Annotated in this window: 46 protein-coding genes (1 of these 46 running past the window's edge); 18 read left to right on the top strand and 28 right to left on the bottom strand. The window is 35.4% G+C overall.

What is annotated here, in order from left to right:
* Positions 1-1,585 carry the start of a VCBS repeat-containing protein gene (locus tag ACEN2N_RS06660; protein ID WP_441823598.1) on the bottom strand. It extends 1,772 nt beyond the left edge of the window, so the window shows 1,585 of its 3,357 coding nt (coding positions 1-1,585); it begins with the start codon at positions 1,583-1,585; its stop codon lies off the left edge, out of view.
* A 275-nt stretch (positions 1,586-1,860) separates the two neighbouring features.
* Here ACEN2N_RS06660 and ACEN2N_RS06655 point away from each other — a divergent pair, with 275 nt between their 5' ends.
* Positions 1,861-3,447 carry a solute:sodium symporter family transporter gene (locus ACEN2N_RS06655; protein WP_441823597.1) on the top strand — a complete coding sequence of 529 codons (1,587 nt, stop codon included), beginning with the start codon at positions 1,861-1,863 and terminating at the stop codon, positions 3,445-3,447.
* A 740-nt stretch (positions 3,448-4,187) separates the two neighbouring features.
* Here ACEN2N_RS06655 and ACEN2N_RS06650 read toward each other — a convergent pair.
* Both ACEN2N_RS06650 and ACEN2N_RS06645 read right to left on the bottom strand, forming a co-directional pair.
* The gene (locus ACEN2N_RS06650) at positions 4,188-5,798 is read right to left on the bottom strand and encodes a RagB/SusD family nutrient uptake outer membrane protein (protein WP_441823596.1); all 1,611 of its coding nucleotides are present in this window, start codon (positions 5,796-5,798) and stop codon (positions 4,188-4,190) included.
* A gap of 19 nt (positions 5,799-5,817) precedes the next feature.
* Positions 5,818-8,940 carry a SusC/RagA family TonB-linked outer membrane protein gene (locus ACEN2N_RS06645; RefSeq protein WP_441823595.1) on the bottom strand — a complete coding sequence of 1,041 codons (3,123 nt, stop codon included), beginning with the start codon at positions 8,938-8,940 and terminating at the stop codon, positions 5,818-5,820.
* 321 nt (positions 8,941-9,261) lie between these two features.
* Between ACEN2N_RS06645 and ACEN2N_RS06640 the strand changes: the two genes are divergently transcribed.
* The 7 genes from ACEN2N_RS06640 to ACEN2N_RS06610 are packed head-to-tail and all read left to right on the top strand — an operon-like array spanning position 9,262 to position 17,710.
* The gene (locus tag ACEN2N_RS06640; protein ID WP_441823594.1) at positions 9,262-10,284 is read left to right on the top strand and encodes a LacI family DNA-binding transcriptional regulator; all 1,023 of its coding nucleotides are present in this window, start codon (positions 9,262-9,264) and stop codon (positions 10,282-10,284) included.
* 14 nt (positions 10,285-10,298) lie between these two features.
* Positions 10,299-10,967: a beta-phosphoglucomutase gene (pgmB, locus tag ACEN2N_RS06635; protein WP_441823593.1), complete on the top strand. Its 669-nt coding sequence runs from the start codon at positions 10,299-10,301 to the stop codon at positions 10,965-10,967.
* Between the two features lie 50 nt (positions 10,968-11,017).
* Entirely contained in the window at positions 11,018-13,321 is a 2,304-nt protein-coding gene (locus ACEN2N_RS06630) for a glycoside hydrolase family 65 protein (RefSeq protein ID WP_441823592.1), read from the top strand.
* A 45-nt stretch (positions 13,322-13,366) separates the two neighbouring features.
* On the top strand, positions 13,367-15,142 hold the full coding sequence (locus tag ACEN2N_RS06625; RefSeq protein ID WP_441823591.1) for an alpha-amylase family glycosyl hydrolase: 1,776 nt from the start codon (positions 13,367-13,369) through the stop codon (positions 15,140-15,142).
* A gap of 3 nt (positions 15,143-15,145) precedes the next feature.
* Positions 15,146-15,889 (top strand): glycerophosphodiester phosphodiesterase, encoded by a 744-nt coding sequence (locus ACEN2N_RS06620; protein WP_441823590.1) that lies wholly within the window; start codon positions 15,146-15,148, stop codon positions 15,887-15,889.
* Positions 15,889-17,169, top strand: coding sequence for an NAD(P)/FAD-dependent oxidoreductase (locus ACEN2N_RS06615; RefSeq protein WP_441823589.1), 1,281 nt, complete (start codon positions 15,889-15,891; stop codon positions 17,167-17,169). Before ACEN2N_RS06620 ends, ACEN2N_RS06615 begins: the two co-directional genes overlap by 1 nt.
* Position 17,170: 1 nt before the next feature.
* Positions 17,171-17,710 (top strand): DUF1697 domain-containing protein, encoded by a 540-nt coding sequence (locus ACEN2N_RS06610; RefSeq protein ID WP_441823588.1) that lies wholly within the window; start codon positions 17,171-17,173, stop codon positions 17,708-17,710.
* Between the two features lies 1 nt (position 17,711).
* Here the strand turns inward: ACEN2N_RS06610 and ACEN2N_RS06605 are convergent, their stop codons facing one another.
* Positions 17,712-18,185 carry a TspO/MBR family protein gene (locus tag ACEN2N_RS06605; RefSeq protein ID WP_441823587.1) on the bottom strand — a complete coding sequence of 158 codons (474 nt, stop codon included), beginning with the start codon at positions 18,183-18,185 and terminating at the stop codon, positions 17,712-17,714.
* Positions 18,186-18,266: 81 nt separating this feature from the next.
* Between ACEN2N_RS06605 and ACEN2N_RS06600 the strand changes: the two genes are divergently transcribed.
* From ACEN2N_RS06600 to ACEN2N_RS06580, 5 genes are all read left to right on the top strand, one after another.
* A complete protein-coding gene (locus tag ACEN2N_RS06600) occupies positions 18,267-19,349 on the top strand; it encodes a diphosphomevalonate/mevalonate 3,5-bisphosphate decarboxylase family protein (protein WP_441823586.1) in 1,083 nt (360 codons plus the stop codon).
* Positions 19,350-19,496: 147 nt separating this feature from the next.
* Positions 19,497-20,435: a mevalonate kinase family protein gene (locus ACEN2N_RS06595; RefSeq protein ID WP_441823585.1), complete on the top strand. Its 939-nt coding sequence runs from the start codon at positions 19,497-19,499 to the stop codon at positions 20,433-20,435.
* 13 nt (positions 20,436-20,448) lie between these two features.
* Positions 20,449-21,354 (top strand): geranylgeranylglycerol-phosphate geranylgeranyltransferase, encoded by a 906-nt coding sequence (locus tag ACEN2N_RS06590; protein WP_441823584.1) that lies wholly within the window; start codon positions 20,449-20,451, stop codon positions 21,352-21,354.
* A 75-nt stretch (positions 21,355-21,429) separates the two neighbouring features.
* On the top strand, positions 21,430-22,272 hold the full coding sequence (locus ACEN2N_RS06585) for a pseudouridine synthase (protein ID WP_424002917.1): 843 nt from the start codon (positions 21,430-21,432) through the stop codon (positions 22,270-22,272).
* Positions 22,273-22,307: 35 nt separating this feature from the next.
* Positions 22,308-23,369 (top strand): zinc-binding metallopeptidase family protein, encoded by a 1,062-nt coding sequence (locus ACEN2N_RS06580; protein ID WP_441823583.1) that lies wholly within the window; start codon positions 22,308-22,310, stop codon positions 23,367-23,369.
* On the opposite strand, the gene ACEN2N_RS06575 is transcribed toward ACEN2N_RS06580, so the two are convergent.
* Both ACEN2N_RS06575 and ACEN2N_RS06570 read right to left on the bottom strand, forming a co-directional pair.
* Positions 23,366-24,295 (bottom strand): PorP/SprF family type IX secretion system membrane protein, encoded by a 930-nt coding sequence (locus ACEN2N_RS06575; protein WP_441823582.1) that lies wholly within the window; start codon positions 24,293-24,295, stop codon positions 23,366-23,368. The two genes, ACEN2N_RS06580 and ACEN2N_RS06575, sit on opposite strands and share 4 nt — an antisense overlap.
* 4 nt (positions 24,296-24,299) lie before the next feature.
* Positions 24,300-31,874 carry a BspA family leucine-rich repeat surface protein gene (locus ACEN2N_RS06570; protein ID WP_441823581.1) on the bottom strand — a complete coding sequence of 2,525 codons (7,575 nt, stop codon included), beginning with the start codon at positions 31,872-31,874 and terminating at the stop codon, positions 24,300-24,302.
* A 237-nt stretch (positions 31,875-32,111) separates the two neighbouring features.
* On the opposite strand from ACEN2N_RS06570, the gene ACEN2N_RS06565 reads away from it, so the two are divergent.
* Complete coding sequence (locus ACEN2N_RS06565) at positions 32,112-32,993, top strand: YihY/virulence factor BrkB family protein (protein WP_441823580.1); 882 nt, start codon at positions 32,112-32,114, stop codon at positions 32,991-32,993.
* Here the strand turns inward: ACEN2N_RS06565 and argH are convergent.
* From argH to ACEN2N_RS06485, 16 genes are all read right to left on the bottom strand, one after another.
* Positions 32,990-34,267 (bottom strand): argininosuccinate lyase, encoded by a 1,278-nt coding sequence (gene argH / locus ACEN2N_RS06560; protein WP_424002907.1) that lies wholly within the window; start codon positions 34,265-34,267, stop codon positions 32,990-32,992. The two genes, ACEN2N_RS06565 and argH, sit on opposite strands and share 4 nt — an antisense overlap.
* A 61-nt stretch (positions 34,268-34,328) precedes the next feature.
* Positions 34,329-35,402: a M20 family metallo-hydrolase gene (locus tag ACEN2N_RS06555; RefSeq protein ID WP_441823579.1), complete on the bottom strand. Its 1,074-nt coding sequence runs from the start codon at positions 35,400-35,402 to the stop codon at positions 34,329-34,331.
* A gap of 1 nt (position 35,403) precedes the next feature.
* Positions 35,404-36,183, bottom strand: coding sequence for an acetylglutamate kinase (gene argB / locus ACEN2N_RS06550; protein ID WP_441823578.1), 780 nt, complete (start codon positions 36,181-36,183; stop codon positions 35,404-35,406).
* Positions 36,173-36,355 (bottom strand): hypothetical protein, encoded by a 183-nt coding sequence (locus ACEN2N_RS06545; RefSeq protein ID WP_424002901.1) that lies wholly within the window; start codon positions 36,353-36,355, stop codon positions 36,173-36,175. The genes argB and ACEN2N_RS06545 overlap by 11 nt, the downstream gene beginning before the upstream one ends.
* Complete coding sequence (locus ACEN2N_RS06540) at positions 36,345-37,286, bottom strand: acetylornithine carbamoyltransferase (protein WP_441823577.1); 942 nt, start codon at positions 37,284-37,286, stop codon at positions 36,345-36,347. Before ACEN2N_RS06540 ends, ACEN2N_RS06545 begins: the two co-directional genes overlap by 11 nt.
* Positions 37,283-38,050 carry a glutamate 5-kinase gene (proB, locus tag ACEN2N_RS06535; RefSeq protein ID WP_441823576.1) on the bottom strand — a complete coding sequence of 256 codons (768 nt, stop codon included), beginning with the start codon at positions 38,048-38,050 and terminating at the stop codon, positions 37,283-37,285. The genes ACEN2N_RS06540 and proB overlap by 4 nt, the downstream gene beginning before the upstream one ends.
* Before the next feature lie 173 nt (positions 38,051-38,223).
* A complete protein-coding gene (locus tag ACEN2N_RS06530) occupies positions 38,224-39,420 on the bottom strand; it encodes a glutamate-5-semialdehyde dehydrogenase (RefSeq protein ID WP_441823575.1) in 1,197 nt (398 codons plus the stop codon).
* Positions 39,417-40,541: an aspartate aminotransferase family protein gene (locus tag ACEN2N_RS06525; RefSeq protein WP_441823574.1), complete on the bottom strand. Its 1,125-nt coding sequence runs from the start codon at positions 40,539-40,541 to the stop codon at positions 39,417-39,419. Before ACEN2N_RS06525 ends, ACEN2N_RS06530 begins: the two co-directional genes overlap by 4 nt.
* 46 nt (positions 40,542-40,587) lie before the next feature.
* Positions 40,588-41,382 (bottom strand): pyrroline-5-carboxylate reductase, encoded by a 795-nt coding sequence (proC, locus tag ACEN2N_RS06520; RefSeq protein ID WP_441823573.1) that lies wholly within the window; start codon positions 41,380-41,382, stop codon positions 40,588-40,590.
* Positions 41,383-41,430: 48 nt separating this feature from the next.
* Positions 41,431-42,405 carry an N-acetyl-gamma-glutamyl-phosphate reductase gene (gene argC / locus ACEN2N_RS06515; protein WP_441823572.1) on the bottom strand — a complete coding sequence of 325 codons (975 nt, stop codon included), beginning with the start codon at positions 42,403-42,405 and terminating at the stop codon, positions 41,431-41,433.
* A gap of 162 nt (positions 42,406-42,567) precedes the next feature.
* On the bottom strand, positions 42,568-43,755 hold the full coding sequence (gene argG, locus ACEN2N_RS06510; RefSeq protein WP_441823571.1) for an argininosuccinate synthase: 1,188 nt from the start codon (positions 43,753-43,755) through the stop codon (positions 42,568-42,570).
* 140 nt (positions 43,756-43,895) lie between these two features.
* A complete protein-coding gene (locus ACEN2N_RS06505) occupies positions 43,896-44,525 on the bottom strand; it encodes a GNAT family N-acetyltransferase (protein WP_441823570.1) in 630 nt (209 codons plus the stop codon).
* Between the two features lie 236 nt (positions 44,526-44,761).
* Complete coding sequence (locus ACEN2N_RS06500; protein WP_441823569.1) at positions 44,762-46,105, bottom strand: mannosyltransferase; 1,344 nt, start codon at positions 46,103-46,105, stop codon at positions 44,762-44,764.
* Between the two features lie 53 nt (positions 46,106-46,158).
* Positions 46,159-46,941: an agmatinase gene (gene speB / locus ACEN2N_RS06495; protein WP_441823568.1), complete on the bottom strand. Its 783-nt coding sequence runs from the start codon at positions 46,939-46,941 to the stop codon at positions 46,159-46,161.
* A 27-nt stretch (positions 46,942-46,968) separates the two neighbouring features.
* Complete coding sequence (locus ACEN2N_RS06490) at positions 46,969-47,346, bottom strand: nuclear transport factor 2 family protein (protein WP_441823567.1); 378 nt, start codon at positions 47,344-47,346, stop codon at positions 46,969-46,971.
* Positions 47,347-47,356: 10 nt separating this feature from the next.
* Positions 47,357-47,902, bottom strand: a complete 546-nt coding sequence (locus tag ACEN2N_RS06485) for a hypothetical protein (protein ID WP_441823566.1) — start codon at positions 47,900-47,902, stop codon at positions 47,357-47,359.
* A gap of 273 nt (positions 47,903-48,175) precedes the next feature.
* Between ACEN2N_RS06485 and ACEN2N_RS06480 the strand changes: the two genes are divergently transcribed.
* From ACEN2N_RS06480 to ACEN2N_RS06470, 3 genes are all read left to right on the top strand, one after another.
* Positions 48,176-49,978, top strand: coding sequence for a DUF885 domain-containing protein (locus ACEN2N_RS06480; protein ID WP_441823565.1), 1,803 nt, complete (start codon positions 48,176-48,178; stop codon positions 49,976-49,978).
* A 78-nt stretch (positions 49,979-50,056) separates the two neighbouring features.
* Positions 50,057-50,728: a methyltransferase domain-containing protein gene (locus ACEN2N_RS06475; protein WP_441823564.1), complete on the top strand. Its 672-nt coding sequence runs from the start codon at positions 50,057-50,059 to the stop codon at positions 50,726-50,728.
* Between the two features lie 229 nt (positions 50,729-50,957).
* Positions 50,958-51,245, top strand: coding sequence for a hypothetical protein (locus ACEN2N_RS06470; RefSeq protein ID WP_441823563.1), 288 nt, complete (start codon positions 50,958-50,960; stop codon positions 51,243-51,245).
* A 533-nt stretch (positions 51,246-51,778) separates the two neighbouring features.
* On the opposite strand, the gene ACEN2N_RS06465 is transcribed toward ACEN2N_RS06470, so the two are convergent.
* The 5 genes from ACEN2N_RS06465 to ACEN2N_RS06445 all read right to left on the bottom strand — a co-directional run bounded on the left by ACEN2N_RS06465 (position 51,779) and on the right by ACEN2N_RS06445 (position 55,120).
* On the bottom strand, positions 51,779-52,492 hold the full coding sequence (locus ACEN2N_RS06465; RefSeq protein ID WP_441823562.1) for a DJ-1/PfpI family protein: 714 nt from the start codon (positions 52,490-52,492) through the stop codon (positions 51,779-51,781).
* Positions 52,493-52,582: 90 nt separating this feature from the next.
* The gene (locus ACEN2N_RS06460) at positions 52,583-52,990 is read right to left on the bottom strand and encodes a RidA family protein (protein ID WP_441823561.1); all 408 of its coding nucleotides are present in this window, start codon (positions 52,988-52,990) and stop codon (positions 52,583-52,585) included.
* Positions 52,991-53,153: 163 nt separating this feature from the next.
* On the bottom strand, positions 53,154-53,666 hold the full coding sequence (locus ACEN2N_RS06455) for a Crp/Fnr family transcriptional regulator (RefSeq protein ID WP_441823560.1): 513 nt from the start codon (positions 53,664-53,666) through the stop codon (positions 53,154-53,156).
* 343 nt (positions 53,667-54,009) lie between these two features.
* On the bottom strand, positions 54,010-54,414 hold the full coding sequence (locus ACEN2N_RS06450; RefSeq protein ID WP_441823559.1) for a hypothetical protein: 405 nt from the start codon (positions 54,412-54,414) through the stop codon (positions 54,010-54,012).
* Between the two features lie 229 nt (positions 54,415-54,643).
* The gene (locus ACEN2N_RS06445) at positions 54,644-55,120 is read right to left on the bottom strand and encodes a cupin domain-containing protein (protein ID WP_441823558.1); all 477 of its coding nucleotides are present in this window, start codon (positions 55,118-55,120) and stop codon (positions 54,644-54,646) included.
* A 418-nt stretch (positions 55,121-55,538) separates the two neighbouring features.
* On the opposite strand from ACEN2N_RS06445, the gene ACEN2N_RS06440 reads away from it, so the two are divergent.
* On the top strand, positions 55,539-56,612 hold the full coding sequence (locus tag ACEN2N_RS06440; RefSeq protein WP_441823557.1) for an IS110 family transposase: 1,074 nt from the start codon (positions 55,539-55,541) through the stop codon (positions 56,610-56,612).
* A gap of 186 nt (positions 56,613-56,798) precedes the next feature.
* Here the strand turns inward: ACEN2N_RS06440 and ACEN2N_RS06435 are convergent, their stop codons facing one another.
* The gene (locus ACEN2N_RS06435) at positions 56,799-57,290 is read right to left on the bottom strand and encodes a hypothetical protein (RefSeq protein ID WP_441823556.1); all 492 of its coding nucleotides are present in this window, start codon (positions 57,288-57,290) and stop codon (positions 56,799-56,801) included.
* Positions 57,291-57,671: the final 381 nt, after the last annotated feature.

The following is a 57,671-nucleotide window of genomic DNA, read 5'->3' as shown; positions in this document are numbered from 1 at the left end:
TATAGTTGTTTTTGGATTGCGATTCAGAGTTGTTGCGGTACACAAAAGTTTCCATGTTTACGTTATTGACCACAAGATCTAAATCACCATCATTATCTAGGTCGCCATAAGCAGAACCATTTGAGCGACTAGGTATTTCAAAACCCCACTGTTTATTGTAATTACTAAAGGTGATATCTCCATTGTTTCGATAGGCGTAATTAGGTAGGGGAGTAACTGGCATTTTATTAATGATAGAATCAATAGACTCTTTTCTGCCGGTCAAAGCCATTTTTTGAATGATTTCATTTGCAAAGAAATCAACAAAATCTAAATCGGTAAGGTCATGATTGATACCATTGGTAATGTAAATATCCTTTAGACCATCATTGTCCATATCGAATAATAGTCCAGACCAGCTCCAATCAGTAGCTTCAACACCACTGTAGTATGCAATTTCAGAAAAAGATCCATTACCGTTGTTCAGTTGTAATGTGTTTTGAATATACTGCTGATGAAAATCTTTACTCTGCTTTAGTTTGAAAATGTTATACCCTTCAAATTCCATTACAGATTTTACACGCTGATCCGGTTCAGGTAGCATATCGGTTATGAAGATATCTGTAAGTCCGTCATTATTGATATCTGCCATGTCTACACCCATAGCAGATAAACTTAAGTGATTCGTCCATTTTTGAATCTCCTCTCTAAAAGTACCATCTTGATTATTGATATATAAATAATCTCTTTCATAAAAGTCATTAGAAACATAGATGTCAGGATATAAGTCATTGTTGATATCTACAACCATTACTCCAAGGCCAAAACCTATAAGGCTACCGTAAATGCCTGCTTTTTCACTAACATCAACGAATTTACCGTTGTCATTTCTTAAAAGCATATCGCCTACACCTCTAAAAATTTTTGGTACACCTTCCCAATCTTGCGCTCTTACTTCGCGCTGTTCTGCATAACCAAGGCTACTTACAGGAATATTGCTATTGTTAAGAATGTAGGCATCTAAATCGCCATCTTTATCGTAATCAAAGAAAGATGCGTGAGTAGAGAATCCTGTTTCTGCTAAATTATACTCATGAGCTTTTTCGGTAAAAGTGCCATCGCCATTGTTAATGTAAAGATCGTTATCATGGTTGTTACCTTCCATATTACCAGCATTACTCACGTAAATATCTAAAAACCCATCATTATTGATGTCTGCCATCACTACACCTGTAGACCAAGGTTTATTTCCTGATATGCCGGCAGTTTCTGAGATATCTTCAAATTTCATGTTACCTTTATTAAGAAATAACTTGTTGGGTTCCATGTTTCCGGTCAAAAAAACATCCGATAATCCGTCATTATTAATATCTCCAATGGCAACGCCGCCACCATTATAAAAGTTACGATATTTAAATATGTTGAATTCTTTTGAGTTGGCCACCTTATTTACAAATGAAATACCAGATTCTTCAGGTTGTAGTAAAGTAAACAATGTTGGTTCTGATTTTTCTTCTGATGTATTTGCATCTTCTTTAGATACGCAAGAATATAAAAGAGAGAAAAATAAACCAAGGTAGCTTAGCTTAAGCAAATTAGAGTTCATTTTTGAGTATGTTTGAAATAGCACTTTGAGTTGTTTTTTAGGCTATTAAAGTTGAGATAGTAACCTGTGTAATAGTTCTTTCAAAATTAGTTTGCAAGATAGCAAATACCTACTATTTGTAAGGCTTATTTAGTAAAAGTGGGCGTTAAAATTTAAAGAAAACGTTATAGGGTCAGTGTAATAATATGAATAATGAGATTTTGCTCCAAGTTTTTAGAAGTAATGGAAATAATCCAATATATTTAACCTTGACTTAATAACAAACAAATCAACCAATGATAGGAATTTTATCTTTTTTAGGCTTTACCATTTTAGTGGCGGTAATTGCATATTTCGCAACCAAAAGTACAAACGAACAAACTTCTGACGGTTACTTTTTAGGAGGACGAAGTTTAACGGCTGGGGTAATTGCAGGGTCGTTACTACTTACCAATTTGTCTACTGAGCAAATTGTTGGGCTAAATGGTAACGCTTATAGTGATGGAATTTTAGTAATGGCTTGGGAAACTTTAGCCGCTATTGCAATGGTGATATGTGCTATTTACTTATTGCCTAGGTATTTAAAAGGAGGTATTAGTACCATACCAACGTATTTAGAAAGAAGGTTTGATAAGACAACGAAAGCAATGACGTCGGGCTTATTTTTAAGCGGATATGCCATTGTATTACTACCAATTGTGTTGTACTCTGGGTCTTTGGCAATTAGTGGAATGTTCGATTTACCCGCGAAGTTGGGAATTTCTGAATGGGCATCGATATGGGTATGTGTTTGGAGTATAGGAATAATTGGTAGTATTTATGCCATATTCGGAGGTTTAAAAGCTGTTGCGGTATCAGATACCATAAATGCAGTTGGATTGCTGATAGGTGGTTTGTTAATACCAATATTTGGACTTTATGCAATTAGTGATGACAATAGTCTTTTGGGTGGGATTACAAAACTTACAACAGAGCACCCAGAAAAGTTTGATGCTATAGGTTCTGAATCTTCAAGTATACCTTTTGCTACGATATTTACAGGTATGGTTTTAGTGCAGTTGTTTTATTGGGGAACCAATCAGCAAATAATTCAAAGGGCCTTAGGAGCAAAAAACTTAAAAGAAGGTCAAAAAGGAGTATTGCTTGCAGCCTGCTTTAAAATATTAGGACCGTTAATTGTTGTTTTACCAGGTATTATAGCTTTTCATATGTTCGATGGTCAACTAGATAAAGCAGATCAGGCCTATCCAAAATTAGTGGCCGCTGTATTACCCGTTACTTTGGTTGGTTTCTTTGCTGCGGTGCTCTTTGGGGCTATTCTAAGTTCTTTTAATAGTGCATTAAATAGTTGTGTTACCTTATTCGGTTTGGATATTTATAAGGAGTATGTGAACAAAGAAGCTTCGGAGAGTAAAGTTGTTTCAGTAGGAAAACGCTTTGGTATTTTACTTGCGTTGTTTTCAATGATTTTAGCTCCTTTTTTGTATTATGCTTCTGATGGACTTTTTGGTTATTTACAACAAGTAAATGGTGCCTATAGTATTCCTATTTTATCAGCAATCGTTATTGGTTTCTTAACAAAGCGAGTACCTGCTATAGCTGCCAAAGCTGGGATAATATTTGCTGTTGTTGTTTATGTAATTTACATATTCATGCAAAGAGGACTTGGTGTAGAATGGTTGCCACATATGTTGCATGTTCAGGCTATTACTTTTGTCTTAACAATAATTTTAATGTTGGTCATTGGTAAATTAAAGCCAAGAGAAACTGATTATGTACAAGAGTATACTAATGAGGTCGATATAACAGGTTGGAAGTATGTGAAGCCGGTAGGATTAATCATTACACTTATTGTTGTTAGCACTTATATTATTTTTAGGTAACATATCATAATCCATTATAGATCGCAGCTTTTATTTTAGAAATTTATTCTAAATGATTTTGATCTGTATTAGTGATATATAGTATTGAAAACGCAACATTCCTTTATTCAAAAGCGATAAAGAAATGTTGCGTTTTTTTATGTTCAAATAACAACTCCGGCTTTATTTTTCATACTTAATAAAAAACTCCTTTCAAATATGGAGTAATTGATTAATATTATTATGCCTATTGGCTTCAAAGCATATTGATTTAATAAGTTTATAGTAATGTGGATATTTGAAAAAGAGGAATGTGTTTAAAATATCAATAGCCTATAAATGATTCGATAATTTCGTTGCCCTGTAAAACAATATTATTCGGCTTTAAGTAACTATTTGTATGGTTACAATTAAAAGCCATACTTGTGAGAATTTGTGACTTTATTTTTCTATCATCAAGAGTAATTTTATGAGATAACAATGATTTATTGGGTAAGTTCTTTTTTATTCTTTTATATAGGAAAGAAATTATAATTTCTTTGGACAACTAAAACAAGTTATAATAATCATACTTGTGTTTAGTAGGTATGTTTTTTGGTTGCAGAGTTATTGATTTTTTGTGGCTAATCGCTGATATTAATCTTAGATAATTCAATGGATTTACAATGCGTACTTACTTGTTTTTTAGTAATTAGTGGAAATAAAAAAGCCTCCAAAACGAATTGGAGGCCTTTTCTACTTAAACTCAAATTTATATATGCTTAGTATCCTGAGTTTTGAACCAAATTAGGATTTGCAAGCAATTGTGCTGGTGGAATAGGGAACACGTTATAATCGTCATTGTTAATAGTTCCTTCCGCTTTAAATAACCAATCTCTACCGAATTGACCAAAACGAATTAAATCGTTACGTCTCCAAGCTTCTTGGTATAGCTCTCTACCTCTTTCGTCTAAAATATCTTGTTCAGAAACTGTTCCTAACAACTCTTGAGTGTTACGTATTGTTCTTAAATCATTGATCATAGCTGTTGGGTCACCACCGCTTCTAAACATTGCTTCAGCTTTCATTAAGTGAGCATCTGCATATCTAAATACAATTTGATGACTTATAGAGGCATCACCATTTCTAGCAGCATATTTTTGAATTCTGATTCCGGTAGTTTCATCATTATTAATGAAGTTAACAGCACCTGCACCATCTTTAAAATCTCTTTTAAAAGTAAGTGGAGCACCTTGTCTGTCTTTTAGAGGCGTGCCGTTTAAAGCGTACTGTTGGTTAATTAAAAAACCATAACCAACATTAGATCCATTTACGTAACCATCTTCTTCAGCAGCATAAGGTTGATCAGCAAATATTGTTCCAATAGTTGGTACACCACCTCTGCGTTCTTCTTGACCATTTGCAGGGTTTTGAGAAGCATCTAATTCGTTAAATTCAGAATCACCTTCGAAAAGATCATAAAATTCAGCAAGAGTACTAAACCCGTTCCAGCCACCACCTTGAATACTAGTGTTGTTATAGTGAAGTCCCATTACTACTTTATTTATCGTATTAGCTTCTAAAGACCAAATAGTTTCAGTGTCGGCATCTGGTAAGAAAAGGTCAAAATAACCTTCTTGCAAGGCATAACCGTCAGCTGTAATTGCATCAACTAAAGAAATAACTTCAGCCATGTCACCTGAATCAGGTGTACCACCAACATAGATATGCTTGTTCAGAAGCACCTTAGCTTTTAAATATCTTGCTGCAGCTTTACTTGCTCTTAAACTAGTATCTCCGCTTAAAGCACCAGTAGCAGGTGTGTTTGCTATAGCAGTTTCAATATCTGCAAGAATAAAATCAACTGCAGCTTGTCCAGAAAGTACCTCTGGTACAGAAGTAGATGGTAATGATGTATCTCTGTAAGGAACTTGACCAAAGTTGTCTAAAATAACCCACATACTATAAGCTCTAATGAAGCTTGCGTCACCAATGTTTGTTGCTGATGGGTTACTTCTTGGATCTAAAACTTGAGAAGCTTGTAATTGGTTACCGTTCCATAATTGAAATACATTAACAATAAAAGCATGTTGACCATTCCAATCGTGAGTATGTAGTACTCTCCATAGTCCGTTATCACCCCAGTCACCGCCTCGGGTCGGTATTAAATGCTCATCTGAAGTTACTTCTTGAAGAGCAAAGTAGTTGTCTTGTCCGGCATATTGACCTGCAAGAGAACCATAAAGATTCGTTACTGTTGATGATGGATCTGCTAAACCTTGAAATCCATCAGAAATGATCGAATCTGTTTCTTCTATTTCTAAGTCGGTACAGGAGGTTACCCCTACCAACGATAGAATAGAAAGCGTTAAGATTTTAAATTTATTTTTCATGTTATACAATTTTTTTTAATTAAAATGATGCGTTAATACCAAAAGTAAAAGTTCTTGGTCTTGGGTAAGAACCATAATCAATACCTCTAGATGGTACGCCTGATCCTAAATCACCGGTATTAGCCGTAACCTCTGGGTCTAAACCACTGTAGTCTGTAATTAAGAAAAGGTTTTGACCAGTTAAAGAAAAACGTAGTGAATTTAAAGCACCTTCTCCAGATAATGGAACATTGTAACCAATGCTAGCATTTTGAAAACGAACGAAATCTCCTTTTTCTAAGAAACGAGTAGAAGCATCAGCAGAAGCTCCTGGATCTTCACCACTTGTTAATACACTTTGAGTTACGTTTCTAGAGTTAGAAAGCGCTCCTGCAGTAAAGTACGCATTATCAGTATTGTTATATACTGAGAATCCGAACTGACCTTGAAAAAATACAGATGCATCAAAATCTTTAACTTTCAAGTTTAAACTTAAACCTGTAGTAATATCTGGTAAAGCATCTTCGCCTACAAAGGTTTTATCTTGGAAAGGATCACCAGTACCATTACCATCAACATCTTGATATGTTGGAGAACCAGCGCTATCAAAACCAGTGAATATTGGTAAGAAGTAAGAGTATAATGATTGTCCAGAAGCGAAACGTTGTGCAAATGCACCTGTTAAACCAGGACCGTTAACCGCACCAGTATCAATCAAACCTTCGAAGTTTTGAACTTCGTTATTGTTATAGGCAATGTTGAAATCTGCAGAGAATGTTGCATCATCAGATTGTACAAAATCGTAAGCGATTGCAAATTCAACCCCTTGGTTAATGATGCTAGCATCTACGTTTTGAAATTGGAAAGGATCAACAGCAGGTGCTGCAGGCGGAGTTTGTAAAAGAACGTCAGTAGTTTCAGTTCTATAGACGTCTATACTACCACTTAAACGATCGTTGTTAAAACCGAAATCAAAACCAGCGTTCAAGTTGAAAGAAGACTCCCATTTCAAATCTGGCCTATCAGTAGCAACGATAGCAGTACCATTAGCATTAATATCTAGATTTTGTTGAACTGTTAAGTCAGAAAAACGTTGTCTAGCCACAAAGTTACCATATCCAAGACCATCTTGATTACCAGTGATACCTGCGCTTAAACGTAATTTAAGAGTAGAAACATTTTCGCCAACGAAATCTTCTTCATTCATTTTCCATGCAAAAGCTCCAGAAGGGAAGTAACCGTATTGGTTTTCAGGTCCGAATCTAGAAGAACCATCAGCTCTCATAGTTGCGGTAAATAAGTATTTGTCGTTTAAAGAGTAGTTCAATCTTGCAAAGAAAGATTGTAACTCGTCTGTATTGTCAAATGAATTAGTGAAAACAGAAGTTACAGCACTATTTAAGCTTGTGCCCAATGCTTCTTGTGCAACAACAGTTGGTAGTAATCGATTAATTAATACACCACCTGTGTTTGGCGCATAATAAGCTTGTTGGTAAGAACCAGAAACTGCGTTTTGTAAATCACTAACAGCAGCTCTAAGGTCACTGCCCATTGCATTTAAATCACTAGTTGTGTAACCTCTACCACCAGCGTTAAATCCGTAAGTTTGAAAATCTTGGTAACCGAAACCTACTAAAGCCTCTAAACTAGAGTTTTCGAATTCTTTATTGTAGTTAACCGTAGCTTCAAAAGTTTTGTTATCTCTCTTCAAAATTCCGTAATTACCGCGACCTAAATCAGTTACACCGTTAAGGTTGATGATATCTCTTGAAATTACAGAAGTATTAGAAGCCTCAGCGATATCTAGACCTCCATTTAATTTTGCAGAAAGCTCAGAAGTAAAGTTGTACTGAATAGAACCGTTAAGCAAATATCTATCAGTATTAGTAATATTCTGAGTATTGTCTAATGCATTTTGAGGATTCACGTTTAATCCACCTGGATTAAAACTAGAGTTAGACGGCCATGTTGGGTTAGCAGCATAAGCACCACCTAAAACATCACCAGAAGCACCTGCTTGCGCACTGATCGGTGCTTGAGAATCATTAATTCTAGCGATCGACATTTGAACACCAAGAACTAATTTATCATCTAAGAAACGTTGGTTAAGATTTACTCTACCAGTAATTCTTTCCAAATCAGAGTTTTCAACAATACCAAATTGTTTTCCGTATCCGAACGTTGCTCTTACGTTACCGCTACCGTAGTTCTTAGAGTAAGAAAGGTTTTGGTTTTGAGAAGCTGTCGATCTTAAAACAACTTGTTGCCAATCTGTGTTAGCACCGAAATCAACAGCACTTGCGTTACCACCTACAGCAGTAACTCCAGATAAAAATTCTGAACGATCTAAAAGGTCAAAGGTATTTGCTGCCTTAGCAATACTTAAAGAACTTGAAAAGTCCCAAACACCTTTGCTATTTCCTTTACCACTTTTCGTAGTAATGATCACAACACCATTAGCACCACGAGAACCATAAATGGCAGTTGCAGATGCATCCTTTAATATACTGATACTTTCAATATCGTTAGGATTAATAAAGTTTAATGGATTTTTAACTGCACTTTGTCCAAAACCGGTTTCACCTTGTGGTGAAGTATTACCGCCACCTAATGGAACTCCATCAACTACGAACAACGGGTTGTTGTTTGCACGTACAGAGTTAGAACCTCTAATGTTAATTTGGATACCAGCTCCTGGCTCACCACTAGTTTCTTGAATGTTAACACCGGCAGTTTTACCTTGTATTAACTGTTCTGGTGAAGAAATGTTTCCACCGTTGAAATCGTCAGCCGTTACAGCAGTAACAGATCCCGTAGCATCTTTAACCGTTGTAGTACCGTAACCGATAATTACAACTTCTTCTAATGCTTCAGCATCTTCATCTAAAGTGAAGTTGATTGAAGTTCTACCGTTAATTGCTACCTCTTGAGTTTTGTAGCCGATATAACTAACAATAAGTACAGCGCCTTCTTCAGCGGTCAATGTGTAATTACCGTCAAAATCAGTTTGTGTACCGTTTGTTGTTCCTTTTTCAAGAACACTAGCTCCTGGTAAAGGTCCACTTGCATCTGAAACAGTTCCAGATACTTCTTGTGCCTGCATCGATCCAAAGCACAAAAATGCGCCGAGAACTAACAGACTTTTTAGGAATGTAATCTTCATAAATTGTTAATTTAAGTTGAGTTAATTTAATTTCAATTGTTAAAAATATGTAAAAAGCGGTGTTGACAATGGTATTGTTTAAGTTAAAATTTTACGAAAACGGTTTCGTGTTGATAACTTTTCTTTTTTGCGAGTATAATGAATGTGAATAGGCAATATTATGATATTCTTAGTTAATATAGAGGTTAAATGTGAATATTTGATTATTATGCAAATATAAGAAAAATCCTTTTTTGTATATATTTACGAAATATCATCTATTTTCCAACTTTAACTTTTAGATTAATTTAAGTTATTATCTTAATTTTTAAATTCCTTTTTTTGAAACCAAAAATCACTTTAAAAGATATTGCCAAAGAACTTGACGTTTCTATTTCTACGGTGTCAAAGGCATTGAAAAATAGTAAAGAAATAAGCAAAGACACAAAAGATAGAATTAAAGCTTTTGCAAAATTCTATAATTACCGTCCTAATAATATAGCGCTAAGCTTAAAAAATAGGAGAACCAAAAATATAGGGGTAATAATTCCTGATATTGTCCATCATTTTTTTACTACAGTTTTCAGGGGCATAGAGATGTATGCCAATCAAATGGGTTATAATGTAATTGTTTGCATTTCTGATGAGTCTTTTGATAAAGAAGTTATTAATATGGAGATGTTGGCTAACGGCAGTATAGACGGTTTCATATTATCGTTAAGTGCAGAAACACAGCGAAAAAATGATTTTACACATTTAAAAGAATTATTGGATCAGGGTATACCAATAGTACTTTTTGATAGAGTAACCCAAGATATTGCTTGTGATAAGGTAATATTGAATGATGTTGAGATATCGCGCGAATCTGTTACACATTTTATAGAGACAGGGTCTAAAAAAATAGCGTTGATTACGACCGAGAATTATTTTAATGTAAGTGAAAGTAGAAAAGAAGGTTATCTAAAAGCTTTAAAGGATAATAATATTCCGTTCGATGAGAATTTAATTTTGACGTTACCTCATGATTTGGACAATACAAAGCTAATAACAGAGTTTTTTCAGAAAAATAAAATAGAAGCGGTATTATGTGTTAATGAGATTTTTGCAGTTCAATGTATGAGTGTTATTCAGCAATTAGGTTTTAAGATACCAGCAGAAATTTCAATTATCGGATTTACAGACGGAATCTTATCAAAATATTCTTCGCCTAAACTTAGTACTGTAGCCCAGCATGGTGAGAAAATGGGCGAACTATCAGCTAAAATGCTGATAAATAGAATGGAGTCAACTGAAGTAGTAGAAGAGCCTTTTAGAACAGAGGTAATTAATGCAACATTAATTAAAAGAGGTTCTACAATCAATTAATATTTTTTGTGATAATGGAGAAAGTAGGTTTTATATTTGACTTAGATGGTGTTATAGTTGATACGGCTAAATATCATTATTTAGCTTGGCGCAAACTGGCCAATGAATTAGGGTTTGAATTTACCAAAGAGCAGAACGAACTCTTTAAAGGGGTCAGTCGAAAACGATGCTTAGAAATTCTTTTAGATATAGGCAATATAACGGCTACGCAAGGTCAGTTCGATACTTGGATGGTAGAGAAAAATGTAGATTATCTTGCGTACATTGAAAAGATGGATTCAAGTGAGATTCTGCCAGATGTAACCAGGGTTTTACAATATTTAAAGAATAAAAACATTCCGATAGCATTGGGTTCTGCAAGTAAAAATGCAAGGCCTATTTTAGAGAAGGTTGATTTGTTGCCATATTTCGATAGTATTGTCGATGGTAATAGTGTAACTAAAGCTAAACCAGATCCAGAGGTGTTTTTGATTGCAGCGAATAATTTAGGTGTTGCAGCAAATTCATGTGTGGTTTTTGAAGATGCAGTTGCTGGTATTCAAGCGGCTAATGCTGCAAAAATGGTAAGTATAGGCATAGGAGATGCTGAAATTTTAAACGAGGCAGATTATAACTTTAAAGATTTTACCGAAATGACCGATGATTTTTTAAAATCATTACTTAATAAAGAGCATACAGCTTAAATTAGGATGTTTATCTCTAGTTTCTTTTTTTACAATTCAATATAAATTTCATGAATCAAGATTATATAAAACCAGATAATTGGTGCATTATAGAAGAGGGTTTCGATCAAGAAAACGTAAAATCTTCTGAAAGTATATTTAGTATTGGTAACGGTGCCATGGGCCAACGTGCCAATTTTGAAGAAACCTATACAGGTGAAACATTTCAAGGTAGTTATATCGCAGGAGTTTATTATCCTGATAAAACCCGTGTAGGATGGTGGAAAAACGGCTATCCAGAATATTTTGCAAAGGTTTTGAACGCTCCTAATTGGATCGGAATCAAAATTTATATTGATGGAGTAGAGTTCGATTTGGCTACGAGTAAAAAAGTGTCAAATTTTAGACGAGAATTGAACATGAAGGAGGGTGTGTACACTCGTACTTTTCAAGCAGTAACTACTAATAACGTTGAGATAGAAGTTGTTGTAAAACGATTTTTAAGTATAGATATAGATACGGTAGGTGCCATTTCATATACTATTAAGGTATTAAAAACAGATGCTAACATAGTATTTGAGCCGTATTTAGATAGTGGTATTACAAATGAAGATAGTAACTGGGACGACAAATTCTGGAATACTACGAATGTAAGCACAACAGATAACCGGGCCTTTATCGAGGCGCATACTATGAAAACTGAATTTAAGACCTGTACGTTTATGCAGGCCTCATTAGAATATAATGGGAATCAGATTTCGGGTGTGCCATATGAAAAGACAGATTCAATTGTGTCTTTAAAGTTTGAGCAGAATTTAATGGCTGACGAATCTGTTACGTTGACGAAATTTGGTGGTTACACTGTTGCAAGAAATCACCCTAATCAAGAATTAATACAAGTAGCCAATAATAGTTTAGATGAAGTAAGTGCTTTAGGCTTTGATCAGCTATTACAAAAACAAAAGGAAGCTTGGGCTGCTATTTGGAACATGAGCGATATTGTTATTGAAGGCGATGTAAAGGCGCAACAAGGTATTCGTTTTAATATATTTCAATTAAACCAAACCTATTTAGGTACAGATTCTAGGCTTAATATTGGTCCGAAAGGATTTACAGGTGAAAAATATGGTGGTAGTACCTATTGGGATACAGAGGCATATTGTATTCCTTTTTATATGGCTACCAAAGATGATAAGGTAGCCAGAAAGCTATTGAAATATCGATACAACCATTTAGAAAAGGCTATTGAAAATGCCAAGAAATTAGGTTTCTCTAATGGAGCGGCATTATACCCAATGGTAACCATGAATGGCGAAGAGTGCCATAATGAATGGGAGATTACTTTTGAGGAAATTCATAGAAACGGAGCTATTGCTTTTGCAATCCATAACTATTATAGGTATACAGGCGATTACAGTTACATACCAGAAATGGGGTTAGAAGTATTAATCGGTATTTCTAGATTCTGGCATCAACGGGTAAACTTATCTAAGGATAAAAATAAATATGTGATGCTTGGGGTTACAGGACCTAATGAATATGAAAATAATGTCAATAATAACTGGTACACCAACTATTTAGCGAAGTGGTGTATTAATTATACGCTTACGCAATTAGAGAAGGTTAAAAGCGGTTATTCAGATGATTATCATAGAATAATAGGCAAAACTCAGCTTACCGATAGAGAGTGTGATAAATGGAGAAAAGTAGCCAATAAAATGTATTTACCATATTCGAAAGAACATGGGGTTTTCTTGCAACAAGATGGTTTTCTAGATAAAGATTTGGTAAGGGTAGGTGATTTGCCAAAAACAGAAAGACCTATTAATCAAAAATGGAGTTGGGACAGAATTTTAAGGTCTCCGTATATAAAACAAGCAGATGTTTTACAGGGCTTTTACTTTTTTGAAGAAGATTTCTCGGTTGAAGATTTAGAAAAACATTTCGATTTCTATGAGCCTTTTACCGTTCATGAATCTTCTTTGTCGCCATGTGTACATAGTATTCAAGCGGCGAAGTTGGGCAGAATGGAACAAGCGTATAATTTTTATTTAAGAACATCTAGATTAGATTTAGATGATTATAATAAAGAGGTCGAAGAAGGTTTGCATATTACATCTATGGCTGGTACTTGGATGAGTATTGTGGAAGGTTTTGGTGGTATGCGTGTTATAAACGATAAGTTATCTTTCAAGCCTCAAATTCCTAATCAGTGGAGTGCGTATTCTTTTAAGGTCAATTTTAGAAATAGAATTATAAAGGTAAATGTTACTGCTAAAAACACAACTTTTCAACTAATTGGTACTGAAGAAGTGACCATTCGCGTTAATGGAAAGAAAGTAGCATTGTTTCCAGATGAATTGACTACCGTGTAATAAGGCTTTAGTTTAGTACTTTAAAGTTTAAAATTGAATTGCCCCATGAATAGTAAGATTGTAATTTATCATGTATTTACCAGGCTTTTTGGTAATACAAATACCAACAACAAGCCATGGGGTACCATCGAAGAAAACGGAGTAGGGAAGTTTGCTGATTTTAACAAAAAAGCGCTTGCGGAGATTAAAGATTTAGGTATTACCCATATTTGGTATACAGGTATACCGCATCACGCTGTAATAAATGACTATACTGAAATCGGTATTTCAAATGATGATCCAGATGTAGTTAAGGGCAGAGCGGGTTCACCTTACGCGGTTAAAGATTATTACAATGTTAACCCCGATTTAGCTAAGGATCCCTCAAAAAGGTTAAAGGAGTTCAAATCACTAATTGATCGTACACATAGGGCGGGTATGAAGGTGATTATTGATATTGTACCCAATCATGTCGCCAGAAAGTATGAAGGAAAGACGAATCCTAAAGGGGTTTCTGATTTCGGATTTGGCGATGATACATCCGTTGAATATCAAAAAGACAATAATTTTTATTACATCCCGGGAACGGAATTCCAAACTCCGCAATGGCGAGATGGTTATGTGCCTTTAGGTGGTGATGTTCCGAATTATACAAATAACAAGCTAATTGAAATCCCCGCGAAATGGACAGGTAATGGCTCTCGAAGTGTACAACCAGATATGAACGATTGGTATGAGACAGTTCGTATTAATTACGGAGTAAGACCAGATGGCGGACTAGATTTTGACATGCTACCAAATGATTTTGGAGAGAAAGGTTATGAAGAGCATTTTAACTATTGGAAAAAAAGGGTTGTGCCAAGCTCATGGCGAAAATTTAGGGATGTTGCCTTGTATTGGTTAGCAATGGGCGTTGACGGCTTTAGATATGATATGGCAGAAATGGTTCCGGTAGAATTTTGGAGCTTTATGAATTCATCCATAAAAATGAAAAATCCCGATGCATTTATAATGGCAGAGGTGTATAATCCAGATTTATATAGAACATATATCCATAAGGGTAAGATGGATTACTTATATGATAAGGTCGATTTTTATGACGGACTAAAACATATCATGAAAGGGTATGGTTGGTCTGATCATTTACCGGTTGTTCAGAACGGTCTACAAGATATAGAACATAACATGCTTCACTTTTTAGAGAATCATGATGAGCAACGTATCGCTTGTACAGAGTTTGTAGGTAATGCTGAAATTGGTAGACCGGCAATGGTAGTTTCTGCAACGATAAGCACATCGCCGACCATGATTTATTTCGGACAAGAAGTAGGTGAGCCAGCTGTTGAACATGCAGGCTTTGGGAGTCCGTCAAGAACATCGATTTTTGATTACATAGGTGTTCCCCATCATCAAAGATGGGTAAATAATAAAAAGTTCGATGGTGGTCAATCTACGCCAGAAGAAGCTTCATTAAGAGATTTTTACAAGCGATTATTGAATTTCACCATAAGTAGTGAAGCACTTATGGGTGCGTACCGCGAAATTCATTTCTATAATAAAGAAATTACTGAAAATTACAATCATCGCGTGTTGTCTTATGTTCGTTGGTCTGAGAATCAAAAACTGATTGTGGTTTCAAATTTTGATGTCAATGATCACTTTTCGTTCGATTTAAAATTACCGGTTGATTTAATAAATACTTGGCAATTAAAAGAAGGTAATTATCATTTACATGATGTGCTTTATGGTCATGAGAATTCTTTAAGAGTAGAAAATGGAGAAGGTCATGTCGCAATCAACTTAAATCCTTTAGAATCCTTTATTTTTGAATTAAAATCTTAAAACATGCTCAATAGAATTTTTCTAGCTATTATTTGTTTCACTTTAGCATCTTGTAATATGAAAGAACCGTTAGTAATTGGTCATAGAGGTGCTATGGGTCACGAAACTGAAAACACCTTGGCATCTATTCAAAAAGCAATGGATTTGGGTGTTGATATGATAGAGATCGATGTCTTTAAAATTAAAAGTGGAGAGATTGTTGTTTTTCATGACGAAACTTTAAATCGATTAACAAATGCCCCTGGGAATATTGAAGATTATTATATAGTTGACTTAAAGAAGGTCATCGTTGAAGGCGGGCATGCAATACCAATGCTACAAGATGTTTTAAAACTAATAGATAATAAAGTAGCCTTAAATATTGAGTTGAAGGGCGCCGGTACTGCAGATAAGGTTAACCATATTATGAATTATTATATTGAAAAAAGAAACTGGTCGCCTGAAAACTTCATTATCTCAAGTTTTAATTGGGACGAACTGAAGGAGATACGTAGACATAACCCGAATGTGGCTATAGCCGTTTTAACCGAAGAAAACCCAGTAGATGCTATACCTGTAGCCAAAGAATTGAATGCTGTAGCTATTAATCCGTATTTCAAGAATCTAGATGTAGAATCGGCAAATGAAATTAGAGAAGCCGGATTTAAAATATATACTTGGACGGTCAATGAGCCAGCTGATATTGATGCCATGAAACGTATTTCGGTAGATGGTATTATTACAAACTTTCCAGAACGTGTAAAATAATGTACGATGTTTTAGTAATTGGTGGTGGTGCGGCAGGTTTTTACGCGGCAATACATATCGCAGAAAAAAGACCAAATACTAAAATAGCGATTTTAGAACGCGGTAAAGATGTGCTGACCAAGGTGAAAGTTTCTGGTGGAGGTCGCTGTAATGTTACGCACGCAGAATTCAATCCGGCAGATTTAAGTAAGAATTATCCTAGAGGTGAAAAAGAACTATTAGGTCCTTTTCATACCTATGCCAGTGGCGATACCATCGGTTTTTTCGAAGAACGCGGTGTGGCTCTAAAAATTGAGGAAGATGGCAGAATGTTCCCCGTCAGTAATTCATCACAGACCATTATAGACTGTTTTATTTCAGAGGCAGATAGATTAGGTGTTCAGGTGAAAACGCTTTGTTCGGTAAGCGGAATAGAGCAAACTGAGGAAGAAGGAGCTAAGATTTGGAAGCTTGCCGTAGGCGAGAGTTTTATGTACTGCAAAAAGCTCGTTTTGGCAACAGGAAGCAATCCTAAAATGTGGAAATATATTGAAACGTTAGGGCATACCATTATTCCGCCTGTACCATCATTGTTCACTTTTAATATCAAAGATGAACGTATAGCAGATATTCCTGGTGTCGCAACGCATGCCGAGGTAAATGTTATACCAAAAAAGAACTTCGGTAAAAAGACAGGAAAAACAAAATTAGATATATCTGGTTTAAACTCAGACGGACCATTATTGGTAACGCACTGGGGAATGAGCGGACCGGCTATTTTAAAACTATCTGCATGGGGAGCGAGAATTTTAGAACAGTATAATTATCAATTCAAAATACAGGTGAACTGGGTTCCGGAATATCACCAAAACGGATTGTTAGAATTGTTCTTAAAAGTAAAACAGGTAGAAAAGAAGACTATTTTAAGAACCAAGGTGCTCGATATTCCGAAGCGTTTATGGGCAAACTTAGTAAAAGCATCAGGTATTGACGATACTACAACCTGGCCAGAAGTATCAAAGCAACAATTAACTTCATTAGCAGAACAGCTGACTGCTGGCATTTTTCAAGTAAATGGTAAAAGTACTTTTAAAGAGGAGTTTGTAACGGCTGGTGGTTTAGATTTAAAGGAAATTAATTTTAAAACCTACGAAAGTAAAATTCTGCCAGGGCTATATTTTGCTGGGGAAATCATAAATGTAGATGCCATTACTGGCGGATTCAATTTTCAAAATGCCTGGACAGGCGGTTACATTGCAGCCAATGGTGTAGTCGAAGATTTAAATGTAAATCACACCTAAAATGAAAACCTATATTGCATTTCTAAGAGGAATAAATGTCAGCGGAAAAAACAAAATACCGATGGCTGAACTACGAGAATTATGCGAAAGTATAAAGCTAAAAGATGTTGAGACATACATTCAAAGTGGTAATATAGTTTTCAAAAGTGAACTCAAGAATACATCAGAATTAGAAGCATTAATTTTTAATGCTATTTTAAAAAGTTTTGGTTTCCAAGTACCAGTAATAGTAAAGACTACTTCACAATTACAGGATATTCTTAATGATAATCCGTTCAAGTCAGAAGATGAAATTATAAGAAAGAAAGTCTATTTTGTATTATTAAATGATGTTCCGAAAATTGGCGAGCTTACTAAGTTTAAAGTAGAATCGTACGAGAACGAAGAATTTTCAATTTCTGATTCTTGCATATATTTAAAGTGCAAAGTGGGATATGGTAAAGCAAAATTGAATAATAATTTGATAGAGCGAAAGTTGAAGGTACTGGCAACTACTAGAAACTATAGAACCATGCACAAATTATTAGAGTTGAGTTATTAGATTAATTCAATTCCCAAATTTTATAATTCAAAGCCGTAGCGAAACAAACCCAAAGTAGGTACGGAATTAGCAATATCGCTGCAAATTTACTAACGACATTGAACCATTTAATAGTAAGAGATAATACTACTAGAAGTGCCATAATTACGAGCAGCCCATAAAATGGTTGTTTAAGTCCGAAAAATACAATACTCCACAATCCGTTTAAAAGTAGTTGAAAACCAAAATGATATAATCCGGTTTTTACCCATTTATGATGAAAACCTTTTGCCCATACCCAGCCGGCAGAGATACCCATCATAATATAAAGAGCACTCCATACGGGAGCAAAAACCCAGTTTGGTGGGTTAAAACTAGGCTTGTTCAAGGTCAAATACCATCCGGTTACAGAGCTTTGCGTAACAACGCTACTCAAAAAGCCAATGGTAGAGCATATGATAATACCAATAAGAATATACGTAAGCTTTCTTTTCAACTGGTTGGTGTTTAGGTCTAAAATAAGGATTTATTTTAATTGATAGCCCTAAAAACTATATTTGCACAAATTGAAAATTCAATGTCAGAAAAAGATTTTATTCCAGCATCATATATTACATTGAAAGAAGAAGGCACGGTATCGTATTCTTCGCCCAGTAATATTGCTTTGGTAAAGTATTGGGGTAAGAGAGAGAATCAAATTCCCGCCAACCCATCTATCAGTTTTACATTGGCTGCATGTGTTACTAAAACTAGTGTGCAGTATAAAAAGAAGGGTCAAAAAAGTAATGAATTTTCGTTCGACCTATTGTTTGAAGGCGAAGCAAAAGAAGAATTTAAACCGAAAATAAATACATTTTTAAAAAGAATAGAAGTCTATCTACCATTTTTAAAAGAGTACCACTTTATTATAAATACATCAAATTCTTTTCCGCATAGTAGTGGTATAGCATCATCAGCAAGCGGTATGTCTGCTTTGGCATTATGTTTTATGGAGATGGAAAGGTCATTCTCATCATCAATTTTTGAAGAAGATTTCAATAGAAAAGTTTCTTTCTTATCTCGTTTAGGTTCAGGTAGTGCGTGTCGAAGTATTGAAGGGCCTTTGGTACAATGGGGAGAAACAGCCTCAATCGAGGGAAGCTCAAATTTATTCGGTATAAAATATCCATATGCAGTACATGAGGTATTCAATAATTTTCATGATACTATTTTATTAGTTGATAAAGGAGAGAAACAGGTAAGCAGTACGGTAGGTCATGAATTAATGCATGGGCACCCGTTCGCACCTCAACGTTTTGATCAGGCTCATACCAATTTAGAAAAGCTAAAATCGGTTTTAGCAGATGGTAATTTAGACAGTTTCATAAATATTGTAGAAAGCGAAGCGCTTACTTTGCATGCAATGATGATGACGAGTAATCCGTATTTTATATTAATGAAGCCAAATACCCTTTCTATAATCAATGCCATTTGGAAATTTAGGCAAGAATCCAATACACATGTTTGCTTTACTTTAGATGCAGGTGCCAATGTACATGTATTATATCCGGAAAATGAAAAGGACATCGTTTTTCCATTTATAAAAGAGAAGTTAGTACCTTTTTGTCAAAATGGACAGTATATTTGTGATAGAATTGGTCTGGGTGCTAAGAAGTTGTAGATGATTTATGTACGTTTTTTTTATTAAAAGCGTTTGTAAAGAGAACATTCATCTATTTTTGTTTAACCATTTATGGTATAACGTTCAACTTTGTGTGAATCTTTGATTATATTTATATAAGTTTCAATATTTGTTTAGTTTTTAAAAATGAAAGGACCTCTTTTTTATTCGAAAATTCTTCTCTTCGGGGAGTACGGTATCATAAAAGATTCTAAAGGATTATCTATACCTTATAATTTTTATAAAGGTGCTTTGAAATCTGATTCCAACTCATCAGTTGAGGCGACAAAGTCAAATAAAAGTTTAGAAGCATTTACTCATTATTTAGAAAATTTGACCATTAAGAATCCGAAGTTGGTTTCTTTCGATTTAGAGCTTTTAAAAACAGATGTTGCAGAAGGTATGTACTTTGATAGTTCTATACCTCAAGGTTATGGTGTGGGTAGTAGTGGTGCTTTAGTAGCAGCCATCTACGATAAATATGCACAAGATAAAATAACCGTTCTAGAGAATTTAACAAGAGAAAAATTATTGAAGCTTAAAACGATATTCGGTAAAATGGAATCGTTTTTTCACGGTAAGTCATCGGGACTAGATCCTTTAAATAGCTATTTAAGTCTGCCCATACTTATAAATTCTAAAGATAATATTGAGTCTACGAGTATACCTTCTCAAAATGCAGATGGTAAAGGGGCCGTGTTTTTATTGGATAGTGGTATTATTGGTGAAACTGCACCAATGGTTCAGATTTTCATGGAACAGATGAAAAATGATGGTTTCCGTAAAATGCTAAAAAATCAATTCATAAAGCATACAGATGCTTGCGTAGAAGATTTTGTAAACGGCAATATTCAGTCATTGTTCGGTAACTTAAAGCAATTGTCTCACGTGGTCTTAGATAACTTTAAACCTATGATTCCGTCAAAATTTCATGCCTTATGGAAAAACGGAATCGATACCAATGATTACTACTTAAAGCTATGTGGATCAGGCGGTGGTGGTTATATTCTTGGGTTTACAGAAGATTTTGAAAAAGCTAAATCTGCGTTAAAAGATTACAAATTAGAAGTAGTCTATAATTTTTAGGTAATTTCCATACATGCTTAATAGAAGAAATAAACTCTTACTTTTAAAAGTACTGAGTCTGTTTTCAGTGGTTAGGGGGTATAACATTTTAGTTATAGCGCTAGCCCAGTATTTGGCATCAATTTACATACTGGCACCAGAATTACCGGTAAGAGAAGTAGTATTTGATATTAAGCTTTTTGTTATTGTAATTGCATCTGCTATGGTCATTGCTGGCGGTTACATTATCAATAATTTCTACGACGCAGAAAAAGACCTTATTAATAAACCACGAAAGAGCATGTTAGATCGTTTGGTAAGCCAGCGGTTTAAGCTAACGACTTATTTTGTGTTGAATTTTTTCGCGGTAATAGCTGCAAGTTATGTTTCTTTTAGGGCGGTTTTCTTCTTCTCTTCGTACATTTTTGGTATCTGGATCTATTCTCATAAGATGAAAAAAATTCCGTTTTTAGGCAACTTTATTTCTGCAACCCTGGCGATAACCCCATTTTTTATAATATTTGTATACTATAAAAACATTCAACCTGTCATTTTTGTACATGCAGTATTTTTATTTCTATTAATACTTGCTCGTGAAATGATTAAAGATTTGGAAAATATATCGGGTGATCTTGCTCAGAATTATAGAACTATTCCGATTATATATGGGTCAAGAATATCTAAATTATTGATATCCTTATTAATTTTATTGACCCTTGTGCCATCATTACTGCTCATTTTTAAGTTCGATGTGGGGTATATGAACTTTTATTTTATGCTTTGTGTGGTATTATTGGTGTCTTTCATATTCCTGTTATTCAAAGCAAAGACCCGTAAAGACTATGTTTGGCTGCATAATATTCTTAAACTAATCATAGTAATGGGTGTTTTTGGTATTCTGCTCATAGATGTTAATCTTGTTTTAAACAGAATACTATAGTTGTTGGTAATATGTTTCATATAACTATTTGAACGGCAATGCAATTTGCTACCTTTGTGCAAAATTGGTACAGTTATGAGTAGGGATGATTCTAGTAGGGATAAAAATGCTTCAGGTAGGCAAGGGGGTAATTTTAAAAAGAAGAGCTATGCTCGTGGTAATGCGCCCATTAAAAAAAATGTGACGCCAGCTAAGCCACAAGATCCAAATGCTATTAGACTAAATAAATATGTAGCCAACTCTGGGGTATGTTCTCGTAGAGATGCTGATATCTATATTGCTGCAGGTAATGTAACTGTAAATGGCAAACCAATTACAGAAATGGGGTATAAGGTAAAATTGACCGATGAGGTAAAATTCGATGGTCAATTATTAAATCCTGTAAAGAAAGAATATGTACTTCTAAATAAGCCAAAAGACTTTGTAACTACTATTCGCGATGAAAAAGGCAAAAGACACGTATCAGGGTTAATATCTAGTGCTTCTAAGTCAAAATTATTGCCGGTAGATAAATTGGAAAAAGACCATACAGGTTTACTTTTGTTCACCAATGATGGCAATATGACCAAGGTCTTAAAAAGTCCTATAAATGGTATGCGTAAGATTTTTCATTTGGTGCTTGAGCAAGAATTAAGAAGTGCAGATTTAAAGAAGATACAAGAAGGTGTTACAGTTGACGAAAAGGTAGTAAGAGTACAAGATGTTAGTTTTATTGCCGATGCTCCTAAAAGAGAAGTAGGCATTGAAATTTATAGTTCTAGAAATAAAATTGTAGAACGTTTATTTGAAACTTTAGGATATAAAGTTCAGAAATTAGATAGGGTTGTTTATGGTGGTCTTACTAAAAAAGATTTACCAAGAGGACACTGGAGGTATTTGACAGATCAAGAGGTAATAAACCTTAAGATGATCAAATAAAACGCTGTCCTTGTCTGTTTAAAAGGCTATAGGATATGAAATTATTTCAGTGCACAAATTGTAAGAATACAGTTGTTTTCGAGAATAACGTATGTGTAAATTGCGGCTACCTATTAGGGTACTCTTCTTATTACAATAAGATAGTTTCTTTAGATGCAAATGCTACGCAATGGAAACTTCCAGAATTGGAAGATAAAACTTATGTATACTGTAAAAATCAAAAGCATCATGTTTGTAATTGGCTTGTAGATATAGAAAGGGGAGATGAGTTCTGCTTAGCTTGCAGCTTAAATCGAACTATACCTGATATTCTAGATGATGATAATTTAGCCAAGTGGAAGCAAATTGAAATAGCCAAGCATAGATTGGTATATCAATTATTACGTTTTAGATTATCGGTGGTGAGTAAAACTATTGATGATTCTAAAGGTCTTTGCTTTGACTTTTTGGCGAAAGATGATTTACCAGAAGCGTCTAAAGACCTAAAAACAGGACATGCAAATGGTGTAATTACCCTCTTGATTTCTGAAGCAGATCCTGTTGTTCGAGAACAGATAAAGCAGCAAATGTCTGAGCGGTATAGAACCTTACTCGGTCATTTTAGACATGAAGTAGGACATTATTTCTGGGACAGACTAGTTCGTGATAATCCAGCTGTATTAACTGGATTTAGAAATATATTTGGCGATGAATCTATGTCGTACGCTGATGCCTTGACCAATTATTACAATAATGGTCCACAGGCAAATTGGCAACAACGTTTTATAAGCAAGTATGCATCATCTCACCCATGGGAAGATTGGGCCGAAACCTGGTCGCATTATTTACACCTTACCGATGTGTTAGAAACTGCCTATAATTTCGGACTCAAAACAGATCCTAAGATTACTGCCAAGAAAAATTTAAAGATGAATGCTAGTTTCGATCCTTATAAAGAAACCAGTTTTAAAAAGGTATTGAATACCGGTATGCCTTTACTGTTCGCATTGAACAGTATGAGCCGTTCTATGGGAGAAGACGATCCTTATCCGTTTATTATATCAGAGCCTGTAAAGAATAAATTAGAGTTCATTCATAATTTATTAAAGAGTGTTTAGTCTCTACTAAAGCCCTTACCAAAACGGTAGGTGGCAATAATGCCATGGGTGTTACCCAATGGAGAATCGTTCATGGCTACATTGTAACTATATATGGCTCTAATATTTTTGAAAAGATAGACACCTGCTAAAAGATTAATCGACGAATTAGTTCTATAACCTGTTCCTAGTTCAAATCTGTTTCTGTAACTGACAGCGATATTCATGTCTACTTGAAATGGAGCGCCATTTTCATATTTCAATAATAAGTTTGGCTTAACCATTAATTCTTCAAATTTGTTTGAAAAGAAGCGATATCCTAAATAGCCATAATACGGAACGTTTATTTCAACATTATCATCGGAAACAAGCATGTCACCAATTACATTTGGTGTAGAAACTCCTACATATACATTGGCAAGATTTAGAAGAAATCCTAATCCAATGGTTGGAATAGTGGCATTAATATTCATAGCAAAATTAGGGTCATCAATTATACCCAATTCAAGTAAGTTTTCTTGATACTGCTGTACACCAGGTGATATAGAGAAAGACAATGAATTTGGGGTGTATATTTGCCAATAAGGTCTATTATTTTTAGTGTCGAAGAATATCTTATAAGAGTAAGTAACAAAAGCACTTGTTGAGGTGGTTACACCGACTTCATCACGTATTAATCCTGCTCCTAACCCAACTTTACCTCGGTTTAATGGAGTATGGAAACTTAAGGCAAAACTTTTAGGACTACCTTCAAATTGATTAAAAGTACCAGTATTACTAATACCTATTTCAGCACTTGGTGCAAGTCCCGCAAAGGCAGAATTTACCAAGTACGGATTGTAATTATACTCAGAGAAAGTAGGGGTTTGCTGCGCTATTGACATATTATTGGTCAATGCCCCTAAGACGAATGCTATCAAAGCGATGTTTTTGTAAAAATTCTGCATGCTATTATCGCTTTAAAACAAGGAAACCTTGCGTTTTTCTTAAAATGGTTTCACCTTCTATTTCAATATTGAAGAAATAAGTACCCGTTGGCAATTGGTCTGCGCCTATTTTGGTCTTCATATTTGCAGTACCTGAAAATACGTTAGATGCATTGTCATAATTCTCAACCTGAAAGACCATATCGCCCCACCTATTATAAATGCTGACAATATTTTCGGGGTAATAGTTTATGTTTTCAATGTGCCAATATTCGTTTATTCCGTCTCCGTCTGGTGAGAAGCCGTATTTTGTTTCATCTTCAGGAATCATTGTTGTAAACGATTGTTGTTCACAACCTATAGCATCACCGGCACTGTTATAAGATGTAATAGTAACAAAGATTTCGGTATCAAAAGGAAATTCTTGTTCGTGTGTATAGCTAATAGCCGTACCCATATCTATAGTATCTAAAATATCATTTGCTTCAGTAGATGTTCCAATAGAGATTCTGTACCCATCTGTTTTTTCAACTTCTTCCCAAGAAATGGTACTTTCTAAAGAAACATTGTTTTCTCCGTTAGCTGGACTCGATAATAGTGCACAATCAGGAGCTACAACTTCTGTTGTAAAGCTTTCTGAAATACAACCTTCTGCTTCACCAGAAGAATTATAAGGTGTAACAGTTACATAAATTAATGTCTCAGAAGGCAAATTTTCATTGAGAATATAACTAGTCAATGAAGCAACATCTTCATCAGTAACAATATCATTTCCGCCATTAGTTGTGCCAATTGAAATGTAATAGCCATCTGCTTCATCGGCAACGTTCCATTCGATATCTGTGCTAACAGAAATATCATTCCCGTTCTGTAATGAAGAGATAAGAGAAGTACAAGAAGGTAAAGGTCTTATAGTAAAGCTTTCAGAAGTACAACCATTAGCATCACCAACCTCGTTGAAGGGGATGATGGTAACCGTTACAATTTCACCTATGTTAAATTCATTTGGGAAAGAGTAGGTGGTATCTAAAACTTCTAAGTCGGTTACGTTATTTATAGTGCTATTATCACCAGTAATAGTCAATTTATAGCCATTTGCATCTGCTACAGTATTCCATGTAATTTCACTTACTTCTGCTAGTACATCATTATTAAGAGGTGAAATTAAAGTCGTACAATTAGGGATTGATTTAATTGTAAATGTTTCAATAGAACAATCTATAGCTTCACCTGCATTGTTGTAAGGTGTTATATTTACCGATACTATTTCTCCTTGTTCAAAATCACCGGTAAAATCATAGGTGTTTCCAGAGGTAATATCTAATTCTGATACGTTGTTTGCGTTACTGTTACTTCCTGTAACAGAAAGTAAGTATCCAACAGCTTCAGGTACTGCCATCCATTCTAAGTTAGAATTTAAGGCTACATCAACATCACCGTTAGCAGGCGAAGTTAATATTGTACATAAAGGGATAGCTTGAATAGTAAACGTTTCTGTTGAGCAACCAATAGCGTTACCAGATTCATTATAAGGTATTATAGTAACCGAAACAGTCTCACCTTGAGTAAAGCCGGAATCAAAATCTATTGTTGTAAATGTGGTTTTTCGGTCAGTAAAATTGTTAATCGTACTTGTACTCGCAGATACAGATACAAAATATCCAATAGCATCTACAACGGCATTCCATGAAATCGACGTGCTAGTGTCAACTTGAGTATCACCATCTATCGGCAGGTTTAAGTTAGTACAACCTGGTACAGGCTTAATAGCAAAAGTTTCAGAAGTACAACCTACAGCTTCACCAGAGCTATTGAAAGGTTTTATGGTAACCGTAACAGTTTCACCTTGTATAAAGTCATTTGTAAAATCGTAAGAAGTTGCTATAACGTCAACGTCGGTTAAATTATTGACAGTGCTTTCACTAGCTGTTACTGTTATGGTATAACCAGTTGCACCGTCTACTGCATTCCAGCTAATATCTGTATCGATATCTGCATTTGCTGTATTGTTTACAGGAGTAATTAATGAAGTACATGATGGAACCGGCGGAGGAAGAATTGTAAAGCTTTCAGATGTACACCCTGTAGCCTCTCCATTTGTATTGTAAGGCTTAATACTTACAGTAACAGTCTCACCTTGTATGAAATTGTTTGCAAAATCAAAGGTTGTATTTGTGGTTACATCAAAATTGGTCATATTGTTAGCAGTACTATTACTGCCAATAACGGTTACTCTATAACCTTCGGCGTCAGAAACTGCATTCCATTCAATAGAAGTATCTACAGCAACATTAGTGGCGTTATTTGTCGGGCTTGTTAATGAAGTACATGCTGGTGGACCTATCGTTTCAAAAGTATATTCTATACAATCTGCGGAAGGACCATTTATGTTTGACGCAATTATAGAAACATAAATTGTTTTATTTTCTGGTAGGTCGCTCGTGAATGTATATGTGGTTATATTCCCAATATCGCCTGTAAAAATTTCTGTTCCTCCAGAAGTTGTACCTACTTTAAGATTGTATCCGTCTACAGACCCAGATCCGTTCCAGCTTAAATTAGTATCTAATGCAACTTGAGTAGCACCGTTGGCTGGTGAGCTTAGAATTGGGCATGAAGGAGGACTAGTTGAATTTCCAGTTGTAAAGCTTTCTTCTATGCATCCGGTCGCATCGTCAACATCGTTGTAGGGTATTATGGTGACGTAATATGTTCTACTCTCAAGTAGGTCTTCTGGTATGTCATATGTTGTAGCATTATTTACATCTACATTATTTACTATTTCATTACCCCCTTCGGTAGTACCAACAATTACTAAGTAACCGGTAGCTTCGGGAACTGCTGTCCAACTTAAATTAGCGTCAATAGCAACGTCTGTATCTAAATGAGCAGGGCTTATTAAATTAGTACATGTAGGTGCAACAGGAATTAATTCTGTATGGAAACGTTCTTCGGTACAAGAACCAGATTCACCTTCACCATTATAGGGTATTATAGTAACGAAAATATCATTGTCTTCAGGTAAGTCGGTAATAAATTCAAAGGTATTAACATTACCTACATCTTCAGAATTTAATATGTCACTAGCACCAGAGGAAGTTCCTACGGTAAGCTTATAACCATCGGCATTTGAAATAGGGCTCCAGCTTAAATCAGTAGTTATTGACACTTCTGTTGCTGTATTTAAAGGAGCCGTCAAAGAAGTACATTCAGGTATGGTTGCGGCAGAATTTGAAATAGTAAAACTCTCTTCAATACAAGTTCCAGGATCACCTTCATCATTAAAAGGAATAATTGTTACATAAACCGTATCACCAGTATTAAAATCAGATGCAAATTCATAAGATGTTTCATTAGTGATAGTTTCATTGTTTACTATGTCATTTCCACCTGCAGAGGTTCCTACTGTTAGGTAATAACTTTGTGCAAATTGTGCAGCGTCCCAAGTAAGGTTAGTATTGACAGGTACATCGGTATCACCATTTAAAGGTGATGCCAATTGTGTGCAATTTGGGATTGGGCAATCACGAACATCTTGGTCAAAGGTCCAACCATAGTTGTCAATCATAGATTGTCTTTCTTCTTGTGCATCACAATAGGGCAGACCTTGTGCACCTAGGGTTATACCTGATGTTAAATTCTGCTCGGACCAAGCAATTAACGTATTGTCATAATTTTCTCTTACCAATGCAGTGTTGTCTAACATATCGCTCATGTTAGTTACTCCGCTAACATCCCATTCTGCCAAGCTTTGGTCTAGTGAAGAGGCATTGTAAAAAGTGGATCGCATGCTAACATTTCCCGGATTCCATAAATCCATAGGTTGGTTGTAAGCCAATGCGTTGTTGAACATATAATCCATGTTGCTTACCCCAGATATACGCCAATTGTTTATATTTTGGTTGAAAGCAGTTGCATCGCTGAACATTTCTTCCATGGTGGTGACACCTCTTACATTCCAATCCCCAATAGTTTCATTAAATACAATGGCGCCTTTAAACATGTCTTCCATGGTAGTTACAGAGGCTACGTTCCAAGAATTCATGCTTTGGTTGTAACTGGTAGCTTCGTTAAACATAGCTTCCATTGTGGTTACAAATGAGACGTTCCAAGCATCAATGTTTTGATTAAATAGAGTTGCACCGCTAAACATTTCTTGCATGCTCAATGCTTCTCCAGTATTCCAATTTGTAAGTGGTTCATTGAAAGCTGATGCGTTTTTAAACATCGCTGCAAAGCTGGTTACCACAGCAGTATTCCAATTGTTTAAAGGTCGATTAAAAGCTTCAGCGCTTTCGAACATAGACGGCATTAGCGTAACCGATGATACGTTCCAATTATTTAGCGGTTGATCAAACAGTAAAGCGTTTTTAAACATAGATGTCATGTTGGCAACGGCACTTACATCCCAATCTATTAGAGGTTGATTAAAAACTTCTGCCCCATTGAACATTTCAGACATGTTTACAACAGAGTTTACGTCCCAACTATTTAATGGCTCGTTAAAGCTGAGAGCTGAACTAAACATGGAAGACATATCTGTTACGTTCGTTACGGACCAGCTGTCTATGTCTTGGTTGAAATTTTGAGCGTTATAGAACATAGAACCCATATTGGTTACCGAGTTTACATTCCAATTGTTTAGAGGTTGATTAAATATTTCAGCGTTATTAAACATATAATTCATGGTAGTAACCGATGATACGTTCCAATCATTTAGAGGTTGATTAAATGCTTCAGCGCTTCTGAACATAGAGCTCATATTGGTAACTGAAGAGGTGTCCCAGTCGTTTATGTTTTGGTTAAATAGCTCCGTAGATCCAAACATGCCATACATAGAGGTAACTTTAGATACGTCCCAATCTAATGGCTGATTAAATGCTTCTGCATCATAGAACATAGAACCCATATTGGTAACATTGCCTGTATTCCATGAATTTATGGGTTGGTCAAATTCTCTAGCGCTATAGAACATACTGGTCATGTTAGTAACATTGCTGACATCCCAGGTGTTTAAAGGTTCGTTAAAAATATAGGTTCCTTTAAAGGTAGATTCCATGTTCGTTATATTGCTAACATTCCAATTATTTAAATTTCCATTAAATAAATGGGCGCCTTCAAACATTTCGGACATATCGGTTACAAGGTTTAGGTCAGGAATATCTGTAGCATTATACTCCATGTTTTCACATCCAAAGCAAGCTCTTTGCATGGATTGATACTCATGTGTTCCCCATTGGTCAATAGATATGACTTCATCGGCATCTCCATAGTAATGATAAGGAGCAGGGAAATCACCAATTATGGATATCGTATATATGCCAGGGGTGTTGTATATGTGTCTAAGATCACTTGTAACATTATTGTTGTATTCGCTATCTCCCCAATCAACGGAATAATTGTAGCTGTAGCTAGAATTTCTTTGAATTCTAAAATCAAATTGATCAGTACCATAAGTAGATCCGAGGCTAGTGTCAATCGTAAATTTATAGGCTGCTGGACTATTGACCCATGAAGGTACTACGGTAAAGCTAAATTCTTCACAGCCAACTGCCGGACCTTCACCATTATAAGGTGTAACAGTAATGAAAATAGTATCGCCTGGAGTAAATTCGTTGGTAAAAGTTAAAATTTGTACGTTACCAACATCATAATTATTTGCAGGGCTTCCACTGATATTTACAAAGCTACGTACTCCTCCTCTTTCAACTTCTAAGTCAATATAGTAACCGGTCGCATTTGGTGCGGCAGCCCAATGTATGTTAGAATTTGCAGGAACATTCGTATCACCTTCAGCGGGGTTTGTAATTGTTGTGCAGAACACATTTGAACAGTTAACAATGTCTCCGGTTATAGTCCAATTATGGTTGTCAATAAGTTCTAGTCTTGCAAGTCTACCATCACAATATTTTAAGCCTGTTGCTCCTAAGTCAACATTATCTTCAACGGTTTGGGTAGCCCAACCGATTAAAGTAGCATCATAATTTTCCTCAGATAATCCAGAGTTGGATAACATTGATGTCATAGATGTAACGGAAGAAATGTCCCAAGATGATAAGTCTTGGTCAAAAGCTTCAGCATTTAGAAATGTATTTCTCATTCTTGTTACAGCAGAAGTATTCCAGTTATCAAGAGGTTGGTTGAACAAAGGTGTATTTGCAAAAATACCGTCTAAATTGGTAAGTGAAGTAATTGACCAAGCGTTAAGTGGTTGATCAAATAATCTAGCATTATCGAACATGTTACTCATATTCGTAACATTAGAAACGTCCCAGCCTTGAATATTTTGGTTAAAACGTGAATCATGAAACATATTACTCATGTTCGTAACGCTACTTACATCCCAAAGATCTAGTGGTTGGTTATAAGCAGTTACGTATATAGATGCCCAACCGGCAAACATATTGCTCATATTGGTTACGTTACTAACATTCCACCCATTTAGTGGTTGGTTAAAAGAAGAGCTTTCAAACATACCCAACATGGTAGTTACATTACTAACATTCCATTGATCTAAAGGTTGGTTAAAATCTTTTAAGCTACCGGCACTACCAAATGTTCGGCTCATGTCGGTTACATTGCTAACGTCCCAATCATTTAAAGGTTGATTAAAATTGTTGTTTTGGGCAAACGTACTCGCTAAGGTGGTTACATTGCTAACATCCCATAAATTTAGTGGCTGATTGAACGGGCAGTTTTGGAACATTCCAGAAATATCCATCACATTGCTAATATTCCAATTGTTTATTGGTTGGTTAAAGGATGTTAGGTAAAACATGCTTGCCATAGTGGTTACATTGCTAACATCCCATAAGTTTAATGGCTGATTAAATACTCTGGCATAAAAAAACAAATTAGACATGTCCGTTACATTACTAACGTTCCAATTGTTTATATTTTGATTAAAATCTTCAGCATGATTAAACATATTGGACATTGTGGTCACTGCAGCTGTATTCCAACTATCTAGTGGTTCATTAAATAGTTCGGCTTCGTAAAAAGTATAAGACATATCTGTTACTGCCCTAGTATTCCAATTTGCTAAGGGTCTATTAAATGTTTCTGCTTCATAAAATAAGCCAGAGATATCATTAATAGTACTGGTATCCCAGTTATTGACAATTCCATTAAACGAAGAACAACCTCTAAACATCTGTTTCAAAGAGGTGACTTGAGCAAGGTTAGGATCGTCAATTAAATCAAAATTCAAGTTTTCACATCCATAAAAAGCATTTTCCATGGTTTGCCATTCTATGTCTCCCCATGCAAGTATTTCTATAATCTTTAGTTTGTCATTTGCATTTTCATCGTTAAAATAAATAGAAGGAAATGTACCGCTAATACTAATTGTGTATATACCGGGAGTTGCATAAGTATGAGTGATATTTCCGGTTACTCCAGTATCTGTATTAGTATCTCCCCAGTCTATATTATAACTGTATGTTGTATATGCAGGGTTGGTTGGAATGGTAATTTGATTGGCTGCAGATGAGCCAGTTTCAATATTATTTGTGTTCCAAATAGAAGTAAAAGATTGAGAAAAAAGACTAAAACTTAAGAATAAAAGAAAAAGGGTAATACTTTTTTTAAAAATTGGCATGCCGGTTGGTTTATTCGAGGGTTTACCTCAAATATGCCCATGAAATCGAAATGTTAAAATTTTTTGTTGTGAACGCCTATTATATAGATGTAAAGTCTAGTTTTTTTGATGAACTGCATAATAACCAAACCTTTAAAGAATTAGAAAAACCTTTTAAGAGGTAGTATTTAATCTTATCGGATTACAGTCAATATTTTACTTGTCTTATTTTTAAACTTAGTTTAAATACTATTATAAATGTCTCAAAATAAGGAAGAAAATCATATTAAATTTGGAATTTCTCACCTACCCAAATTACTGGTTAACACCTATAATATATGGATGGAAAAAGAACCGTTTCAAATTAGTGCGGTTATAGCTTATTATGCAATTTTATCATTGCCGGGTCTTCTTATTTTAATTCTAGAATTGGTCGGTGGTATTTGGGGCAAAGAAATTGTACGTGGAGAATTATTTGCTGAAATCTCATCTGCAATGGGACCTGAAACAGCGCAATCTATACAAGAAATGATAGCGGATAGAGGTAGTGAAAATACATCTATAGTGGCTACGATATTAGGTGTAGGAGTGTTAATTTATGGTGCTACCGGAGTTTTTTATCAACTACAAAATGCGTTAAACGATATTTGGAAAGCGAAACCAAAATATACCAATGAAATATTATCTACCCTTTTCATGCGGTTAAAAGGATTTGGTTTTATTCTAATTTTTGGATTTCTCTTGCTTATAAGTTTCGTGCTAACTTCATTTTTATCGGCATTTTCAAAACAATTATCCAGACTTCTGCCCGATGGTATGTTAGAACTAGGTTTCGTATTGGATATTGTTATTTCCTTAACCTTTATCTACCTATTATTTGGTGCCATGTTTAAATACCTGCCCAGTACACATGTACGTTGGAAAGCGGTTAAAGTAGGAGCGGCACTTACAGCCTTTTTGTTTTTGATAGGTAAATACGCGCTTGCTTTTTACTTTAGTAAGGCAGAGCCAGGCTCTACTTACGGTGCGGCCGGCAGCATCATTTTAGTGATGTTATGGGTATCTTATTCTAGCTTAATCGTAACTTTCGGAGCACAGTTCACCAAGATTTATTCTGATAAGTACGTTAAGTTGAATTAACTATTTTTCATTTTATCATGAATTTCTTTCAAGCATAAATTACCTAAACTACCTTCATGGGTATGATGAATATCTCTTTTTGGAGTAAAAGTGCCATCATTAATTTCTTGCCCCATTTTCTTATAGGCATCTCTAAAAGGCATTCCGTTTTGTACCAATTCATTCAAAGTATCTACACTAAATAGATAATCATATTTTGGGTCGTCCAAAATATTTTCATTGACCCTAATTTCTTTAAGGCTGAATGTCAAAATTTCTAAACAAGCTTTCATATCTTGTATAGCGGGAATGATGATTTCTTTCACCAATTGTAAATCCCTATGATAACCACTAGGCAGATTATTGATAATCAATGTAAGTTGGTTTGGTATAGATTGCAGTTTATTACACTTACCACGAACCAATTCAAAAACATCGGGATTCTTTTTATGTGGCATGATGCTAGAACCTGTAGTCAGTTCATCTGGGAAAGAGATGAAATTGAAGTTTTGGCTCATATACAAACAAATATCCATTGCCATTTTAGATAGGGTAGCGGCAATATTAGCAATACCGAAAGCGGTAGCTTTTTCCGCTTTACCCCTGCTCATTTGGGCGGCGACGACATTATATTTTAGTGTGCTAAAGCCCATTTCCTTGGTAGTAAATCTACGGTCAATAGCGAAAGAACTTCCATAACCTGCAGCACTACCTAAAGGGTTTTGATCGGCTACTTTATAAGCTGCATCAATAAAATAAAGGTCATCTATTAAACTTTCTGCATAGGCAGAAAACCAAAGTCCGAATGAAGAAGGCATAGCAATTTGTAAGTGCGTATACCCAGGTAATAGTACATCTTTATGTTCTTGAGCCTTTACCAGAAGAAGGTTAAAAAGCGACTTTGTCATTGATTTAATTTCTGACAATTCATCTTTTAAATATAGATGCATAGCCACTAACACTTGATCGTTTCTTGATCTCGCCGTATGTATTTTTTTACCAGTATCACCTAAACTAAGGGTAAGCATGTATTCTATTTTAGAATGCATGTCTTCAAAAGATTTTTCTATAGAAAATGTCCCTTTCTCTATTCGCGCGGCAATATGGTTTAACTCATTAACAAGCTCTTGAGTTTCTTTGGGCGTTAGCAAACCAATTTCACCTAACATTTTAGCATGAGCTTTAGATGCGATTACGTCGTACTTGGCTAAAACCAAATCTAATTCCCTATCGTTGCCAACAGTGAAATGATCAATTTTTTTATCAGTACTAAATCCTTTATCCCAGAGTTTCATATGCAGTCAGTTATCAATCATCAATTAGCAATTAACAATGCCTATTGGTAATTGGTTCTTGTTAATTGTTATTTGAAAAAAAGCCTTTTAATAATTTAATATACAAATCTATACCTTCTTCAATTTCATGAACATAGATAAATTCATTTGCTGAGTGAGAACGAGTGCTGTCACCAGGTCCCATTTTCAGTGATTGGCAACTGAGCGCTGCTTGATCCGAAAGGGTAGGAGAGCCGTAAGTAGTTCTACCTAATGCTATCCCAGATTTCACTAACGGATGATCTTTGTCTATTTTCGATGAATTGAGGCGTAAAGATCGCTCCTTTAATTCGCATGGCGCATCGTTCTTTAGTAAATCTGCAATTTCTTTATTGGTATAGGCATCGTTTACCCGAACATCAACCACCATATCAACCTGTGCCGGCACCACATTATGTTGCGACCCTGCACTAATTTGGGTAACGGTCATTTTTACATCTCCCAAGGCTTCAGATGACTTTTTGAATTTGTAGTTCTTAAACCATTCTAAAACTTTAATAGAATTGTAAATGGAATTGTCTTCATTTGGATGCGCTGCGTGCGAGGGAGTACCCTTAACTACAGCATCAAAAACAACTAATCCTTTTTCGGCGATAGCAAGTTGCATTAATGTAGGTTCGCCAACTATGGCTACATCAATATGTGGTAAATTAGGAAGCAATCCGCGTAAGCTATTCTCTCCTGCATTTTCTTCTTCGGCAGAAGCGACCATTAAAATATTATGGTTGAGGTTTTCATCATTGTAATAATTCACGAAAGTTGCAAGAAGGGAAACTAAAGGTCCGCCTGCGTCATTACTCCCCAAACCGAATAATTTACCATCTTCAATGTGTGGCAAAAAAGGGTCTTTTGTATAGGCAGTATTTGGCTTTACAGTATCGTGATGCGAATTCAATAATAAGGTTGGTTTGCTATCGTCCCAATATTTATTTTTCGCTATAATATTGTTCAGATCCCGTTCTGTTGGTATGTTATATTTTGCCAACCACGCTTGTATTGCATCAGCAGTTTTGTCTTCTTCCTTAGAAAATGATTCTATTGAAATCAGTTCTTTTAATAGATCGATGGCACTTTCTGTAAGTTCTGTTTGATTCATACTATAGGGTTAACGTAGTGAACAGTTCGGTGTTTTTATCTAACATAGTTACATCGCCCAAACATACTTTTTCAACAGTATTGTTCAAAGCATGAAAGCAATTGTGGAGTTTAGGTAACATACCGTCAGCAATTACCCCTTCAGATAATAACTCTTTATATGTGGTTGTATTGATATGTTTTACCACACTATTATCATTTGCAATATCTAATAAAACACCTTTTTTCTCGAAGCAATAATAAAGAGTAGTTTCATAGGTAAATGCCATGCCGATTGCAATTTCAGAAGCAATAGTATCTGCATTGGTATTCAGTAACTGTCCTGCGCCATCATGCGATAATGCGCAAAAAACAGGCGTAAGATTTATAGATAATAGGTTACTGATTAATTCGGAGTTTACACCCTCAATATCACCTACGAATCCGTAATCAATTTCTTTAATTGGTCGTTTGTGTGCATGTATGCTATTACCATCAGCACCACTTAAACCAATTGCATTTATATTTTTTGCTTGAAGCTGGGCAACGATTTTCTTGTTTGCCAAGCCGCCATAAACCATGGTAATGATATCGACAGTTTCAGCATCGGTAATACGCCTGCCGTCTATCATTTTAGATTCAATACCTAATTTAGTTGCGAGTTGAGTAGCTAATTTACCACCACCATGAACTAGTATTTTCAATCCATCTAGCTTTGCAAATGCAGTAAGAAAAATAGCTAAAGCTTTTTCATCTTCAATGACATTACCACCAATTTTTACTACGCTTAATTTATTTTTCATTATCCGAAAATTTAAACATGAGTACCATGGCAACAATAAGAATTATGTTACTAACGGGTCCCATATAGGTTTTCCAATGTGCGGTGTTATGGTCGATATCAACCATATTTGCTACAAATAAAATGAGTGCAAATAGTGCGATACCAATATAAATCCATTTACTAATTTTCATTGCTTTCCAGTATTTTCTTTAAAACCAATTGAGCAGCATACGTTCTGTTATTCGCTTGTTCAATAACCAAAGACTGCTCACTATCTAAAACTTCATCGGCAACTACAACATTTCTACGTACCGGAAGGCAGTGCATAAACTTAGCTTTCCCTAATTTCTTAAGGGTCATTTGCCAATTACGATCTTGCGATTTTATTTGACCATAATCGGTATAGCTACTCCAGTTTTTCACATACACAAAATCGGCATTTTCTAAAGCCTTTTCTTGATTATATTCAATTTTAGAATCTTTAGTAATGTTGGGATCTAGTTCATAACCCTCAGGATGCGTAATTACAAACTCCGCATTTTGCTTTTGCATCATTTGAATAAATGAATTGGCAACCGCATGTGGTAAAGCCCTTGGGTGTGGCGCCCATGACAATACTATTTTTGGGTTATTCTTAAAGTTATGTTCTTCTAAAGTAATCGCATCTGTTAGTGCCTGTAAAGGATGCCCAACTGAGCTCTCCATATTTACTATAGGTACAGATGCGTAGGTTTTAAATCCGTTTAAAACTTCTTCTGCTTCATCTAATTCTTTGTCAACCAAGCCTGCAAATGCACGTATTGCTATGATGTCACAATACTGAGAAATTACCTGTGCAGCTTCTTTTATATGCTCAGAGGTACCTTGATCCATAATAGTGCCATCGGCGTATTCTAAAGCCCAACCTTCACTGCCAAAATTCATGACAATAACTTCCATACCTAAATTCATGGCCGCTTTTTGAGTACTTAAACGCGTACGAAGAGAGTTGTTGAAAAATAGGAGACCGATGGTTTTATCGTTACCTAAAGTCTTAAATTTTTTAGGCTGTTTTTTTAATGCAATAGCTTCTTTTACCCAGGTAGATAAAGAGTCGATATCGTTTATGGAAAGGTAATTCATGATGCTTTAATTTTTGTAAAAGTGCTTTTGTTATTCATGGCGTCGGTAATGAAATTATCGGTTAAGCCATTGGTAATCCAAGTTTCAATACCTGCTTTTTGTGCGATAGTTGCAGCCTCTATTTTAGACTGCATTCCGCCAGTGCCATGGGTCGATGTAGATTCCCCAATTTCTTTCTGTAATTCACTTAGGTCAGTTACCAGTTCTATGGTGGTAGGTTTTGCCGACGATAGCGATGCTTTTGTATAGATACCGTCTGTATTTGTGGCTATTATTAGTATATCTGCAGATAAAAGAGAAGCCGTTAAACCTGCTAACTTATCATTATCACCAAACTTAATTTCATCGGTTGCCACAGTATCATTTTCATTGATAATAGGAATGAAATTATTAGCAACGAGAACATTTATAGTATTTTTAATATTCACTCTAGTTTGTTCTTTTTCAAAGTCGGAATACGATAGCAAACACTGTGATGTAAAAAGACCTAACTCTCTAAAATTCTCTTGAAAAATACGCATTAAATGTGGCTGACCAATAGATGCTAGTGCCTGTTTTATGGTGATTTCTTCCCCGTTATGCTCCAATTTTACAAACTGCCTAGCTGCGGCAATAGCACCAGAACTTACGATTATGAATTCGTATTCATCTTTAAGTGCAGCTATTTGCCTACCAATATCTTCAATTTTACCACGAGAGATATGGTCGGTATCCTTCGTTAAAGTATTAGATCCTAATTTTAATAAAATTCTCTTTTTCAGCATTCTAATTCGATTTTGTCAGGTCAAGCTTTTATTTTTCCTAACTCCTAACTCCTAACTCCTAACTCCTAACTCCTAACTCCTAACTCCTAACTCCTAACTCCTTTTTTTGGGTTTCGACTGCGCTCAACCGGACACGTTTATCATTTGTTTTACGAACAACGAACAACCGTCAACTATCTCACCTGTCCATTCCCTTTTACATACCACTTATTGGTCACTAGGTGTTGTAAACCAATAGGTCCTCGCTGGTGTAATTTATCGGTACTGATAGCTAATTCACCACCAAGTCCGAATTGACCACCATCGGTAAAACGTGTAGATGCGTTATGATACACGGCAGCAGTATCAACGGACTGCATGAAAATTTCAGCTTCTTCTTCGTCTTTGGTAATGATGGCAGCTGAATGGCCACCACCATAGGTGTTAATGTGCTGTATGGCCTCTTCAACATCTGGCACTTGCCCGATAACAATTTTATAATCTAGAAATTCTTCGTGCCAAACAGATTCATCTACCATCTGAGAAGTACCTTCTAATCCGGCTAGTTTAGCATCGGTCAATATTTCTACATTGTGTTTTTTAAGTGTTTGAACCAAGTGATTTAGAAACTCCATTTTACGAGGTAGATTCCTTGAGATAATCACTTTATCCACCGCATTACATGCCGATATTTTCGTGGTTTTTGCATTGACAATTATATCTAATGCCATTTGCAGATCTGCTTCATGAGAAACATATACAAAGTTATTTCCACGACCACTAACAATTACAGGGCACTGGGCATGTTGTTTTACGAAAGCAATCAATTTTTCACCACCACGAGGTACAATCAAATCGAGCTTTTGAGTTGGTTTTTCAAGAAACTGTTGGGTTTCTTCTCGCGAATAATTGAGATAGGTAATCCAATCTTCAGAACAGTCGCAAGACTCTAAAGCTTTATGCCATAAATTGACTAAAACCAAATTGGAGTTCAATGATTCTTTTCCGCCTTTTAATAAAATTTTGTTTCCCGATTTAAAAGCGATTCCGGCTGCTTCGATAGTGACATCTGGTCTAGATTCATAGATAATCATAATAGTGCCGAACGGAGCCGTTTTATTACTGATTTCTAACCCGTTATCATGGGTAAATTGAAAGCGTTCTACGTGTAAAGGATCGGCTAATGCAGCTAATTTTTTCAAGGAAGAAACCATTTCTCTAACCTTATCTTTATCCACCTTTAAGCGGTCGATCATCGCAATATCATCAGATTCGAAAGAGTTTAAATCTTTCTCATTGGCAGACATTAAAATCGATTCTTCTTGAAGAACCAATTCTGCCATCCGTTTTAATACGGCATTTCTTTTTGCTAAGGTGAGCGTTTTTATCATGATAAAGCAGTCTTAAGAGCGGTGAAAAACACGTCTAAATCTTGTTTTGTAATGTTTAATGCCGGTAAAATTCTAAGTACCGTTTTGTCTTTGGCACCACCGGTAAAAAGGTGGTGCTCGTAAATTAATTTTTTGCGAAGATCAGCTACCTGAAAATCAAACTCTAGCCCAAGCATTAATCCCCTACCTTTTACTCGATTTACTTGCGGAATTTCTTTTGCCTTTTCACTGAAATACACACCCAGTTCTTCGGCATTTGCCATTAGGTTCTCTTTTTCAATAACTTCTAAAACAGCCAATGTGGCTACGCAAGCTAAATGGTTACCGCCAAAAGTGGTACCTAGCATTCCGTATTTTGCTTTAATATCTTCATGAATAAGAACACCACCAACGGGGAAGCCGTTACCCATACCTTTAGCAATACTGATAATGTCAGGTTGTATGTTGTGATGTTGAAATCCGAAGAATTTACCACTTCTACCAAATCCGCATTGTACTTCATCAGCAATTAATAAAGCATCATTTTCTTTACATAAAGCTGCTACTTTTTGTAAAAATTCTGTGTTGGGTTCATCTAACCCACCAACGCCTTGTATTGATTCTATAATTACGGCACATACATTCTTAGAAATTTCCCTTTCAAAACCCTTTGCATCGTTCAGGTCAAGAAAAACGACTTCATGTTGTTGATTTATTTCTGCATTTATAGACGGATTATCAGTTGCGGCTACAGCAGCAGAAGTACGTCCATGAAATCCGTTATTAAAGGCAATTATTTTAGATTTTCCGGTAGCAAAAGATGCCATTTTGAGTGCATTTTCATTGGCTTCGGCGCCAGAGTTACACATAAATAGATTATACGCCTCGCAACCAGAAACAACGCCTAATTTTTCAGCAAGTTCTTCTTGAAGCGGATTTTGAACTGCATTGCTATAGAATCCGATTTTATCTAATTGATCTTTCAAGCGCTTTACATAATGTGGGTGCGTATGACCAATTGATATTACGGCATGACCGCCATAAAAATCTAAGTAATCTTGACCTTTGTCATCGGTAACCACAATACCTTTTGCAGAAACAGGTGTAACATTATATAGTGGGTAAACGTCGAATAATTTCATAATTCAAAAGATTCAAGTTCATAAGAACTAATTGTATACTGGTATTTTATTTCGTTTTAAATTCGGTAATCTTATCGTATGAGGCAATAATACCACGTATTAATGATGAGCTTAAACCTTGGTGTTCCATTTCGTTTAGACCCGTAATAGTGCATCCCATAGGTGTCGTTACCCGATCAATCTCTTGTTCTGGATGATTGCCCGATTCAATAAGTAAGCTTGCGGCACCGTTGCACGTGTGCATAGCTAATTCTTGAGCCTCTTGAGCATCAAAACCTAACTGAATGGCACCTTGTGTTGTGGCGCGAATAAGTCGCATCCAAAAGGCAATGCCACTGGCGCAAATGACCGTTGCTGCTTGCATTTGAGTCTCAGGTATCTCCATACAATGACCCATTCTGTTGAAGATAGCCTTTGTTAGGTCAATACGTTTTTTACCCTTTTCATTACTGCAGATACACGTCATAGATTTACCAACAGAGATAGCGGTATTGGGCATACTTCTAACAATATAATTGTCTTTGCCGATAACCGCTTCTATTTTGTCAATTCCGAAACCGGTTATTGTTGAAATAATAACATGGTTTTCGGTAAGTAAATCTTTTACATCTTCTAGAATTGCAGCAAAATGAACGGGTTGAACGGCGAATATTAGAATGTCTGAATTTTGTATAGCCAAACGATTATCATTGGTTACAGTCACCTTATTGTGTTTCTCAAAATCTATGATAGATTTTGTGTCTCTTTTGGTAAGGTACATGGTGGTAGCACCGTTACTGTTCAGAATTCCGTTAGCAATGGAAAGGCCTAAATTACCTGCACCTATAATGGCTATTTTCATGTTTTATATTTTTCTTGTACCAATTACATAGTACTTTTTACATTGTTTCTAAAAGACACCGGCCTTTAGGTTCAGACCTAGACTTTCTTCTAATCCGAAAATGAGATTCATATTCTGTACCGCTTGTCCCGAAGCCCCTTTTAAAAGGTTATCAATTGCAGAAGTAATCAATAGAATATCATCATGTTTGTGTAAATGAATATGACACTGATTGGTATTTACAACCTGCTTTAGATTAATAGGTTCATCTGATATTTGTGTGAACACAGCATCTTTATAAAAATCTTTATAGATTTTTTCCGCACCTTCTAAACTACCATCAAATTTGGTGTAAGATGTTGCTAAAATTCCACGAGTGAAATTCCCCCTATTTGGCATGAAAAATAAGTTGCCCGTATTTTCTTGAAGCGAAGACAGACTCTCATTAATTTCACCTAAATGTTGATGGGTAAAAGGCTTGTACCAGCTTACGTTATTATTTCTCCATGAAAAATGCGAAGTAGCCGACGGACTAACGCCTGCCCCAGTACTGCCGGTTACGGCATTAATATGTACTTCGTTCTTTAATAGATTTGCCTTAGCCAGCGGTAAAAGTGCCAATTGAATAGCTGTCGCAAAACAACCTGGGTTTGCAATATATTGGGCGTTTTCTATGTCACTTTTGTTCAATTCTGGTAATCCGTATACAAACTGTTTTCCGTCAAAATCAGCATCGGCATGTAATCTAAAGTCATTGCTTAAATCAATGATAATAGTATCTTCAGAAAAATGATGTTCTTTTAAAAATGCGGTAGAATTACCATGGCCCAAGCATAGAAAAACAACATTCACATTTAGATTTACATTACCTGTAAATTCAAGTTCTGTAGTTCCTAATAAATCAGGGTGCGCCGTAGTTACTTTTTTGCCAGCTCTAGTAGTACTGAAAACAAAATCAATTTCTGTTGCCGGATGATTCAATAGAATTCGAATAAGCTCCCCACCCGTATAACCAGAACCGCCAATAATACCTGCTTTAATCATAATTTTATTTTTTCGTAATTAGTACGAAGTATTAAGTAATAAGTATTAAGTACGAAGTACTTGGTTTACTCAATAATCTAGATTTTAATGCACAGAGGCTTGCCTTGAGCTTTTTTACTTAATACTTTGTACTCATTACTTAATACTGTTTTTTCCTAACTCCTAATTATCCCCATTCACATGGTTATAAATTTTTCCAGGATTAGATAGAATTTTAATGAAGCCTTTCGCGTCATCTGCCGTCCAACCTTTGTTTACTTCACCATATTTGCCGAAAGCATCGGTCATTAAATCATGTTTAGATGAAATACCATGCAACCTGAATTGAAAAGGGTATAGACCAACGAATACGTCGCCAGAGACCATTTTTTGGGTATCTGTCAAGAAAGTCTCAATATTTCTCATAACAGGATCTAGGTAGTTGCCTTCATGTAATAGCATACCGTAGAAATTACCTTGCTGTTCTTTTTGATATTGTTGCCACTTTGTAAGCGTATGCTTCTCTAATAAGTGGTGCGCTTTTATAATAATTAAGGAAGCCGGAGCTTCAAAACCAACTCTACCTTTAGTACCAATTATAGTATCGCCAACATGAATATCTCTACCAATGGCATACTTTGAAGCTAGAGCCTCAAGCTTTTCAATATTTGCAACTGGGTTATCTTTTTTACCGTCGATAGCAACCAACTCACCTTTTTCGAAAGTCAGCTTTACATCGGTAGGATTTTTTTCTTGTAACTGGCTTGGGTAAGCACTGTCTGGTAATGCTTTATCAGAAGTTAAAGTTTCTTCACCACCAACCGATGTTCCCCAAAGACCTCTATTTACAGAGTATTTTGCTTTCTCCCAAGGGTAATCTACTCCGTTTTCTTTCAGGTATGCAATCTCTTCCTCCCTTGCTAGTTTATTATCTCTAATAGGGGTGATGATTTCAATTTCTGGTGCAATAATCTGAAAAATCATATCGAAACGTACTTGATCGTTACCGGCACCGGTACTACCGTGGGCGATGTAGCCAGCGCCTACTTTTTTGGCGTAGTTAACAATCTCAATGGCTTGTACAATACGTTCTGCACTCACCGAAAGAGGGTAAGTGTTGTTTTTTAGTACGTTACCGAATATTAGATACTTTACTACTTTGTCATAAAATGTCTGTACGGCATCAATAGAAGTGTATGAAGTTGCACCTAATTCAAGCGCTTTTCTTTCGATTTCTTTAATTTCATCGGATGAGAATCCGCCAGTATTTACACTTACTGCATGAACTTCAAATCCTTTGTCTTTTGATAAATGTTTTGCACAGTAAGAGGTATCTAATCCGCCGCTGTATGCTAGTACTAATTTTTTCATTGTAATATGTTCAAATCCCGTGATGCTGGGTAATTATTGTTTTGGTTTGATAGAAATTATTAAAATAGAATAGAGAAAAAGAGATTCGAAAATAGATTGATATTTTCATCATCCAGCTCATTTATTTCATTTTCTATACGCTAACTTTTATTTTCTTCTTTCTTTTTAAGAAACAAACTCTCTTTAATACTTTTTAATCTTGTAAAAGCTTTGCTATTTACTGGTTTCATTTCCTCAGTTTTTTTCTTATTGTTGCCATCGTAGAGCATGCCTGTGCATAAGCACATTTTTTGCTCTGTTCTGGTAAGAATATCGAAGTTCTTACAAGTTTGACAACCTTTCCAAAATTCTGGATCATCGGTTAGTTCTGAAAACGTAACGGGTTTGTAGCCAAGCTCATAGTTAATTTTCATAACAGCTAAGCCTGTAGTTATACCAAATATTTTGGCATCTGGAAATTTCTGTCTACTAAGTTCAAAAATCTTGGCTTTTATGCTTTTCGCAAGTCCCTGACCTCTGTAGTCTGGGTGAACTATGAGTCCCGAATTGGCAACAAATTTTTCGTGCCCCCAAACTTCAATGTAGCAGAAGCCTGCAAATTTATCTCCGTCCAAAGCTAAAATAGCATTACCGTTAGATAGTTTTCTTTGAATATATTCAGGGGTACGTTTTGCAATACCGGTTCCTCGAACTTTAGCAGATTCAGCTATGGTATCGCAGATATCCTGAGCGTATTTAAAATGTGATTCGTTAGCAACAATTAAGTTCATTGCCAGATAGATTTAAAAGTGTAAAAAAAGTTTTGATTTGCTGTGCGGAAATGGACTCACCTAATTCCATAATTATATCTTACCCTTACGGGCGACGACGGCGAGATGTGAACGGACGCGCAAGAGCAACTGGGCTCACGGTACTATATAAAAAGTAGATTTCTTCGTTCATTACAGGGTAAATGTACAAATTATATTTATTTGACATCACCCATAGTATAATTTTTACAAAAACCTCACTTTTTGTTATTATGTGCAACAATTTCATAAATAATGAAACCATACACTGCAATATATTCAATGGTAAGAAGCCATAGGTTTTCTTTAAAATCTGCCTGAGAATAAGCGAAGTAGCTCAATACAATGGCTGCAGACCATATTATAGCATATCTGTATGTAGTAAAAACAGAGAGCAGAACTAGAAAAATACCATACCAAGGGTGCACAGTGGTAGACATAAAATAGTAAATGGTCAATACCCACATCATAGACCATATTACCCTGTTCAAATCATACCGTTTGGGTAAAAATGTAAATAGACCTACAGTGGCTATGGTAATTAACGGGATAATTTTGCCATATTCTTTAATGAACTCCCACGGCTTTGCATTAAAATGTATGGCAGTTTTTTTAGCGATATTATAGATGCTAGCATTGAATTCAAAATTTGAGAACCAAAGCTTCAGGGTTTTAGAATAGTTGTCAATAAACTCTGGAGTATTAAATGGTAGAAAAAGAACAATTGAAGTGATACCGATGATCGTATAGAAAATGATACTTTTTTTCCATCCTAAGTACTTAAAGAATAAAGGCAAAAATAAGAGTGGAACAAGTTTTATTGAAATCGAGCATGCCATAACCACACCTGCAGTTTTCCATTTATCAATAGATAATAAAAACATGGATAGGATGAAGAAAAATAGCATAACCCCTTCGAAATGAAGGTTACCGGTAAGTTCAACAATTACAAGCGGATTTAAAAAATACCAGAATATTAAATGCGGAGATCTGTTCAAGTTTTTCAGTAGCTTTCTCCCAAAATAGAAAACACCAATATCAGCCAATATAATAATAGACCTCATAACCACTAACGAGCCGAACATACTTTTACCGCCAATAAGAGCTGCCAAAGCAAATAAAAGCTGGTTTAATGGGGGGTAATTACTGTAATGCCGTGCGCTTAAACTACCCATGCCCTCATAAAGTGCATTGGCATTCGGTATCATAGACACCATATTTCGCATAAGTTCATCGGGAGTGTGTAAATAGGGGTTGGCACCACTAGATACCAAGTGACCATCCCAAATAAAACGATAAAAATCTTGAGAAAGATTAGGTTCTGCACATAGAAAAATGAGTCTAAAAATGATGCCTATACCCAATAGAAACCTAAAGTTGAGTTTTTCGAACTGTATAAGTTTAAAACAGAAAAAGAAAAGCGCAACGAATAGGGTAAGAAGCTTAATGAAATCTGTTCTTTGCAAATAATAGGCAAAGGTGTAGTAGAATACTAAGCTTAAAAATGCCAATATCAAGGAAACCTTGTGTAGCTTCAAAAAAGTTTTTAGGTTAATCGGCATTGGGGGTTTGGTTTATAAACAAGTCAATTTACTGGATTTTATTTAAATTTGTTTTAGCGTTCCATCATTTTGCCAATAAGTTCTTTCATCATTTTTGCCGCCAAATAAGCGGTCATATCGTGGAAATCGCGATTTGGGTTATATTCTACAATATCAGCACCTACTACTTCGGTATCAATACTATGAATTAAATCTAATACTTGCCGCGATGAGAGTCCGCCTGGCTCATGATGCGAAACTCCCGGTGCAAAGGCAGGGTCAAAACCATCCATATCTAAAGAAATATACAGTGGATTCTCAAATTTAGGAATGTTATTTAAATCAAGGTTCCGCATTTCATGTACATCTACATTATATTTTTTTGCTTGTTCGGCCTGATGCGGATTCAAAGTTCTTATGCCTACTTGAACCAGTTTTACCGCAAAACCGTTTTCCATAATTCGGGCAAAAGGGCATGCGTGAGAATACGGGTCGCCTTCATAGTCATGGTACAGATCAGCATGAGCATCGATATGTAAAATATCTAGTTTTGGGTAGTGCTCATGAAACGCTTTTATTATAGGGAAGGTAACCGAATGATCACCACCTAATGAAAGTAGTTTAGCGCCAGATTCAAGATTCTTTCTGGTAATATCTGTAATATCAAAATACTCATTTATGGTAAAATCACCTTTATCGGTTAAGGTATCATTTTCAATCGATATCCCGAATTCGGTACATAAATTCATCGAATCGCTGTACAATGCTTTTCTAATTAGGCTAGGGGCTTTCGCCGGACCCTGTTGAAAAGAGGACTTAGCGTCCCAGTTTAAACCTTGAATATTAATAGTATGCATGAGTTTTGTAGTTATTTGATATTAAAATTAAAACATGGTGTTAGGATTCTCAGACTTTTCAGGAATTTGCTGAATAGCATCCCAATGTTCGCAAATTTTGCCATGGGTATCAAACCTAAAAAAATCCATAGTAATATATTGGTCATTATCAGGCCATATTTGGTGTGTGTGTAAAGCAACAAGATTGCCTTCTGCAATATTGCGCACAAATTCAATAGATTTCTTTGGGTATTCTATTTGCATACGTTCAAAGTAATCGATAAAACCCTGTGTACCGTTCGCTACTGCTGGGTTGTGTTGAATATGTCCGTTACCTACATATTTCTCTTTAGCCAGTTTCGGTTGCCCTAAAAAAGCTGTTCTGTAGTATGAAATGGCATTTTCTTTGTTTTTCTGTAAGACCATAATTTGAAATTTAGTCCTTAAGTATTTCAGTGATCGGAAGTTTTAATTTTTTATATTCAATAGGCAGGTCAACAAAAGCTTCATTAGTAAAGCTAAATGTACTGTCTCCGTCAAAAATCCAATAATTACCTTTTAATTTACCGTTTTCGCTAGAGGTATTTTCTCTTGGAACATTATTAATTGAATATTGGTTTTTCTCTTTGTTATACCAAATACCCAAGGCGCGCAAATCATTTTCGTCAGTGTAATTGAAAGAAATACGTGGTGCTATAGTACCATCCTTATTTTCAATAGTCACATCTTTATTGCTGAAATTTTCTAACTCTTTAGCCCATGGCAGTTTGTTTTCTTTCCATTTTACTAATTGCCCCCATTGTGCCAAGGTCAGTGCGGTATCTTTTTCTGTTTGTATGATGGTAAAAAGATGTTCTTGTACAATCTCAATTTTATGGTCTTTTGGATAAACGGTTACGGTGTTTTTGTCTGCCGCAATTTTGCTCTCTTCAATACCAAAAAATGAAGCTAAGAGAAAGAAAATAATATTAATTTGTTCCATTGATAAAACTATAGGGTTAAGAATTTTAAGCTTTAATAATTATCTTAAGTTAGTGAATATATATTTTTATGGTTTAATGTGGATATTCTTGTGATCAATTTAAATAAGTCTAGAAAAATAGTTTAATTCTTTGATGTGAAAATACCTTTTTGTTGATTATAAAAAGAGGAGTGTATATAATCAAAATCAGTATCTTTAAATCTTCCCCAGCTGCTATTCAGTATAATAATACACCAGTAGAATTTGAACAAACTAAATCGAAAATCAATTATCATGAAAAAAATTATTTCTACGAGCATTGCAACAAGCTTTTCTATAGCTTTTCTGCTACTCTCTTCTTGTAAAGAAGAACCAAAGGTTGAGGTAGACCAAACAGCAGAATTAAATAAATGGTTCGACGTTAAATACGAAGAGCAATTACAAATGAGTCCTTTAGGGTTGACCGCTCAAGGTCGAAAAGACCAATATGATAAAATTGATGATTTAAGTAAGGCTGCTGAAGAAAAAGAGCTAGCATGGTATACAGAAACCACCAACGAATTAAAAGAGAAATTCGATTATGATAAGCTAAACGATGCCGATAAAACGTCTTATGATCTATGGGTTTACCAATACGAAATATTAAAAGAAGGTGCCAAGTTTGAGAATTTAGATTACGTTTTTGACCAAATGCGAGGTATGCATACGCGTTTACCAAGTTATTTGATCAATTTTCATAAGGTCGATAGTATCGCTGATATGAACGCTTATATTTCTAGGGTAAAAGAGGCAGCTAGAGGTATTGATCAATTGGTGGTGAGAGCAAAAGAACAAGCTACGGCAGGTAATCTTCCTCCAAAATTTGCATTTACTACGGTTATCGCTCAAACAAAATCGTTAAAAGACGGTACACCATTATTAAATGATATGAATGGTAAAATTGATGCGCTTGTAGCTTCTGAAAAAATAACGACAGAAGAGGCTACACCACTTAAAGAGGAATCAGTAAAAGTTCTTAAGGATTATTTTTCACCATCGTATGAGAAATTACTGGCTTGGCTAGAAACAGAAATAGATAATGCCGAAGAAACCCCAACAGGTGTTAGTCGTCATGAAAACGGAAAAGATTTTTATAATTATCGATTAAAGGTGTTCACGACAACCGGAATGACGGCAGATGAGATCCATGAAATCGGACTACAAGAAGTAGCTAGAATAAAAGGGGAAATGATGGCAATTAAAGAAGAGGTAGGCTTTGATGGCGATTTAAATGAGTTCTTCAAATTTGTAAATACAGACCCACAATTCTTTTTTCCGAATACAGACGAAGGTAGACAGGGGTATTTAGATGAGTCTACAAAGTATTTAGATGACTTAACGAAGAAGTTACCAGACTACTTTGGTATTTTGCCAAAAGCAAAATTACAGGTAAAAAGGGTAGAGGCTTTTCGTGAACAAGATGGTGCGCCACAGCACTATTCTGCCGGCACACCAGACGGTTCTAGAAAAGGTACCTATTATGTACATTTATCAGATATGAACGCTATGCCGAAAACTACGATGGAAGGTGTTGCGTATCATGAAGGTAACCCAGGGCACCACATGCAAATTTCTATAGCACAAGAGTTAGAGGCGGTACCTAAGTTTAGAACTCAAGCAGGTTTTAGTGTTTATAGCGAAGGTTGGGGCTTATACTCAGAAGCATTGGCGAAAGAAATGGGCGGATACCAGAATCCGTACTATGATTTTGGTCGCTTGGTAAATGAAATTTGGAGAGCTATTCGTTTGGTAGTCGATACAGGTATACATGCTAAAGGATGGACAGAGGCTGATGCAATCAAATATTTCACCGAGAATTCTTCTATCTCTCAAGGTGCTATTATAGCCGAGGTTCAGCGTTATATGGTAATGCCAGGGCAAGCAACTTCTTATAAAATAGGAATGCTTAAAATTCAAGAATTGCGTAAAATGGCCGAGACTGAATTAGGTGATAAATTTGAGATTAAAGGCTTTCATGATACTATTCTTGGTGGCGGTGCTTTACCTTTAAATCTATTGGAGCGTAGGGTGAAAGCTTGGATAGCATCCCAGAAATAATAAGAATTCATCTATTTTAAAGTATATTGACACGCCATAAACGAAAGTTTATGGCGTGTGTTTTTTAATAGGAGTCCGGTGGATAAGGAAGAGAAAAAATCGAAACGAAATAAACAACCATGGCCAACAAAAGATGCCATGCAGCAGGTCTATGAAAAGAACCTGTGGGGTAGTGGTACTTCAGATTTTTACTCTGGTGAAGGTTCTCATAAACCAGAAATTGTAAAACCTTATGTCGAGACATTGATTGCATTTTTAACTTCATTTGAAAATCCCATTTCAGTATGTGATCTAGGATGCGGAGATTTTAATGTGGGCAAAGAATTGGTGTGTTACACCAAGAACTATATAGCTGTAGATATTGTTCCAGAACTGATGGAGCGAAACAGTGAGAAATTTAAAGCAACGAACTTAGAATTTCATTGTTTAGATATTGCCAAAGACACATTGCCTAGCGCAGATTGTGCTATGGTTCGACAAGTATTGCAGCATATTTCTAATGATGAGGTAAAGCAAGTGGTGGCTAAATTATCGAGTTATGAATATGTAATCGTCACAGAACATTTGCCAGAAGTTGATTTTACGCCCAATAAAGATATTATCTCAGGTCAAGGTACTCGTTTAAAAAAGCAGAGTGGTATCAATCTTTTGTTGGCACCATTTAATTTTAAGGTGATTGAAGAGAGCGTTTTATTGTCGGTTACTGATGAAAACGGCCTAATTGTAACCACTTTATACCGTTGCAGATAAATCCTATTTTTTAGGCATAAAATTTTTCAATCCTGATAAATATCATAGTATACATTAGCCTTGTTATCTAGTTTTGATGGTATCATAAAAACAAAAGTAGATGAGCAAAGTAGAAATAAATCAAGGTGAGATAAAAGTAAAATTTAATGAACCAACTTCAGGTAAATTATCTTTTGAAGAATTATGAATTTCTAATGAAGGAGCAGAGCTAGAAAGTGGATTGCTTCGTTTGGTCTTTGATTTAGAAGGTATTGGTGAGCATGACTATTACCAAGTGCCAACTTTAGAGTTGTTTTACGAAGAAAATATGGCTGAGACCCATTGGGTATGTGAGTTCAACGGAAAAACTATTTTAGATAAATTAGATCATTACGGTCATTCAACTATTTTATTATTGAATAGAGATGTGTTGAGTAAGCTAGAGCAGCATCATGAAAATGTATTGATTGTTCATGCCGAATTTCCTCGACCGGCAAAGTTAAATTTGAAAGAATCTTCTATTCATTTATTTAAGTAAACGAGAATAAATTTTTTAAGAAGAGGATAGCGAAAGGTTCGTTTGTGTTACAGTGGTAGTTCATAACAAGCAGACCATTTAGATTGTTGTTTAGTTCACAGGTCATTTTCGCTATCCTTCTTTTTTACAGCTTCTTGCTGCATATATTCAAGAGCCCAAACAGCAATTCGGCGTCTTCAAAAGTTTCAGTTTTCTTGTTTAAGTTTCAACTCAATGTTTAAATTCCAATTAATGCAATTTGTCTTTTGGAATGGTTTCCTTTGGTAAGTTCTGTCAAGACTTTGAGCTTAAAGCTCTCACTAAAGCGTTTTACATATCCATCATTTTTATACATATACTTGAAGTGTTTTGTATACATATTTCAGGACGGGTCGGTATTGGGTACAAAGGTTAGGATAAGAAAAGTAGCGGATTTTAAGCACTTGATTTTCGGAAGGCAAGATAATTAATTTAGCACAAAAACGGTTCAGCAGGGTATTATCTAAAATACTATTTTTTATTTACATTTTTATGTGGCGTTTTTATCATCCATTTTATTTTCTTGTTTCTACATATTCTCTCAATGCTTCTAAATAAAGGATGTTAAAAGAACTTCCCGAAAATGGATTTTGACTAGTAACTAGATTTCTATCTCTTATCGCAAAGTTTGCTTTTGGTAAACCACTTTTATATTTCAGTCCTAATTTTCTTAGCTGTTTAGCTATTTTTCTGTTTTTAGGTTTTCCTTTCATTATGAATTTTTCTATAACAAATTCTTCAATAGGAGATACAGCATTGACTTTATATCCAATATAAGGATTTTCTTCTGCTGGAATTGTCAAAATAAGACTAGGAGCGTGGCAAATAAGTCCAGTTGGTTTGTTTTCTCTTGCAAAATGTTTTAAAAGAATAGGAATGTTTTTGTCTTCAACTAAATCTATCATTAATCCTTGTCCGCCTGGAATAATTACACCTATATAGTTACCTTGATTTTTAATTGCGTTTTCAAGTGTGATTGGATTATTGAACGAACAGTCTTTTTTTATAAATACTACAGCTTCATTCTTAACTTCTAATATATCTTCCCAATACTTATCGTTGATACTCTCTTCATCAATTGTTGCGACAACACCATTTGGAGTGGCAAATTCCACTTTATATCCATTTTCAGAAACAGATTTGTATGCCAAATAAAATTCATTTAAAAAGACACCTGTTTGTCGTAGTTTTTGACCATTATTTAGCTCTAAAGTGTTTGCTGCACTCAAAACAAAAAGAATTTTCTTGTTTGAGCGAAAAGTGATATGTTCGTGATCATTGCAACTATTATAATTAAAATTAGTTTTTTCATTTAAAGATTATTTAGCTGCGATAATTTCTATTTGACAATTTGGAGCTGTTGCTAATAAAGGTAAAGGAACAATAGTACTGGCTGGAAAATCTTTTACTCTCCATTCTTTAGATGCTACATCTATCAAAATTTGCTTTTTCTCTAGTGTAAAATCTACAATATAAACAGTTTGTTTCACTACATCATCTAATGATAATCCAGCTGATTCTAGAGCTATTTTAATATTAGAAACAGTTTGTTTCACTTGTTCTTCAAAATTTTCTGAAATCAATTTACCTTCTATGTTTGAAGCCCATTGACCTGAGAAATAATACATTTCTTTTCCTGCTGGAACTTTAACAATATGAGAAAAGCCATTGTACTTTGGATTAAATAATCCTTTTGGGTTGATAAAACTGTTTTTTTCTTGAGCCATACTATTCTTTTTTTGAGAGTTTAAGTTTTCTGATTCCGTGCACGAAAACAATATTGACAATATTGCAATCGACATTATCTTTCTTATCATAATTTTGGAGTTTTAATTATGATACAAAGGAATTACACATAAGAATGGTATGCATTTACATATGTAAAGAAAACTAGCTCTTGCTGTTTTTGGCTCTGATCCGACTTAATTGTGTAGGTGTTATACCTAGGTAAGAGGCAATATGGTATTGAGGTATGAGTTGTTCTAATTGGGGGTATTCTGTTTGAAAAATAGCATATCGTTTGTTTGCTTCTAGCAATACAATTTCTACTTCTCGTTTTTCTTTATCAACAAAATAGCGTTCTGCAATCTTCCTTAAAAGCCTTTCTAAATCTTGATGTTTGTCTAATAAATCAGTTAATTTTCTGTAGTTTCCTATTAGTAAATCACAGTCCGTTAACGCTTGTTGATTTATAGTATTTGGAAGTTGAGTTACCAATGAAGAATAGCCACCGATCATATTGTTTTTTGTGAAGAAATGTTTGTTATATTCTATACCTTCATTATTACGATAGAACGCTCTAACAACACCTTGTTTAACGAAGCCAAAGTTTTTAGCGACTTCACCTTCTTTTAAAAAAAACTCACCTTTTTTTAATGAATGCTCTGTAAACAGTTTTTTCACTTCATTCCAAGTTTTTTCTTGAATGGGAGAAATAGTATGAAGAAAATTATAGAGGTCTTTCAAATTAGGTTTCGTATTTTTTAATGTTGATTTAGGCTAAGCGTAGTGCGGTAGTAAGGAAACTTTTCGTTTCCGTCTACGCAAGAAGCTAAAGCTTATTGTTTAGTTTTATTTTTTCTTGTCCAAAGCTAAATCCATAAGATTTAGCGACCTCATAAATATACACAGACCTTTCGATTTTGCCCTAAAGTCTGCAATACGATTTGGCATTGTTAGCAAATGTATTTTATGTCATAGTTGGCATTCATTAAAGGCAGGAATATATCTATACCATATTAGAATGTTATTTACTTAATACTTTTAATTCCTTTATCTGGTCTACAAACAAGTATATAAAACTAGCCATCCAAGCTATATAACCAAATCCAACATAAACCTCCATATTTTTACCTCCAGCATTTTCGGGAAGTTCTCTAATTCCAATCGCAAACAATCCTAAAACTATTGCCGCACCAGACAATTTAATTTGAGTTTTCAAATTCAGTTTCGTAGCTAGTAAACTAAATAAGTACAAAAAATTCGATATCCAAGACAAACTTATAAATACGCTACCTCCTAATATGCCTACCCAGCCTAAAAATAATCCCATAATACCTAATAGTAACCCTGCATTAAAAAAAATTGGCAATACCATTGAAACTAGATAAATTATAAAAGATGGATGTATTTCTTTATTGGCTATTTTCATATTTGTGGTAACGGTTCGGCTATGAACAGTACGGGAGCAAACTGGCGTTTGCTTTCCGCCACGCACATAGCGAAATCTTTTTGTTTTGATTTATTTTTTCCTGTCCAGAGCAAAATCCAAAAGATTTTGCGGACTTCATAAAAATACGTAAACCCTGGCGTTTAAAACCTAAGCCCGTATTGTTTATAGGTTGTGTTGTACGCTGGTATTTCCGTCCGAGTGTGTTATTTCAATTACTTTTTAGTTTTTCAGCTACTTCATCATAATATTCTTGTGTAACTACTTCAGTCCAAGAAGTTGGTTGTCCACCACCATATAAAGCCAAATATGTTACATCACTAAGCTTTGAAGAGGAATGCCAATGTTCGATATCTTTCTCACATTTAATTACATCTCCTTCTTTCAAAATTACAGGCTCATTTCCTCTCTCCTGATAATAGGCTTCTCCATCTACAATTATTAAGACTTGCGCCGTTCCATGTTTATGCCAGTCCAAGGTTGAGTTTGCTTTAAAAGTTGCTTTTGTAATATTATAACCCAATTCCTCATCATCGTGAATAATGGCATTCAACCAAGCTTCTCCGATATAATGAGTATTTGGCGCTTTTGTTCCATCTGTTAGATATGAGGATACCTTGTAATCTGAGTTTTGGGAAAATACAGATACAGAGGTTAAAATTAATATGAGGAAAATTGATTTTTTCATTTTCTTGATGTTTAAATATTTCTTGTTTGTTCCGATTTTCATGCTTGCGTACAACGTCTCGGCTCGTATGTTTGGTTCTTAGTTTGAAGATACTATAATTATATAAATCAAAGAGACAATAAAGGAGAGAGATTTAGAGGTTGGGCTAGATACAAGTTTATTGATATCGTTGCATAGATTAACTACTCTTCTTAAGCTACTACTTTTATAAAAGTAGTAGCTTGGATACTAACAAAAGCTAAAATAGAAGGGACAGAGAGTTCTCGGCTAGATACACTTTAGGGTGATATCGTTTCATAGAAATCCCGCCCTTCTATAATTTTCTTGGAATCTGAACAGTACCTAGGTCCTTTAGATAGAGATCGAATCAAGTGCGAGCAAAGATGATAAAGAGAATTACAGCTTAAAAACCGAAGAAATGGAAAAGTATTTAAAACAGAGTCTGGGCATCGATGTTTCAAAATTGAACTTGTCATTATCGTTAGGTTCCCTAAATAAAAAACTGGTCAAGGAGTTCGAGTCCCGTCCCGATGTATCCAATGATCTAAAGGGCTATAAGGTACTCTTGAAATGGCTGAAGGCATCAGTTGATAGTGAGGTGGAATTGTTGGTAGTGATGGAAGCTACTGGAGTATATCACCAAAGTATCGCTCATTATCTATACGAACAGGGCTATTCGGTCTGTATAATGCAATCTGGTCGTGTAAAACGCTACGCACAGAGCTTGGACCAACGTTCAAAAACGGATGCGTTGGACAGTAGAATGCTCAGTATGCTGGGCCTGGAAAGAAACATCCGTCTTTGGCATCCGCCCAGTGAGGAGTTGCAGGAACTAAAAGGATTGAGCAGGGAACGTAGTTCATTGTTGAACGATAGAACGATGGAGACCAATCGACAAGGAGCTATCGCATCGAGTGTTCATAACAATGCAAGGGCATTGAAAAGGCACAAGATCAGGTTAAAGCTTCTTAACACCCAGATAGCTGCGGTCGAAGAAGATATGCAACTTCTGATTTCTAAAAATGAAGTATTGAAAAGGAAGCTCGATTATTTGACAAGCATCCCAGGAATATCCTTTATATCTGCGGCTACGGTAATCGGAGAAACGTTAGGCTTCGAATCTATAGTCAATGCCAAGCAGTTGGCGAGCTATGCCGGTTATGATGTGGTATTGAGAGAATCGGGGAACTTCAAGGGAAAGACCAGGATCAGTAAAAGAGGGAATAGTCACATCAGAGCGGCATTACATATGCCATCGTTGACTTGTGTGCGTTGTAATCCAACATTGAAGGTTTTTTACAATAGACTTAAGCCAAAAAAAGCAAAGCCGTTAGTGGCTTTAATAGCAGTTCAGAGAAAACTCTTAATTCTAATGTACACCTTATGGAAAAACGAAGAAGTTTACGATGCAAAGTTTGAAACAAAAAAGCAGCAAAAGCATGAAGCCCTTGCTGCGCAGGATAACAAATTGATTGCTCAACTTGTTTCCTAAAATTTTAAAGAAAAAACTTGTTTTTTAACACAGTACCTAAGCGTAGTGCGGTAGTAAGGAAACTTTTCGTTTCCGTCTGTGCACGAAGCTAAAGCTTTTGGTTTTGCTTTTTCTTTTTTTGTCCAAAGCTAAATCCCAAAGATTTAGCGACACTCTAAATATACACAGACCTTTCGTTTTAACACTTTAGTCCGCATTACGTTTAGGTTTTGTTGTGCGTAGTTTTTCCACTTCCAGCATATTTTCAGATAAATCCACTATCTTAAATTTCATCCATTCAAATTTTTCTGGCGAATTGAATTTAGCATATTCTTCAGGTTCTTGTTCTTTGAACTCTTTTAACCACACTTGCATATAATCAATCTGAACAATTCCATTACTTTCATCAAAAGTCCAAGTTCCATTTTCTGTAACTGTACCAAAACAGAAAATCGCACTAGAAGTCTGTACTTCGGCTTTATTAAAGGCTAGAAGAGAAAATTTAGAGCTTTTAATCGCAAGTTTGGAATCCGAGTCTTCACAGCGTTTATAAATCCGTTTTTGAGGTCGCTGTCCATCTTCGTTTCGTTCCAAAATCCAACAACCATACAAGTCAAATTCCGTAATTGCCTTATCCTGTCCGTTTGCAGATAAAAAGAACGCAACTAAAATCAAGAAAACAAAGGCTGATTTTTTCATATTTGTTGAAGCATCAAGAATTGCTCCAAAATTACGCACAACGGTTCGGCTAAGCTTAGTGCGGAGGCAAGTAAACTTTTGGTTTCCGTCTGCGCACGAAGCTAAAGCTTATTGTTTTGCTTTTTCTTTTTTTGTCTAAAGCTAAATCCATAAGATTTAGCGACTTCATAAATATACACAGACCTTTCGGTTTTGCCCAAAAGTCCGCATTACGTTTAGGCATTGTGTGTGCCCAGTATGGGCATCTTTATCTTATAGCAATATAAGAATTTATTTAGAGGGTGTAAGTCCCTTATGCGCTGGAGTAACGTCTGGAAGCATTAGTAAGTCGCAAGGGTGGTAACCGTGAGGTTACATCTGAAGAAAGCGAGACTACAAAAC

The sequence above is a fragment of the Maribacter spongiicola genome (assembly GCF_052119685.1).
Classification (GTDB): Bacteria; Bacteroidota; Bacteroidia; order Flavobacteriales; family Flavobacteriaceae; genus Maribacter; species Maribacter spongiicola_A.
This window is presented reverse-complemented; position numbering and strand designations above follow the sequence as displayed.

Bases quoted from the DNA above. Each gene is read 5' to 3' on its own strand.
- ACEN2N_RS06655 (WP_441823597.1), top strand. From the start codon at position 1,861: ATGATAGGAATTTTATCTTTTTTAGGCTTTACCATTTTAGTGGCGGTA.
- ACEN2N_RS06650 (WP_441823596.1), bottom strand. From the start codon at position 5,798: ATGAAAAATAAATTTAAAATCTTAACGCTTTCTATTCTATCGTTGGTA.
- ACEN2N_RS06645 (WP_441823595.1), bottom strand. From the start codon at position 8,940: ATGAAGATTACATTCCTAAAAAGTCTGTTAGTTCTCGGCGCATTTTTG.
- pgmB (WP_441823593.1), top strand. From the start codon at position 10,299: ATGGAGAAAGTAGGTTTTATATTTGACTTAGATGGTGTTATAGTTGAT.
- ACEN2N_RS06630 (WP_441823592.1), top strand. From the start codon at position 11,018: ATGAATCAAGATTATATAAAACCAGATAATTGGTGCATTATAGAAGAG.
- ACEN2N_RS06625 (WP_441823591.1), top strand. From the start codon at position 13,367: ATGAATAGTAAGATTGTAATTTATCATGTATTTACCAGGCTTTTTGGT.
- ACEN2N_RS06620 (WP_441823590.1), top strand. From the start codon at position 15,146: ATGCTCAATAGAATTTTTCTAGCTATTATTTGTTTCACTTTAGCATCT.
- ACEN2N_RS06615 (WP_441823589.1), top strand. From the start codon at position 15,889: ATGTACGATGTTTTAGTAATTGGTGGTGGTGCGGCAGGTTTTTACGCG.
- ACEN2N_RS06610 (WP_441823588.1), top strand. From the start codon at position 17,171: ATGAAAACCTATATTGCATTTCTAAGAGGAATAAATGTCAGCGGAAAA.
- ACEN2N_RS06600 (WP_441823586.1), top strand. From the start codon at position 18,267: ATGTCAGAAAAAGATTTTATTCCAGCATCATATATTACATTGAAAGAA.
- ACEN2N_RS06595 (WP_441823585.1), top strand. From the start codon at position 19,497: ATGAAAGGACCTCTTTTTTATTCGAAAATTCTTCTCTTCGGGGAGTAC.
- ACEN2N_RS06590 (WP_441823584.1), top strand. From the start codon at position 20,449: ATGCTTAATAGAAGAAATAAACTCTTACTTTTAAAAGTACTGAGTCTG.
- ACEN2N_RS06585 (WP_424002917.1), top strand. From the start codon at position 21,430: ATGAGTAGGGATGATTCTAGTAGGGATAAAAATGCTTCAGGTAGGCAA.
- ACEN2N_RS06580 (WP_441823583.1), top strand. From the start codon at position 22,308: ATGAAATTATTTCAGTGCACAAATTGTAAGAATACAGTTGTTTTCGAG.
- ACEN2N_RS06575 (WP_441823582.1), bottom strand. From the start codon at position 24,295: ATGCAGAATTTTTACAAAAACATCGCTTTGATAGCATTCGTCTTAGGG.
- ACEN2N_RS06570 (WP_441823581.1), bottom strand. From the start codon at position 31,874: ATGCCAATTTTTAAAAAAAGTATTACCCTTTTTCTTTTATTCTTAAGT.
- ACEN2N_RS06565 (WP_441823580.1), top strand. From the start codon at position 32,112: ATGTCTCAAAATAAGGAAGAAAATCATATTAAATTTGGAATTTCTCAC.
- argH (WP_424002907.1), bottom strand. From the start codon at position 34,267: ATGAAACTCTGGGATAAAGGATTTAGTACTGATAAAAAAATTGATCAT.
- ACEN2N_RS06555 (WP_441823579.1), bottom strand. From the start codon at position 35,402: ATGAATCAAACAGAACTTACAGAAAGTGCCATCGATCTATTAAAAGAA.
- argB (WP_441823578.1), bottom strand. From the start codon at position 36,183: ATGAAAAATAAATTAAGCGTAGTAAAAATTGGTGGTAATGTCATTGAA.
- ACEN2N_RS06545 (WP_424002901.1), bottom strand. From the start codon at position 36,355: ATGAAAATTAGTAAATGGATTTATATTGGTATCGCACTATTTGCACTC.
- ACEN2N_RS06540 (WP_441823577.1), bottom strand. From the start codon at position 37,286: ATGAATTACCTTTCCATAAACGATATCGACTCTTTATCTACCTGGGTA.
- proB (WP_441823576.1), bottom strand. From the start codon at position 38,050: ATGCTGAAAAAGAGAATTTTATTAAAATTAGGATCTAATACTTTAACG.
- ACEN2N_RS06530 (WP_441823575.1), bottom strand. From the start codon at position 39,420: ATGATAAAAACGCTCACCTTAGCAAAAAGAAATGCCGTATTAAAACGG.
- ACEN2N_RS06525 (WP_441823574.1), bottom strand. From the start codon at position 40,541: ATGAAATTATTCGACGTTTACCCACTATATAATGTTACACCTGTTTCT.
- proC (WP_441823573.1), bottom strand. From the start codon at position 41,382: ATGAAAATAGCCATTATAGGTGCAGGTAATTTAGGCCTTTCCATTGCT.
- argC (WP_441823572.1), bottom strand. From the start codon at position 42,405: ATGATTAAAGCAGGTATTATTGGCGGTTCTGGTTATACGGGTGGGGAG.
- argG (WP_441823571.1), bottom strand. From the start codon at position 43,755: ATGAAAAAATTAGTACTAGCATACAGCGGCGGATTAGATACCTCTTAC.
- ACEN2N_RS06505 (WP_441823570.1), bottom strand. From the start codon at position 44,525: ATGAACTTAATTGTTGCTAACGAATCACATTTTAAATACGCTCAGGAT.
- ACEN2N_RS06500 (WP_441823569.1), bottom strand. From the start codon at position 46,105: ATGCCGATTAACCTAAAAACTTTTTTGAAGCTACACAAGGTTTCCTTG.
- speB (WP_441823568.1), bottom strand. From the start codon at position 46,941: ATGCATACTATTAATATTCAAGGTTTAAACTGGGACGCTAAGTCCTCT.
- ACEN2N_RS06490 (WP_441823567.1), bottom strand. From the start codon at position 47,346: ATGGTCTTACAGAAAAACAAAGAAAATGCCATTTCATACTACAGAACA.
- ACEN2N_RS06485 (WP_441823566.1), bottom strand. From the start codon at position 47,902: ATGGAACAAATTAATATTATTTTCTTTCTCTTAGCTTCATTTTTTGGT.
- ACEN2N_RS06480 (WP_441823565.1), top strand. From the start codon at position 48,176: ATGAAAAAAATTATTTCTACGAGCATTGCAACAAGCTTTTCTATAGCT.
- ACEN2N_RS06460 (WP_441823561.1), bottom strand. From the start codon at position 52,990: ATGGCTCAAGAAAAAAACAGTTTTATCAACCCAAAAGGATTATTTAAT.
- ACEN2N_RS06450 (WP_441823559.1), bottom strand. From the start codon at position 54,414: ATGAAAATAGCCAATAAAGAAATACATCCATCTTTTATAATTTATCTA.
- ACEN2N_RS06445 (WP_441823558.1), bottom strand. From the start codon at position 55,120: ATGAAAAAATCAATTTTCCTCATATTAATTTTAACCTCTGTATCTGTA.
- ACEN2N_RS06440 (WP_441823557.1), top strand. From the start codon at position 55,539: ATGGAAAAGTATTTAAAACAGAGTCTGGGCATCGATGTTTCAAAATTG.
- ACEN2N_RS06435 (WP_441823556.1), bottom strand. From the start codon at position 57,290: ATGAAAAAATCAGCCTTTGTTTTCTTGATTTTAGTTGCGTTCTTTTTA.